A 44,199-nucleotide genomic window follows, 5' to 3' on the forward strand; every position below is an offset into this window, starting at 1 on the left:
CGCTCTACATGCCGGCTCTCGTTGCCATGCGCTTCAATCCCGACCTCAAGGCGAAATACACCGCGCTGCGCGCCGCCGGACAACCTGCAAAGCTCGCCATCGTCGCGATCATGCGCAAGCTCCTCGAGACCGCCAACGCGCTGGTCAAAGCCGACCGCCTATGGGTCGAAAAACCCTCTTGCGAATGACGGATACTCCCGCCCCTCGTCAGGCTGTGCGCGTTGCGCACAACCTTCCTCGCGTGGGGCCGGGCGCCGCGCGCTTCGCGCGCGGCGAAAAGAGGCTCCGCCGCCAAGGGCGGGCGCTACTCAACGCCTCGGACTTTTCCTGTCCGAAAATATCCCGGGGGGTGAATTGGCGCAGCCAAAAGGGGGGCAGCGTCCCCCTGCTTCCGTCCCGGCAGCAGCCCGAAACCGACCGGCTCAAACCCTGCCAGATCCCTGCCGCACCGTTCGGAACTGCCATACGTTTGCCATACGCTTGCCAGCCCCTTGCCATACGCTTTCTGGCAGGTGAAAACCCCACGTCAGCAAAGCCTTGCGCCGAAACTTGCCAACTGCGCGCCGGTCCCTTCCACACGTCGTGAACCGCCACCGTCCCTATCGTGACGCTGCGTCAGCCAGGCCGCGCGCCTCAGACCGAAGCGTCCAGCGCGGCGACGATCGCGTCGCCCATCTCGGTGGTCGAGACCGGCGTGCCCCCCTCCGGCCCCATCAGGTCGGCGGTGCGCACCCCATCGGCCAGCACCTTCTCCACCGCCTTCTCGACCCTTTCAGCCTCCTCGCCCAGATCGAAGCTGTAACGCAGCGCCATGGCGAAACTCAGGATGCAGGCGATCGGGTTGGCCTTGCCCTGCCCGGCGATATCGGGCGCGGACCCATGCACCGGCTCGTAAAGCGCCTTCGGCCGCCCGTTCGCCATCGGCGCCCCCAGGCTGGCCGAGGGCAGCATCCCGAGGCTGCCGGTCAGCATCGCCGCCAGGTCCGACAAGAGGTCTCCGAATAGGTTGTCGGTCACGATCACGTCGAACTGCTTGGGCCAGCGGGTCAGCTGCATGGCGCCGGCGTCGGCATACATGTGCGACAGCTCCACATCCGGGTACTCCTCGTCGCGCAGTTTCTGCACCACCTCGCGCCACAAAACGCCCGATTCCATCACGTTGGCCTTCTCCATCGAGCAGACCTTGTTGCCTCGCTTCCGGGCGAGTTCGAACGCCGAGCGCGACACGCGCGCGATCTCGGATTCCGTATAGCGCTGGGTATTGATGCCGACCCGCTCGTTGCCCTCGGTGAAGATCCCCCGCGGCTCGCCGAAATAGACGCCCGAGGTCAGCTCGCGCACAATCATGATGTCGAGGCCCGCGACGACCTCCTTCTTCAGGCTCGAGAAATCCGCCAGCGCGTCGAAGCACTGCGCCGGCCGCAGGTTGGCGAACAGATCCATCTCCTTGCGCAGCCGCAGCAGGCCGCGTTCGGGCTTCACGCTGAAGTCCAGATCGTCGTATTTCGGCCCGCCGACGGCGCCCAGAAGCACCGCGTCCACCTCCTGCGCTTTCGCCATCGTGGCGTCGGTCAGCGGCGTGCCATGCGCGTCATAGGCCGCGCCGCCCACCAGTTCCTCGCTGACCTCGAAGCTGAGCCCGCGCTTCGCACCAAGCCAGTCGATGATCTTGCGGACCTCGGCCATCACTTCGGGGCCGATGCCGTCGCCCGGCAGGATGAGGATCGATGGCGTTGCCACGGCGGTCTCCTTTTTTCATGGTCGCTGCGGGCGTAGCGAAAGGGGCGGGGCCGGTCAAGCAGCGGCGAGCCGCGCGCACCCCGCTGCCAGCGCCTGGCGGACGCGGGCGATCCGGGGCGCATGCCGCAAGGCCTCGGGCACCGCGAGCCAGAGGGGAAGCGGCGGCAGTTCGACGAAGCGCGCGATGCGCTCGACCGCCGGGTCGGATTCGGCAATCCCGACCTGCATGCCGCCGACGCCGCAGCCCGCCCGCACCAGCGCCCAATGCACCAGCTGATCCTCGCAGCGCAGGGGAAAGAAGTCCCGTGTCACCTCGATCCCGTTGCGCGCCATCGCCCGCAGCATCAGCTCGGACCGGTCGTAGCCGACGAAGTCGAGCTTGAGCAGATCGTCCAGTGTTTCGGGCCGGCCGCTGCGGTCCAGGTAGCGACAGGCGGCGTAAAGGCCCAGTGGCAGGTCCGCCAGCTTCTGCACCGTCAGATCGCCGCTGTCGGGCCGGAACATCCTGAGCGCGATGTCCGCCTCGCGGAAAAGCAGGTTCTCCGGCTGGTCCGATGCGACAAGCTCGATCTGGATGCCCGGCTCCTCGCGGCGCAAGCGGGCCAGGATCGGCGGCAGATGGTAATGCGCGATGATCCGCGACGCGGTCACCCGCACCGTCCCCTCCAGCCGAGCGCTGGCGCCGGCGGCGGCAAGCGCGATGCGGGCGGCGGCGGCCTCCATCGCCTCGGCCTCGGCCAGAAGCGCGGCGCCAGCGGGGGTCAGCGCCTGCCCGGTGGGGCTGCGCGACAGAAGCGGCTGGCGTAGGTGATCCTGCAGCGCCCGCACGTGCCGGCCCAGCGTTGGCTGGCTGACGCCGCTGGCCCGCGCCGCCGCCGACAGCGATCCGGCCCGCGCAACGTGCAGGAAACTTTGCAGAAGTGCCCAGTCGATCGCGCGCGCGTCCATTCGTTCATGAATAGCGGTCCTGCAATTTCAGGCAATACCCATTCGCCTTCGTGCGGGGCATCCTGCGGCATTGACCAAGGAGGGAAGAAATGGACAGAACGGTAATGATCCTCGGCGCCTCGGGCGGTTTCGGCAGCGCGGCGGCGGCGGCCTTCACGGCTGCCGGCTGGCAGGTCGCGCGCTATCGCCGGGGCAGCGACATGAAAGCGGCGGCAACCGGCGCGCGGTTGATCGTCAACGCCATGAACCCGCCGAACTACCACGATTGGGCGCGGCAGGTGCCGGCGATCACCGCGGCCGTCATGGCGGCGGCCCGGGCCAGCGGGGCGCGGGTGATGATCCCGGGCAACGTCTATGTCTTCGGAGCGCAGCCCGGCCCGTGGTCCGAGGGCACTCCGCACCGCCCCGTCAGCCGCAAAGGCCAAATCCGCGCCGAGATGGAGGCCCGCTGGCGCGATTCGGGCCTGCCGGTGACCCTTCTGCGCGCGGGGGATTTCGTGAACCCTGCGCGCCGGGGGCTGATCCTCGACCGGGTCGTGCTGAAGAACCTGGCGCAGGGACGGATCACCGCCCTGGGCGATCCCGATGCCGTGCGCGCCCATGCCTATCTGCCCGATCTGGCGCGCGCGGCGGTGACGCTGGCCGGGAACCCCGATCTGCCGACCTTCGCCGACGTGCCGTTTCCGGGCCACGCCTTCAGCGTGAACGAACTGGCCGCCGAGATTGCGCGACAGACCGGGCGTCAGCCGACGGTCCGGCGCTTCCCGTGGTGGACGCTGAAGCTGGCCTCCCCGGTCTGGGAACTGGCGCGGGAGTTGCGCGAGATGCGCTATCTCTTCGATCTGCCGCACCGACTGGACGGCGGCCAGCTTGCCAGATACGCCCCCGGTCTGCGCCAGACCCCTTTCGCCGAGATCGTCGCGGGCCATCTGCCAGCCCCTATGCAGCGCGCCGCCTGAGGCGTCTTGCGCCCGCCTGCCGGGGATCTAGTTTTGGCGCATGGACTGGTTTGCCCCGGTGAACAATTACTGCGAGCGCGGCGGCCCGGAATACTGGGCCGAACCGATCAACGCGATCACCAACGCGGCCTTTCTGATCGCCGCGCTCGTCATGGCAAGCCGGCTGCGCGGCCAGTCGCTGCCGCTCGGCTGGGCGATGACGGTGGTGCTGGCGGCGATCGGGTTCGGCAGCTTCCTGTTCCACACCCATGCCAATCGACTGACCGGGCTGATGGACGTGCTGCCGATCCTCGCCTTCATCCTGCTCTACATCTTCGCAGCGACGCGCGACTTTCTGGGCGCGCGGGCCTGGGTGGCGGGGCTTGCCGTGCTCGGCTTCTTTCCCTTCGCGGCGCTGCTGGTGCCGATCTTTGCGCGCATTCCCGGTCTCTCGGTTTCGGCCGGGTACGCCCCGATCCCGGTGCTTATCCTGCTTTACGCCTGGATGCTCCGGTCCCGCGCGCCGGATACGTCCCGCGGGATGGCTCGCGGCGCCGAAATCCTGATCGTCTCAATCATCTTCCGCTCGATCGATCAGGCGCTGTGCGAGGTCTTTCCGCTGGGCACACACTTCCTCTGGCACATCCTGAATGCCGTCATGCTGGGCTGGATGATCGAGGTCTATCGCCGCCACCAGATGCACGAACGTGGAAACGCGCCCCGAATCGTGTTAAGCAACGCTTCCGAAACCGACCCAAGGGGGAGACCATGAGCAAGCACGTTCTGGATCGTCCGCGCAGCGCCTCCACCTCGCGGCTGAAGAAGTTTGTGGAGATCGAGCGCGGCGACAAGCCAAGCACATCGTCGCAGGCGCTTCAGACCCGCGTCCGCAGCCCGAAGGCGCCCAAGCTGGCGATCTACACGCAAATCGAACGCGGCGCGCGCCACTGAGCGCGCCGCGACCTTTCCATTCAGCTGCGCACAAGCTTCTCGTAGGCGGCCGCGACGTTGCGGGTCATGTCGCCCACCTGGAAATGCCACTCGCCGATCTGCCCGACCGGCGTGACCTCGGCCGCCGTTCCTGTCAGCCAGCACTGCTGGAACCCTGACAGTTCCTCAGGCAGGATGTGGCGCTCGTGGACCGGGATGTCCATGTCCTTCAGCATGCCGATCACCGTCTGCCGCGTGATCCCGTTCAGGATCGCATCGGCCAGCGGCGTATGCACCTCGCCATCCTTGACGAAGAAGACATTGGCGCCGGTGGCTTCGGCCACATAGCCGCGCCAGTCCATGAACAGCGCGTCCGAGCAGCCCTTTTCCTCGGCGGCATGCTTGGACATGGTGCAGATCATGTAGAGGCCGGCGGCCTTGGCCGCGGTCGGGATCGTCTCGGGCGAGGGGCGCTTCCACTTGGCGATGTCCAGCTTCGCGCCCTGCATCTTCGCATCGCCGTAATACGCCCCCCATTCCCACGCGGCGACCGCCAGCCGCACCGGGTTCTTGCGCGAGGCGACGCCCATGTCCTCGCCCGCGCCGCGCCAGGCGACGGCGCGCACATAGGCCTCGGTCAGGTTGTTGGCCTTCAGCACGTCGGTCTTCGCCGTCTCGATCTGGTCGACCGACCACGGGATCGGCATATCCAGCAGCCGACCGGATTCCAGCAGACGCTCGGAATGCGCGCGGCTCTTGAATATCTTGCCGCTGTAGCAGCGCTCGCCCTCGAACACCGACGAGGCGTAGTGCAGCGCATGGGTCAGGATGTGCACGTTCGCATCGCGCCAGGGCACCAGCGCGCCATCCATCCAGATGAACCCGTCGCGATTGTCGTATCCGGCCATGGCCGCCTCCATTTTCGAATGTTGCGCGCGTTAGGTCCGAAGCGGACACAATCTTGCGCCAAGTCGGGGAACGGCTAACAATTGATTCTTGGAAAGTCAACAAGACTGACATAAAATGCCCCGGCGGATCGCAAGAATTCCGCGACCAACATGCGCAGACGAGGCAGAGCGGATGGCCGAGAGCGGCACGAGCGGCGAGAACCTGCTCTTTCTGACGGACGAGCAGCTCCGCAAGGGGATCGAGGCGATGTTCTTCGCCTATCGTGGGTTCACCGCCGACCCCGACCGCATCCTGGCCGAAATGTCCTATGGCCGGGCGCATCACCGGGCGCTGCATTTCATCAATCGCTCGAACGGTACGACCGTCAACAACCTCCTGGCGGTGCTCGGCGTGACCAAGCAATCGCTTAACCGTGTCCTGCGCACCCTGATCGCGGATGGCCTGGTCGAAAGCCGCATCGGCCAGCGCGACCGGCGCGAGCGGCATCTGTTCCTGACCGAAAACGGCGCGGCGCTGGAGCGCCAGTTGTCCGAGGCCCAGCGTGCCCGGATGCGCGCCGCCTATCGGTCCGCCGGGCCGGACGCGGTCGCGGGCTTTCGCCGGGTGCTGGAAGCGATGATGGATGACGCCAGCCGCGCGCAGTATCTGGCGCTGAAGGAGTCGAAGTCATGACCGACGCATCCCCTGCCGCGCCGGAAGCGCATCTGCTGATCGTCGACGACGACGAGCGGATTCGCGCCCTCTTGAAGAAATACCTGGTTCGGCAGGGGTTTCTGGTCACCGCCGCGCAGGACGCGGCGCAGGCCCGCCGGTTGCTGTCCGGCCTTGCCTTCGACCTGGTGGTCCTCGATGTCATGATGCCCGGCGAAGACGGGGTCAGCCTGACGCGCTGGCTTCGCGAAAGGGTCGCGACCCCGGTGATCCTGCTCACCGCGCGCGGCGAGACGGGCGACCGGATCGTCGGGCTCGAGGCCGGTGCCGACGACTATCTGCCCAAGCCATTCGAGCCGCGCGAACTGGTCCTGCGGATCAACGCGATCCTGCGACGTGTGCCCCCGCCGCAGATCACGCAGGCGCCCGCCCTGCTGACCCTGGGGCCGATGCGATACGATCCCGAAACCGGTGAACTGCGCGAAGGGGCGAACCCGATTCGCCTCACCCAGACCGAGGCCGCCCTGATGCGCATCTTCGCCGCCCGCCCCGGCGAGGTGATCAGCCGCGAGGCGCTGGTCGACCAGCTGGGCCGCGACCGGGGGGGAAATGGCGACCTCGCCCAGGAACGCGCCGTCGACGTGCAGATCACCCGCCTGCGCCGCAAGATCGAACCCGACCCCAAGCGCCCGCGCTACCTGCAGACCGTCCGCGGCGAAGGCTACATGCTGACCGCCAGCTGACCCCGGACAGGCGCGGCTTTCATTCGCGGCCCCCCCGCGCTATCTGACGCGCGCATTGCAGGAAAGTATCCATGACCGACCAGACAAATCTCGCCGACCTGTCCGCGGCCCTCCTCGACGCGGCGCGGCAGGCCGGGGCCGAGGCCGCCGATGTCATCGTCGTGACCGGCACCTCGATCTCGGTCGATGTCCGCGACGGCGCGCTGGAGCAGGCCGATCGCGCCGAGGAACTGGACCTCGGTCTGCGCGTCCTCATCGGCCGCCGGCAGGCCTGCGTCTCCGCCTCGGACGCCCGGCCCGGAACCTTCGCGCGGATGGCGGAACGCGCCGTCGCCATGGCCCGCGAAGCGCCCGAGGATCCCTGGGCGGGACTCGCCGCGCCGGACCAGTTGTCGGCGCGGCGCGATGCCGACGGTCTGGACCTTTTCGATCCCGCCGCCGAACCCGCGCCAGATCAGCTTCTGGACGAAGCGCGGCGCGCGGAGGCGGCGGCGCTGGCGGTGAAGGGGATCAGCCGCATCGATCAGGCCTCAGCCGGCTACGGCCAGCGCGCGGTCTGGCTGGCGGCGACGAACGGTTTTGCCGGCGGCTATCGGCGCAGCGGGCGCTCGATCTCCTGCGTGGCGATCACCGGCGACGGCACCGGCATGGAACGCGACTGGTCAAGCGAGTCGCGCATCTTCGCCGCCGACCTTCCGACGCCCGAGGCCATCGGCCGCGAGGCGGGCGAGCGTACCATCGCCCGCGCCGCCCCGCGCAAGCCGCCCTCGGGCGCCTTTCCGGTCGTCTTCGACGAACGCGTCGCCGGGTCGCTGATCGCGCATCTCGGCGCGGCGATCAACGGAACCGCGATCGCCCGCGGTGCAAGCTGGTTGCGCGACGCGATGGGCGAGGCCGTGCTGCCCTTCGGCTTCGACCTGGTCGAGGACCCGCTGCGCCCGCGCATCGCCGGCACCCGCCCCTTCGATGCCGAAGGCCTGACCACCGCGCGGCGCACCCTTGTCCGCGACGGCGTGCTTCAGGGGTGGGTTCTCGACCTTGGCACCGCCCGCAAGCTGGGGCTCACCAGCACCGGGAACGCGACGCGCGGTCCCTCTTCGCCGCCTTCGCCCAGCCTGTCGAACGTGGAACTGACGCAGGGCAGCCGCAGCCGCGACGATCTTCTGCGCGACATGGGCCGCGGGCTCCTGGTCACGTCGCTCATCGGGGCGACGATCAATCCGACCACCGGCGACTATTCGCGCGGCGCCTCCGGCTTCTGGGTCGAGGGGGGCGAGATCCGCTTCCCGGTCAACGAATGCACGATCGCCGGCAACCTGCGCGAAATGCTCACGCGCCTGACACCGGCCAACGACGCGCGGCGGCATCTGTCGGTGGTGGTGCCCTCGCTTCTGGTCGAGGGTCTGACGATTGCCGGCGCCTGACCCCGCGGCGATCGACCTGGCCGCCGACCTCGCGCTCCTGACCGATGCCGCCACCGCCGCCGGAGAGATCGCGGCCCGGCATTTCGGTACCGGCGTCGCGACCTGGGACAAGGGCGGCGGGCAGGGCCCCGTCACCGCGGCGGATCTGGAGGTCAACGCCTGGCTGCACGCGTATCTGCGCGCCGCGCGACCCGGCTACGGCTGGCTGTCCGAGGAAGGCGACGCGCTGGCCGATCCGGCGCGGCTGTCGGCGCCGGCCACTTTCGTCATCGATCCCATCGACGGCACCCGCGCCTTCATCGAGGGTCAGAAAAGCTTCGCGCATGCGCTGGCGGTGGTCGTGGCCGGGCGCCCGGTGGTGGCGGTGGTGCACCTGCCGCTGCTGGGCCTGACCTACCGCGCCAGCCTCGGGCAGGGCGCCTGGCTCGATGATCGGCGCCTCCAGGCCTCGCCGCGCAGCGCGCTGCGCGGCGCCCGCGTCCTCGCCGCGCGGCCGATGCTGGAGCCGCATCGCTGGCCCGGCGGCCTGCCACCGGTCGAACGACACTTCCGCCCCTCGCTCGCCTGGCGGCTGGCCCTGGTGGGCGAGGGGCGGTTCGACGCGATGATCACCCTGCGCGACACCTGGGACTGGGATATCGCGGCCTCGGCGCTGATCGCCGCCGAAGCCGGCGCGCAGGTCACCGACCGCGCCGGCGCGCCGCTTGTCTTCAACACCCTCTCGGCGCGCAGTCCCGGCGTCCTGGCGGGCTCGGCGCCGCTGCATGCGGCCTTGTTGACCGCGCTCGGCCACGGAAAAGGCCTGCCCCCTGTTCCCCCCGCGCGCGACGCACGCTAGGTTGCGCGCGACCCGACCTTTCAGGAGTGCCGCATGACCCAGCGCCTGCATCTCGTCTTCGGCGGCGAACTGACCGCCGCCTCGTCGACCGAATTCGTCGATCCCAACGCCATCCATGTCGTCGGCCTCTTTCCCGACTACGCCAGCGCCCACCGCGCCTGGAAGGCCGAGGCGCAGCGCACCGTCGATCACGCCACGACGCGCTACTTCATCGCGCATCTGCATCGCCTGATCGAGGAAAGCGACGAAAACAGCGCCACCCGCCCGGTCGAAACCTGAGGATGGCGCAGGCCCGCGGAGCGACCCGGCCGGCCCGGGCGCCTGTCCGGCCGCTTCCGGCGACGGAGGGCTGAGATGCCGTCCGCCGCGCCGACCCCTCGCGCGCTTGTCTGGATGCACGCCACGGATACCGGGTCGGCCACGGCGCTTCGGCAACTTGCCCGGCAGATCGCGGAAACGCGCAACGGCCCGCAGACCCTGATCACCGGCCCCGGCGCAAGCGTCGATCCCGGCACAAGCCCCGCCGAGGTGATCGCCTTCCTCGACCGGTACGCGCCCGCCCTGCTGGTTCTCTCCGGCGCGGTCCTGCCTCCGGCACTGATCGACGCCGCGCGCCGCCGCGGCATGCCCATGCTGCTGGTGCAGGCCCGTCGACCGCTGCTCACCGGCTTCCGGCGGCTCTGGCCGGGGCACCTGCGCGGGCTTCTGGGCGCGATGGCGGAAATCCACGCCATCGACCAAGCCAGCGCCACCGCGCTGCGCGCCCTCGCGCCCGCGCGTGTGAAGGTCGAGGCGACCGGCCCGCTGGCCCACATCCCCCCCGCCCCGCGCTGCAATCCGTTCGAGCTGGAGGCGATGCGCAAGGCGCTGGCCAACCGACCCGTCTGGTTCGCCGGCGCCCTGCCGGCCGAGGAAGTGGAACCCGCGCTGCTGGCGCATGTCCAGGCGCTGCGTCGCGCCCACCGGCTGCTGCTGATCGCCTCCCCGGCGCATGCCGAGCAGGGCGAGGCGATGGCCGAACGCGCGCGCGACGTCGGCTTTTCCTGCGCGCGCCGGGCGCTCGATCAGGACATCACCGAGACGACGCAGGTCTACATTGCCGATGCCGAGGACGAGCCCGGCCTCTTCCTGCGCCTGGCCTCGATCACCTATCTCGGCGGGTCGCTGACGCGCCACGCCGACACGCCCTCGCCTCTGCTGCCGACCTCGCTCGGCTCGGCGCTGGTTTTCGGTCCGCATGCCGCCGCCGGCGACCGCCCGTTTCTCGAGCGGCTGAACGACGCCCGCGCCGCCCGTCGCATCGCCACGCCCTCCGATCTGGGAGATGCGATCTCGGCGTTGCTGGCCCCGGAAATTGGCGCCGAAGCCGCGGTCAGGGCCTGGGGCATCGCGACCGAGGGAAGCGAGGCGACGCACATGCTGGCCGCGCGCATTTGCGAGCGCGTGCGCGCCGCGATGGAACCCCCGGCATGAGGGCGCCTGCCTTCTGGTTCAACCCGCCCGACCGGCCCGGCTGGCAGGCACGGGTGCTGGCGCCGCTGGGCTGGATCTATGCCCGCGCGACCGCGGCGCGCGTCGCCCGGCCGGGGTGGCGCGCCAACGTGCCGGTGATCTGCCTCGGCAACCTCAGCGTCGGCGGCACCGGCAAGACGCCGGCGACCATCCTGCTGGCGCAGCTTCTGACCGAACGCGGCCGGGCCGTGCATGTCGTCTCGCGCGGGCATGGGGGGCGGCTGGCCGGTCCGGTCCGCGTCGATCCCCGCCGCCATGACGCGCGCGATGTCGGGGACGAGCCGCTGCTGATCGCGGCATTCGTGCCCTGCTGGGTCGCCCGCGACCGGGCCGAGGGCGTGCGCCAGGCGCAGGCGGCGGGCGCCGAGGTGGTGCTGATGGACGACGGGTTCCAGAACCCGGATGTGGGAAAGACCCGCTCGGTCATCGTCGTCGACGCCGAGGTCGGCTTCGGCAACGGCCGCTGCCTGCCGGCCGGCCCGCTGCGCGAGCCCGTGGCCGCCGGTCTGGCGCGCGCCGATCTGGTGCTGGCGATCGGGCCCGATCCGGCCCAGGCGCGGTTTCGCCGCCAATGGGCCGATGCCCTGGGCCGGCTTCCGGTCTTCACCGGCCGGCTTGCGCTGCTGGAGACGGGCATGAAATGGCAGTGTCTGCGCGCGCTGGCCTTCGCCGGGATCGGCCGGCCGCAGAAATTCTTCGACACGCTTGCGGCGCAGGGGGTCGAGATCGTGCGCGCGCAACCCCTCGACGATCACCAGCCCCTCGGCGCGGCCCTGCTGACCCGGCTGGAACACGAGGCGAAAACGCTCGGCGCGCAACTGGTGACCACCGAGAAGGACGCCGTGCGCCTGCCGAAATCCATGCGCCACAAGGTCCTGACCTTGCCCGTGCGGCTGCAACTCGATGACCCGGCCGCCTTTCTCGACGCGGTCGGTTCCTGATACGCGGCACGCGTGACCGGACCCGCAGTCCACGAACGGCAGACCGCGCAAGGCGCTCCCTTCAGCGGCTCTCCGTGGGAAAATGGCGCAGATCCGGGCGCTTGATCCACCATATGCGGTAGGCATTTCCGTCCCAACCACAAAACGGCCCAAAAAAAGCGCGAAAAGTCCCGGGCGCAAAATCGTCGATTTTTTCCACTTTTCCACGATTTTGCGTTCGAGTTTTTCATCCCCAACCAGAAACATGCAAAAACGCGACGAAATCTTCGGCCGAGGAGCCCGTTGCGCGCATGCGCGCACTTTTCCACCTTTTCCTAGACCGGCCAGTGTTCCGGCTGGCGGTCGTAGCCGATGTAAAGCGGGTGCTTGGGGTGCCCCGCCTTGCTGAGGCCGAGGTGAAAAAGCTCCCGTCCCGTGGCCCGCAAAAGCCGCTCCACCACCGGCCCGCGATCCAGATGCGCGCCATGCGTGCCCCAGGCGCAGACGATCCGGTCGGCCCAGCCCGCACTCGCCACGATCGCCGCGTCGTTGTCGGGCCCCACCGGGTCGGCCGCCGCCCGCATCACCCGCGGGTCCGTCGCCCGGAAGCCGAAGATGTTGCACACCCGGAACGCCCCGAACCCCAGCGCCCGCGCCCGCCGCTCGCACCGCTCGACCGTCGGGTCGTTCTGCACCTCGGTCGCGGTCGAGGGGTTGAGCATCACGAACAGCGCGCGCCCCTCCGCCGCGTTCCAGACCCGGGTCAGCGTGTAGCGATAGGCCATGCAGGGCGAATATTCCGCCGTGCTGGCCGCATCCCCCTTCATGTACGCGCGCGTGATCATCCGCCCCGATTAGACCGAACCGGACGCGGACAAAAGACCCGCAACGCGGCGAAATCCCGGTGCGCCCGGTGTTTCGGCTTGCCTGTGCGATCGGCTTCGGGCTTCATCGCGGCATCGGGCAGGAGGCAGGCATGGCCGAGGGGCAGAACACCCGGCGGATCTGGGGGTGGTGGTGGTTCGACTGGGCCAATCAGCCCTACAACACGTTGCTGCTGACCTTCATCTTCGCGCCCTACTTCGCCGCCTCGGTCGCGCCCGACCCGGTCACCGGGCAGGCGATGTGGGGCTGGATGAACTTCGCCGCCGGAGTCATCATCGCCATCTTCGCCCCGATCCTGGGCGCCATCGCCGACAACACCGGCCCGAAACGGCCCTGGATCCTCTTCTGGTCGTTTCTCTACATCGTCGGGGCGTCGGCGTTGTGGTGGGCGGTGCCGGGGGCAGATCCGGCGCTGGCGTTCTGGATCCTCGTCTGCTTCGCCATCGGCATGATCGGGCTGGAATACGGGATCATCTTCACCAACGCGATCCTGCCCACGCTCGCCCCGCGCGAGGAGATCGGCCGCATCTCGGGTTCGGGCTGGGCCTTCGGCTATCTCGGCGGGCTGGCCGCGCTGGTCATAATGCTGCTGTTCCTGGCCGAGAACGATCGCGGCGTCACGCTGATCGGGATCGAACCGATCCTTGGCCTCGACCCCGACGCGCGCGAGGGCACACGCGCCGTCGGGCCCTTCACGGCCCTCTGGTATCTGGTCTTCGTCATCCCCTTCTTCCTTTGGGTGAAGGAGCCGCCGCAGCTGGCACCAGTCGACCCCGGCGCCGTGCGTCAGGGCTTGCGCGACCTGGGCACGACCCTGAAGCGCCTGCCGAAACATCCCAGCCTTCTGGCCTATCTCGGCTCGTCCACCTTCTACCGTGACGGGCTGAACGGCATCTACGCGTTTGGCGGGATCTACGCCGCAGGGGTGCTGGGCTGGTCGATCGTCCAGATCGGTGTCTTCGGCATCCTGGCCGCGACGATCGGGGCGATCGGCTGCTGGTTCGGCGGCCGTGCGGATCGACGATGGGGACCGAAACCGGTGATCGTGACCTGCATCCTCGTCCTGATCCTCGTCTGTTGCGTGATCGTCTCGACCGACCGCACGATGGTGGTGTTCGCGCCGGTCGCGGCAGGGTCAGCCGCGCCCGATGTCGTCTTCTACCTGTGCGGCGGTCTGATCGGCGCGTCGGGCGGCGCGTTACAGGCGGCGTCGCGCACGATGATGGTCCGGCAAGCCAACCCCGAACGCATGACCGAGGCCTTCGGGCTGTTCGCGCTGTCGGGCAAGGCGCTCAGTTTCATGGCGCCGGGGCTGATCGCGCTGGCGACCACGCTGAGCGAGAGCCAGCGGCTGGGGGTTTCCCCGCTGATCGGGCTTTTCGCAATCGGGTTGATCCTGCTAGTGTGGGTAAAACCGGAAGGAGAGCATACATCGGCATGGGACGTGGAAAACTCACCCTCGCGGTCTTGATCGCGCTGTTGTCGGCGGGACCCGGCCAGGCGCAGAATCTGGCCAACCAGCTGTTCGGGGCGCATCCCTTGCCGTCCGTCGCGCCCTCGCAGGCTTTCGGGTCCTACGCGCGGGGCTGTGCCGACGGACTGGTGGCGCTGCCGGAAACCGGCCCCACCTGGCAGGCGATGCGGCTGTCGCGCAACCGCAACTGGGGCCACCCCGAGATGATCGCCTATCTGCAGGACCTCAGCCGCGAGGCGGTGCGGATCGGCTGGCGGGGGCTTTATATCGGCGATATCAGCCAACCGCGAGGGGGGCCGATGACCTCGGGACACGCCAGCCACCAGATGGGACTCGATGCGGATGTCTGGATGCTGCCACCGCCGCGGCTGAACCTGACCCGGGCGGAGCGGGAGTCGCTCAGCTCGATTTCGGTCCGCACCGACGATCAGCGCCGCATCAATTCGAACTGGACACCACAGCATCACGCGCTTCTGCGTGCCGCGGCCAGCGATCCGCGCGTCGACCGCATCTTCGTCGCCGCCGCCGTCAAGATCGAGATGTGCCGCACGGCGACCCGCGCCGACACGCCCTGGCTGCAGAAGATCCGTCCCGCGGTCGGGCATAACTTCCATTTCCATGTGCGGATGCGCTGCCCGCAAGGCTCGCGTTATTGCGAGACGCAGACCCCGACGGTGCGCGAGTTGTCCAACGGCGGCAACGGCTGCGACGAGACGCTGACCTGGTGGGTGACCGATTTCCTCAACCCGCCCCCGCGGACCGAACGAACCGAACCCGCGCCCCGCCGCCGGCATCCGCGCGAGTTCACGCTGGCCGATCTGCCGCAGCAATGCACGGACGTGGTGCGCCGGCCGTAGGGTTGGAGCAACCGGGGCGGGGTGGCGCCAGGACCGGCGCGACGGGGTGCACAAAATTGTGCGCCACTGCAAGCCAATGGTATAATTGAATTATCCGGACCCGTTAACCGAAACGAAACTTTTGGCGAACCGGCCTGCGCGCCCCCGTCGACCCCTTGCGGGTTTCACGCGCTCATCCTAGATCGTTGGGCGAGGCCACGTCCTCGGCCTGTTCGGGGAGCGAAGTCCGGGACGGCCCGGCGATCTGCAAACGGGGGTTGCCGTGGCGTGGTTCCTTCTTCTCATCGCGGGTCTGCTGGAAGTCGTCTGGGCCTTCCTGATGAAGCTTTCCTTCGGCTTCACGCGATTCTGGCCGAGTCTGGGGACCATCGGTTTCATGGTCGGCAGCTTCGCGCTCCTGTCGATCTCGATGCGCAGCCTGCCGCTGGGCACGGCCTACATGGTCTGGACGGGAATCGGCGCGATCGGGGCTTTCGTCGTCGGCGTCGTGCTTCTGGGCGAGGAGTTGTCCGCGATCCGCGCGCTGGCCGCGCTGCTGATCGTCAGCGGGATCGTGCTGATGAAGGTCTCGTCCAGCGCCTGACCTGATTTCTGTCGCCGGCCGCCGGTCAGCGCGGATCGATCCCGGTGATCGCAATGTCGCGCGCGATGCCCGCCGTCGCCTGCCACCAGGCCGAGGCGCGGGTCCGGGCCTTGTGGAATTCGAACGCCGCCTGGTCGATGAAGGTTTCCTCGACTCGCCAGACCAGCGAGTCCTGCGTCGGCGACACGTCGAAGGCAAGGCAGCCCGGTTCGGCGCGCGACAGGCGAACATGTTCCGGCAGGTGCTGCCTGAGCAGATCGGCATCCTGGGGGGAGGCGCAGCGCAAATGGCCCGACACTCGCACGGTGCCGGACCGGTCCGTGCCGCTGGATTGCTGGCTCATGGGGATCCTCGCTCGATGGTCCTGCCGCGAGTGTGGCACAGTCGCCCGGGCGCCGCACGAGATACTTGCATCGCCTTCTGCGCAGGCTTAGAGGGGCGTGTCCCCCGCGGTAGCACGCCGGGTGGCCAAGTCTCCGACCACCTTGTCAAAACGGAAACGACATGTCCCGATTCCACCTGCCCGGCATCCTTGCCATGGCCGCGATCGTCGTGGCCTCCAACATCCTTGTCCAGTTCCTGCTCGGCGATTTCCTGACCTGGGGCGCGCTGACCTATCCGCTGGCCTTTCTGGTCAACGACGTGATGAATCGCGTCTACGGTCCCGCTGCCGCGCGCCGGGTCGTCTGGGCGGGTTTCGCCACCGGCGTCGCCTGTTCGTTGATCGGCACGCAGATCGTGGGCGAGTTCGGCCCGCTGGTCACGCTGCGCATCGCCATCGCCTCGGGGCTTGCGTTCCTGACGGCGCAGATGCTGGATGTCGCCATCTTCGACCGGCTGCGCGACCAGCGCTGGTGGAAGGCGCCGCTGGCCTCGACATTGGTCGGATCGACAGTCGATACCGTGCTGTTCTTCTCCATCGCCTTCGCCGCCGCCTTCACCTTTCTGGAGCCGGGCAACGATGTCGGCTGGGCCAATGAGGCCGTCCCACTGCTGGGTTGGGGCGCGCCCGCGCCCGTCTGGATCAGCATGGCGATCGCCGACTGGATGGTCAAACTGGGCCTCGCGCTGCTCGCGTTGATGCCATTTCGCATAATCGTGCGAAAAATGACGCAACAGGTCGCATAAAACCTTTTGACAAACACAAAATCTGTGCCACCTTGTCCTTAGTTTCAACCAAGCGAAAGGAGGTGGTCCAGTGTCTAGAGTGATATTGGAGAGAGGTGTCGGGACAGTCGGAGGGGGCGGTTGCTGACGGCAGTCCGCGGCAACGGAACTTCTGGTTGGATCAGGTTCTAACCGATCCCATCTCCTGAAGCTCGTGAGGGCCGCCCCAGACCGGGGCGGCCCTTTCGATTCCGGCGGAGAATCAAGGATGCTGCGCATTTCCGATACGATCGTCCTGCAGGATTGGGAGCTTGTCGAAAGCTTCACGCGGTCCTCGGGGCCGGGCGGGCAGAACGTCAACAAGGTGGCGACGGCGGTCGAGTTGCGGTTCGAGGCCGAGCGAAGCCCGCATCTGCCCCCGGCGGTCAAGTCGCGCCTGCGCCGCCTTGCCGGGCGTCGCTGGACGCAGGAAGGCGCCATCGTGCTGCGGGTGGAGGAAACGCGCAGCCAGGTGCGCAACCGCGAGATCGCGCGCGAGCGGCTGAAGGAGCTTGTCACCGCGGCGCTGAACCCGCCGAAGCGCCGCATCCCGACGCGCCCGACGCTGGGCAGCAAGCGCCGTCGCCTGGCGGCGAAAACCCAGCGCGGCGAGATCAAGGCCCTGCGCGGCAGTGTCACGCCCGAGGACAGCTGAGGACGGGTAAAAAATAAACCCTTGGCGAGGCAGAACGGCAGAGATGAAACCCACCGCACTCGAATCGCTGCGCGCCCTGGTCGCGCCGGTTTTCCGACGGCCGGACTATATTCAGGCCGCCGCACTCTGCCTGCGCGACAGCAAGGCGGGGCGCGACGTGCTGATGATCACCAGCCGCGGGAGCGGTCGCTGGGTCTTGCCGAAGGGCTGGCCCATGAAGGGGCGCACACTGGCCGGCGCCGCCCTTCAGGAGGCCTGGGAGGAAGCCGGTGTCGTCGGCCGAGTCCACGAAATTCCCGTCGGCTACTACACCTACCAGAAACGCCACCGCACCGGGCTTCCGCTGTCCTGCCGGGTCGAGGTGTTCCGGATCGACGTCGCCGACCTGGCCCGTGACTGGCCCGAGAAGAAAAGCCGGAAGCGCCAGTGGTTTCGCCCCGACGCCGCCGCGGATCTGGTCGCCGAGGCGGATCTGGCGGCGTTGTTGCGCCGGCTTTGAGGGGGCTGGGGCTGCGGATGGATTGATCACCCGCCCGATATCCGCTAGGCGGCGGCGAACATGACACTTTCATGACGGCCAAGGAGCCGTAGTGCGATGACCCTGCGCGCCGACCCCGAAGCCCGGGGGATCAAGACCCTCGACAAGGACCTGCGGCGCATCAGCCTGATGGAGCAGGCGTTGGTCTTCACCTCCCGCCCGCTGGTCGGTTCGGGGGTGGCGCTGGCGTTCCTGGTTCTGGTCGGGCTGGTGGCGGCGATCTTCATGGGTGCCGCGCCGGGGACGCTGGTGGTGGTCGCGGCGGCGGTGATCGGCGGCTACATGGCGCTGAACATCGGCGCGAACGATGTCGCCAACAACATGGGCCCGGCGGTGGGGTCGAAGGCGGTGACGCTGGTCGGCGCGCTGGCCATCGCCGCGATCTGCGAGACCGCGGGCGCGCTGCTGGCGGGCGGGGACGTGGTGCGCACGGTCAGCCGCGGCATCATCGCGCCCGAGGCGGTGGCGGCGCCGCAGCACTTTATCTGGGCGATGATGGCGGCGCTGCTGGCCGGGGCGATGTGGATCAACCTGGCGACCTGGGTCGGCGCGCCGGTTTCGACCACGCATTCGATCGTCGGCGGGGTCATGGGCGCGGGAATCGCGGCGGTGGGATTCAGCGCCGTGAACTGGCCGACGATGGGCACGATCGCGGCGAGCTGGGTGATCTCGCCCGTGCTGGGGGGGGCCACGGCCGCGCTGTTTCTGGCGGTGATCAACCATCGGATCATCTATCGCGACGACAAGATCGCCGCGGCCCGGGTCTGGGTTCCGATCCTGATCGGGGTGATGGGCGGGGTCTTTGCCACCTACATGGCGCTGAAAGGCATTTCCCGGATCGTTTCCTTCAGCCTGGGCCAGTCGCTTCTGATCGGTCTGCTCGTCAGCGTGCCGCTGGCACTGCTGATGCGGCCGGTGATCCGGCGCCAGTCCGAGGGGCTGGAGAATCGCAACAAGTCCCTGAAGACGCTGTTCGCGATCCCGCTGGTCTTCTCGGCGGCGCTGTTGTCCTTCGCGCATGGGGCCAATGACGTGGCGAACGCCGTGGGGCCGCTGGCGGCGATCGTGCACGCGGTTCAGGAGGGGGGCGCGGCCGAGGCGGTGGCGATCCCGCTGTGGGTGATGATCATCGGGGCGCTGGGGTTGTCGTTCGGGCTGGTGCTGTTCGGCCCGAAGCTGATCAACATCGTCGGCTCCGAGATCACGCGGCTGAACGCGATGCGGGCGTATTGCGTGGCGCTGGCGGCGGCGGTGGTGGTGATTGTTGCGTCGTGGTTGGGGTTGCCGGTGAGTTCGACGCATATTGCGATCGGGGGGATCTTTGGGGTGGGGTTCTATCGCGAGTGGTATCATGAGCGGGTGCTGAAGGAGAGCCGCGATCTGTCGGCGCTGCCGGTCGAGGAGCGGACCCGGCGCAAGGTGGTCCGGCGGGCGCATTTGCTAACGATTCTAGCGGCTTGGGTGGTGACGGTGCCGGCGGCGGCGACGTTGTCGGCGGGGCTGTTCCTACTGCTGGTGGCGGTGACGGGCAGCGCCTGACCCCCTGACCGGCGCCGGTTTCCGGGGGTGCGTCGGGGGCGGGAACCCCGCCGGCGGGGTGCTGGCGGGCGTATGGCAAGCGGCTGGCAAGCGTATGGCAAGCGTATGGCAGTTCCGAACGGTGCGGAAAGGATGCGCTAAGCAGTTCGCGCGCCGAAAATGGCCGAGCCCACGCGGATATGGGTCGCGCCCAGGGCCACCGCGGTTTCGAAATCGTCGCTCATCCCCATCGAGAGGCCGGCGAGGCCGTTGCGTTCGGCGATCTGCGCCAGCATGCGGAAATCCGGCGCGGGGTCTTCGTCCACGGGCGGGATGGTCATCAGGCCGATGAGCGGCAGGTCCAGCCCGCGTACCTCGGCGATGAAGGCATCGGCAATCTCGGGCAGGATGCCGGCCTTCTGCGGCTCGGCGCCGGTGTTGATCTGGATGAAGAGGTCGGGCGAGGCGCCGCGTTCCTGCGCCAGACGGGCCAGTGTCCCTGCCAGTTTCGGACGGTCGAGCGAGTGGATCGCCTGGAACATCTCGACCGCGGCGCGGGCCTTGTTGGTCTGCAGGGGGCCGATCAGGTGCAACGCGATTCCGTCATAGCGCGCCTGGAAGTCGGGCCAGCGGGACTGCGCCTCCTGCACGCGGTTTTCGCCGAAGATGCGATGGCCTTCGTCCAGAACCGCCTGGACGCGCTCCGCCGGCTGGACCTTGGAGACGGCGATCAGCGTGACCGAGTCGGCGGCGCGGCCGGCGGCGGCTTCGGCCGCGCGCAGGCGGCGGGTGATGTCGGCAAGGGACATGGGCGCGCGCCGGCGGGCGGGTCAGGAACCGGGCGCCGAGAACCGCAGACCCGGGTGCGGATCAGGGTGATAGCGCGGTCCGCGGCGTTCGAAGTTGCCGGCGTCGACAGAGATCCCCAGACCCAGCGCCCAGCCGTTGTCGAAGGGATGGTGCACCGACATCGTGTATTCCGCCCCCGCGACCGCACGGGTCCGGGCGTCGCCGGCGTCCGAATAGGCGACGCCGAAGCGGCCTTCCAGTTGGTGCTTGACGGTGGGCTGTGCGGCGGCCGGCGCGGCAAGCGCCAGAAGAACGGCAAGGGCAGGGATCGCGCGCATGGAGGGGCCTTTTCGGTTGGTCATGCCGACGGAAAGCTAGCACCGAAGGACGGGGTCGCCAATGGGCCGGCCCAAAAGAAAAGAGCGGGCGCAAGGCCCGCTCTTTCCGGAAGTGCTGGTTCGTTCGGTATCAGAACGCGAAGTAGAGACCGACGTCGAAGCGGTTGGTGCCGTTGCCGGCAAAGTCGCGGGTCCGGGCGAAGCCACCCTCGACCGACGCGCCGCCGCCGAGCGCGTAGCTGGCGCCCAGGCCGTAGCTTGTGCCGACGCCGTTGTTTTCACGCGCGACAAAGCCGTAGACGTTCGTGTCGGGCATGACGTCGTAGCCACCCTTCAGGGCCCACTTGTTCGCCTTGACGGCAGCGATCTCGGTCCGCCCATAGGTCAGGGCGACATCCCAGGGGCCGGCATCGTAGCCGACGCCAGCGAAGATGTAGTCGTCACCGTTGCGGACGCCGGAGTCGAACTTCTCGTAGGCGATAACCGCGGTGAAGCCCTGGAAGGTGCCGCTGGCGCCGATCGCGTAGGTGTCGTCGGTCAGGTGCGCACGGACGGTGACGTCCTGGAAGGTGTAGCTCGCCTCGATGCCGTTGGTCGCCCAGGGCTGGACGTTGCCGGCGCTCTGGTAAGCGGTCCAGCCGAAACGGCCGCCGTTGCTGGCCGTGTTGACCGCCAGGCTGTCGAAGCCGTTGCCTTCCAGGCCGGTGCCGGCGCTGCGGGTGTTCATGTAGAGCAGCGGCGAGCCTTCGACGACGCCGATGATGTTGCCCATGGCGACCCGCAGGCCTTCGTAGGCGACAAAGAAGTGCGCGGCGTTGCCACCGGCGTTCGCGGCGTTTTCTTCGGTCTGGAAGCGCTGGCGCGCACCGAGGGTCACACCACCGTCGGTCGTGGTGGTGATCTGGAACTGCAGGCGAAGACGGGTGGCGGTCTGCCAGTCGTCGACACCCACGCCCCGGTCTTCGACATAGCCGATACCGAAGCGGGCGTAGCCACCCAGGCTCCAGTCGGCGTTCGCCGAGGTCACCCGGGGGGTGAAGGCCGGGGCGGCGGTTTGAGCGGCGGCGACGCCAGCGGACAGCGCCAGGGCGGATGCCGCAAGGAGAATCTTTTTCATGGTTTCCCTCGTTGACTTAAGGATGCAGCCCACCTTGTCTGCAAGCTGGGTCTGTGCCTATTTCCCGCCAACCCCGCCCTTTTGCAAGTTGAAGGCACCGCCGGTTTCGACTCGGTCCGACATTGGTGCAGATTTGCCACGCCGACTGTGGCGCACGGGAACGTCCGCCGGGCGAAGGGCGGCAGCCTGGCGGCAATGTCTTGTTCCGGGCGCGAGGCTCGGCTAGACACGGGGGCAATACGAGGGACAGTGCGGCGAAAGGCCGAATAACATGACGATAGCGCGCACGGGGCGACTGATACTCTTGCTGACGCTGGTGGCGGCGTTGTCGGGCTGCGGGGGCTTTCGCTTCGGCAACCTGTTCGGCGGTGGCGGCGGCGGCCAGCAAACCGAAGAGGCGCCCGAGGAGCTGGGCCGCGCCCGGATGAACGTCGCCGGCGGCGGCACGATCTGGGACCTGTTCCGCGGGAACGAGAATCCGGGCACGGCGGTCGCGGTCAACCGCTACCTGTGGAATGCCTCGCTTCAGGTTCTGGATTTCCTGCCGGTCGAATCGGTCGATCCTTTCACCGGGGTGATCGTGACCGGGTTCGGCACGCCGCCGGGCGGCGGGCGGCCCTACCGGGCGACGGTGCATGTCAGCGACGGCGCGCTGGACGCGCGCGCGCTGAACGTGGCGCTGGTCACCGGCGCCGGCCCGGCCAGCCCCGAGACGGTGCGCGCGGTGGAGAACGCGATCCTGACGCGGGCGCGGCAGTTGCGCATCCAGGACCGCCGGTTCTGACCGGACGCGCGGGCTGGACCCGCGCCGCTGACAAAGCTATCACCACGCCGGGCCACCAGAATGTCGCGTTCTGGCCCGGCGTTTTCATGTCAGGGGAAGATCGATGACCGGCGAAACCGCGCGCTACCAGCCGCAGATCACCGAGCCGAAATGGCAGGAGGCCTGGGAGGCCGCCGGCTGCTTCACCGCGCGGCGCGATCCGGCCCGGCCCAAGTACTACGTGCTGGAGATGTTCCCCTATCCGTCGGGGCGGATCCACATGGGGCATGTGCGCAACTACACGATGGGCGACGTGGTGGCGCGCACGCGCAAGGCGCAGGGCTATTCGGTGCTGCACCCGATGGGCTGGGACGCCTTCGGCATGCCGGCCGAGAACGCGGCGATGCAGGAAGGCGGGCATCCGGCGGAGTGGACCTACAACAACATCAAGGTGATGAAGGGGCAGATGAAGCCCCTGGGCCTGTCCATCGACTGGAGCCGCGAATTCGCCACCTGCGATCCGGAATACTACGGCCAGCAGCAGGCGATGTTCCTGGATTTCCTGGAGGCGGGGCTGGTCTATCGCAAGGCGGCGGTGGTCAACTGGGACCCGGTGGACATGACCGTGCTGGCCAACGAGCAGGTGATCGACGGCAAGGGCTGGCGGTCGGGCGCCGAGGTGGAAAGGCGGGAGCTGACGCAGTGGTTCTTCCGCATCTCGGAGTTTTCGGAGGAGTTGCTGGCGGCCATCGACGGGCTGGAGAACTGGCCCGAGAAGGTGCGGCTGATGCAGAAGAACTGGATCGGCCGGTCGCGCGGGCTGCAGTTTTCCTTCTCGACCGTGGACGCGCCCGAGGGGTTCGAGCGCATCGAGGTCTACACGACGCGGCCCGACACGCTGATGGGGGCGTCGTTCGTGGCCGTGTCGCCCGACCACCCGCTGGCGAAGCATCTGGAGCGCCATGACACCGGCATCGCCGCCTTCAACGCCGAGTGCCGGCGGATCGGCACGACCGAGGAGGCGCTGGAGAAGGCCGAGAAGCGCGGCTTCGACACCGGCATCACCGTCCGCCACCCGTTCGACACCGCCTGGGAACTGCCGGTCTACATCGCGAATTTCATCCTGATGGACTACGGCACCGGCGCCATCTTCGGCTGCCCGGCGCATGACCAGCGCGACTTCGACTTCGCCACGAAATACGACCTGCCGATCCCCGCCGTCTTCGTCCCCGAGGGCGAGGAGGACGCAGCCCTGGCCGAGGCCTATGTGCCGCCGAAGAGCGAGCGGGTGCAATACGTGCGCGGCTTCGCCGGCGAGGAGGTTCAGACCGGCGAGGAGGCGGTCGAGGCCGCCATCGACTTCTGCCAGTCGCGCGGCGTGGGGCAGGGGGTGACGAAGTTCCGCCTGCGCGACTGGGGGCTGTCGCGCCAGCGCTACTGGGGCTGCCCGATCCCGGTGGTGCATTGCGACGCCTGCGGCGTGGTGCCCGAGAAGAAGGAAAACCTGCCGGTCGAACTGCCCAAGGACGTCAGTTTCGACCAGCCCGGCAACCCGCTGGACCGGCACCCGACCTGGCGCGACTGCGCCTGCCCGCGCTGTGGCGGCAAGGCGCGGCGCGAGACCGACACGATGGACACCTTCGTCGATTCAAGCTGGTACTTCGCCCGCTTCACCGCACCGCGCGCCGAAACGCCAACCGTGGCCGAGGATGTCGCCTACTGGATGAACGTCGACCAGTATATCGGCGGGGTCGAGCATGCGATCCTGCACCTCTTGTATTCCCGCTTCTTCGCGCGCGCGATGCACCGCACCGGCCACCTGCCGGCGAAGGCGATCGAGCCGTTCGACGCGCTGTTCACGCAAGGCATGGTCACGCACGAGATCTACATGTCTTGGGATGACCGTGAGCGACCAGTCTATCATCTGCCTGAAGATGTTATCCTGCACACAATGGTTGATGGGAAGCGGGTCGCAGTTCTGAAGGCGCAGCTGGTTTCTAACGGTGAAACGCTCGAAGATCGCATAGACAACACGCTGGCCTTAGGAATTGGGACCGCCGAAATTGTCCCCTCAGCCAAGATGTCGAAATCGAAGAAGAACGTCGTCGATCCGGTCGACATCATCGCGCGATTCGGTGCGGACACCGCGCGCTGGTTCGTCCTGTCCGACAGCCCGCCCGAGCGCGACGTGGAATGGACCAGCGCCGGGGCCGAGGCGACGCACAAGCACCTCGCCCGCGTCTGGGCGCTGAGCGAGCGCATCGCCGCGATGCCCGAAGCCGGCGCCGCGCCCGGCGACGCGGATCTGCTGCGCGCCATGCACCGTGCGATCGACGAGGTCAGCCGCACGATCGAAAGCTTCGCCTTCAACAAGTCGATCGCCGCGCTCTATACCTTCACCAACGTGCTTTCGAAGGCCGACGCCTCGGGCCCGGTGATGCGACGGGCCGTCCGCACGCTTGCGCAGTTGATGGCGCCGATGGTCCCGCACCTGGCCGAGGAGGTCTGGGCGATGCAGGGCGGCGAAGGCCTGGTGACCGAGGCGTCTTGGCCGGTCGCCGACCCGGCGATGCTGGTGTCCGACACCGTGACGCTGCCCATCCAGATCAACGGCAAGCGCCGAGCCGAGATCACGGTCGCCGCGGATGCCACCAAGGAAGATGTTGAAAAGATCGCGCTGGCCGACGATGCTGTGTTGCGGTTCCTCGCCGGGGCCGCGCCGAAGAAGGTGATCGTCGTGCCGGGACGGATCGTGAATGTGGTGCTCTGACAGGCGGGCGTTCCTGGCCGGACTGGCGGCCTTCGCGCTGACCGGCTGCCGGTTCACGCCGGTCTACGGCCCGGGCGGGGCGGGCCGCGCGCTGATGGGTGCGGTGCGCGCCGACGATCCGGTCAGCCGCGCCGATTACCAGTTCGTCGCCGCGCTGGAGGAACGCCTGGGCCGGCCGGTCCGGGCAGGCTACGCGCTTTCCTATCGGATCGGTCAGAGCGAGCTGGAGACCGGGGTGGTCCGCAGCCTGGGCCCAACCCGCATCCAGTTGAGCGGCACCCTGGATTTCGTGCTGACCGACGCCGCGACCGGCGCGCAGGTGGCGAGCGGACGGATCGTGGCCGACAGCGCCTATTCCACGACCAGCAACCAGTTGACCACGTTGACCGCGGCCGAGGATGCCGAACTGCGGCTGATGCGGATGCTGGTCGACGGGTTGGTCACCCGCCTGATGACCGAGCCGGGCCTCAGGCGCGCATGAAACTCGCCCCGCGTGACGCGCCGGGCTTTCTGGCCCGCCCGGACCCGCGCGTGCCGGGGCTGCTGATCTGGGGCGCCGATCCGATGCGCGTGGCCGAGCGTCGGCAGACCCTGATCCGCGCGCTGATCGGACCCGCGGGCGAGGCCGAGATGCGGCTGGCGCGCTTTCCCGCCGCCGATCTGCGCAAGGACCCGGCGGCGGCGCTGGACGCGGTCAAGGCGCAGGGGTTCTTCGCAGGCCCGCGCGCCGTGCTGATCGAGGAGGCCGCCGACGCCGCCGCCCCGGCCCTGGCCCCGGCGCTGGCCGACTGGGCGCCGGGCGACGCGATGCTGGTGGTCACCGGGGGCGTTCTTCCCGCATCCTCGAAATTGCGCAAGCTGTTCGAGGGGGACAAGCGCGCTTTCGCGCTGGCGGTCTATGACGACCCGCCGGGTCAGGCCGAGATTTCCGCCATGCTGCAGGCCGAAGGGCTGGGCGACATCCCAAGCGACGCGATGCGCGATCTGAGCGCGCTGGCGCAGACCATCGAGCCGGGGGATTTCCGCCAGACGCTGCAGCGGATCGCGCTCTACAAGCTGGGCGATCCGGCGCCCCTGACGCCGGTGGAGATCGCCGCGCTGGCCCCGATGGGCGGCGAGGCCGATGTCGATGACGTGCTCAATGCCGTGTCCGAGGGGCGCGCAGCCGAGGTGGCGCCGCTGATGGCGCGGCTGGCGGCGCAGGGTGTCGCGCCGGTCGCGCTGTGCATCGGGGCGATCCGGCATTTCCGCCTGCTGCACGGGCTGCTGGCCGATCCGCGCGGCCCGGCGCAGGCGGTGGAACGGATGCGCCCGCCGGTCTACGGGCCGCGCCGGAACCGGCTTCTGCGCCAGGCGCAGCGCTGGTCCCTGGCCCAGGTCGAGGAGGCGCTGTCCCAGCTGGTCGAGACTGACCTCACGCTGCGTTCCTCCAGCCGGGCGCCGCTGGCGGCGGTCCTGCAGCGCACGCTGATACGGCTCAGCATGATCGGCGCGCGGCGGATCGATGCGTGATGCAGCGTTCGGTGCGCGGGGCCGCGCGCCCCCGAGAAAACGCTTGGCGCGCATGTCGAATCGTGCATGACTTTGACCGTCGGATCAAAATTCGGGACCGCGTTTCGCCGCGCCACCCCGTAGAGCAAAGGGAACCTCGAATGACCAGATCTCTTTACCGCCTGCCCGGCACGCTGATCACCCGCCGCAGATTGCTCGTCGCCTCGGCCGGGGCCGCGGCGCTGACCGGGCTGGGCACCGCGCCGGGTCGCTTGCTGGCGCAGACGCCCCTGCGGGTCGCCGGCATCTACACCGTGCCGGTCGAGCAGCAGTGGGTCAGCCGCATCCACCTCGCCGCCGAGGCCGCCGTAGCACGGGGCGAGATCGCCTACACCTTCACCGAGAATGTGTCGAACACCGATTACGCGCGCGTCATGCGCGAATACGCCGAATCGGGCGTGGACCTGGTCGTCGGCGAGGTTTTCGGCGTCGAGCAGGAATCGCGCGAGGTTGCCGCCGACTATCCCGGCGTCGCCTTCCTGATGGGGTCGAGCTTCAAGGAAGACCCGTCGCTGGGCAATTTCGCGGTCTTCGACAACTACATCCAGGACGCGGCCTACCTGACCGGGCTGGTCGCGGGCGCGATGACCGAAAGCGCCAATATCGGCATGGTCGGCGGCTTCCCGATCCCCGAGGTCAACCGGCTGATGCACGCCTTCATGGACGGCGCGCGCGAGATCAACCCCGACATCCGCTTCCAGGTCGCCTTCATCGGGTCATGGTTCGACCCACCGCGCGCCAAGGAGACCGCGTTTGGCATGATCGAGGCGGGTGCCGACCTGATGTATGCCGAACGATTCGGCGTGTCGGACGCGGCGCAGGAGCGCGATGTGCTGGCGATCGGCAACGTGATCGACACCCAGCCCGAATATCCCGACACGGTCATCACCTCGGCTTTGTGGCATTTCGAACCGACGCTGGAGGCGGCACTGGCCCGCGTCCGCGAGGGGGACTTCGCCGCCGCCGACTACGGGATCTACTCGCACATGGAGTATGGCGGCTGTTCGATGGCCCCGCTGGGCACGTTCGAAGGGCGCGTTCCCGAGGAGGTCATGGCCCTCGTCGCCGAGCGCGAGGCGGCGATCCTGGCCGGCGAGTTCACGGTGAACATCAACGACGAGGAGCCCCGCTCGTCGTGACGGAGGCGCAGGAAGGGGCGCAGGCCACGGTCCTGCGCCTCGACGGGATCACCAAGCGGTTCGGCCAGGTGCTGGCCAACGACTCGGTTTCGCTGGCCCTGAAGCGCGGCGAAGTCGTGGCGCTGCTGGGCGAGAATGGCGCGGGCAAGACCACGCTGATGCATATCCTCTTCGGCCACTATGCTGCCGATGCGGGGCGGATCGAGGTCTTTGGCGAGGCCTTGCCGCCGGGCAATCCGCGCGCCGCGCTCGATGCCGGCGTGGGGATGGTGCACCAGCATTTCACGCTGGCCGAAAACCTGTCGGTTCTGGACAACATCCTGCTGGGAACCCGGCCCCTCTGGGCGCCGGGGCTGGGGCGGGCGGCGGCGCGGGCGCGGGTGGTGCAACTGGCGCGCGATTTCGGCCTGGCGGTGGTGCCCGAACACCGTGTCGGCAACCTGAGCGTCGGCGAGAAGCAGCGCGTCGAGATCCTCAAGGCGCTCTACCGCGACGCGCGCATCCTGATCCTGGACGAACCCACCGCCGTGCTGACCCCGCAGGAGACGGAAGACCTGTTCGCAACCCTGCGCAAGATGGTCGCCAAGGGGCTGTCGGTCGTCTTCATCAGCCACAAGCTGCACGAGGTTCTGGCGATCTCGAATCGCGTCGTCGTGCTGCGCCACGGCCGACTGGTGGGCGAGGTCGAAACCGCAAGGACCGACCGCGCGCAACTCGCCGGCATGATGGTCGGCGCGGAGGTGCGCGCGCCGGAACGGCGCGACAGCGCCCCCGGTGTGGCGCTGCTGACGCTCGCGGCGGTGTCGACAGCCGACCGCGGCAGCGCGCCGGGGCTGAAGGGCGCCGATCTGGAACTGCGCGCGGGCCAGATCGTGGGACTGGCCGGCGTTTCTGGCAACGGGCAGGGGGCGCTGGCAAGCCTGCTTGCCGGACTGGAAGCGCCGATCGCGGGGGAAATGCGGCTTGCCGGGGCCGCGCCACGCCGCTGGTCGCCGCGCGCGGCCATGCGCGCCGGCATCGCCCGCATCCCCGAGGATCGTCACGCCACCGGCACCATCGCCGATTTCACACTGACCGAGAACGCGATCCTGGAAAGCTATGCGCGCGCGCCCTTCAGCCGCCGCGGCTGGATGGACTGGCGCGCCGCGCGCGATTTCGCCGCCCGCCTGATCGCCCGCTACGACGTCCGCTGCCCGGGGCCTGAGACGCGCATCCGGCTGCTGTCCGGCGGCAACATGCAGAAACTGATCCTCGGCCGCGCGCTGGAAGGCGCGCCGCGGGTGATCCTGGCCAACCAGCCGGTGCGCGGGCTCGACATCGGGGCCATCGCCTTCGTGCATGGCCAGCTTCTGGAGGCGCGCGCGCGGGGTGCCGCGATCCTGCTGATTTCCGAGGATCTGGACGAGGTCATGGCGCTGTCGGACGTGATCCACGTGATCTACGAGGGGCGGCTGTCGCCCGTCTTCGCGCGTGCCGAGAAGTCGGCGGCGGAACTGGGCGAATGGATGGCGGGCGGCGGCTTCGCGGACGGCGCCCATGCGGCTTGAGCCGGTCGCCAATCCGTCGCTGGCGCGGCTTCTGGGCTTTCCCGCCGTGGCCTTGGCGGTAACGGTGCTGATCGGATCGGGCCTCGCGATGGTCGCGGGCGCCGACCCGTTCGCCACGCTGGGGCTGATCCTGCGCGGCGCCGCAGGCTCGCAATTCGCGGCGCTTGAGACGCTCAATCGCGCGACGCCCCTGATCTTCACCGGCCTTGCCGTCGCCGTCGCGTTTCGCGCCCGGCTGTGGAACATCGGGGCCGAGGCGCAGCTGTACGCGGGCGCGGTGATGGTGGCGCTGCTGGGCACCGGCGCGCTTGCCTGGCCCGCGGGGCTGCTGTTGCCGGCGATGGCCGGGGCGGCGATGCTGGCGGGCGCCCTGGTGCTGCTGGGCCCCGCGGTGCTGAAGGTGCGATTCGGGGTCGATGAGGTGGTGACGACGCTTCTCTTCAACTTCGTCGTGCTGCTTTTCGTGTCGATGCTGCTCGAAGGTCCCTTGAAGGACCCGATGGGCATGGGCTGGCCGCAATCGCCGCGCCTGGTGCCCGAAGCGCGCCTGCCGCGCCTGGTCGAGGGGTTGCGGCTGCACTGGGGTTTCGCGCTGGGGCTGATCGCGGCGGTGATCGTGTGGGTGATCCAGACCCGCACGACGCTGGGCTACGAGATGCGCGCGGTCGGGCTGAACCGCCAGGCGGCCGAGTTCGCCGGCATCCCCGTCGGCCGCGTGATCCTGAAGACGGCGCTGCTGTCGGGCGGGCTGGCGGCGCTCGCGGGCTTTTCCGAGGTGGCGGGGCTGAAGGGCAACCTCACGCTCGATATCAGCCCCGGCTTCGGCTACACCGGCATCATCGTCGCCATGCTGGCGCTGCTCAACCCGCTGGGCGTCGTCGTCACCGCGATCTTCGTCGCCGGGGTCTTCGTCGGCGCCGACAGCATGAGCCGGGCGGCCGGCGTGCCCACCTACATCGCCAACATCATGCTGGCCACCGCGCTGCTGACCATGGTGCTGGCGATCCAACTGTCGCGTTTCCGCGTGAAGTGGGGCTGAGATGGCGGAAATCCTCGATATCCTTCTCTCCGCCAGCTTCTGGGCCGCGGTCATCCGCATCGCCTCGCCGCTCATTTTCGCCACGATGGGCGAGCTGATCTGCGAGCGCGCCGGCGTCCTGAACCTCGGGATCGAGGGGATCATGGTCGCCGGGGCGTTCGCGGGCTGGATGGCGGTCTATTCGGGCCTCGGCCTCTGGACCGGGGTGGCGGTGGCGATGGGGGCGGGGATGCTGTTCGGGCTGCTGCATGGCACGCTGACCGTGCCCTTCGGCCTGTCGCAGCATGTCGTGGGCCTGGGCATCACGCTTCTGGCGACGGCGGTGGCCTATTTCGCCTATCGCCTGGCGCTGCCCCGCGTCACCACCCCCCCGCGGATCGAGGCGTTCCAGCCGCTGCCCGTCCCCTACCTTTCCGACCTGCCGATCGTCGGGCCCGCGCTCTTCACCCAGACGCCGCTGACCTATCTGGCTTTCGCGCTGGTGGGCGTGGTCTCGCTGGTGCTCTACCGCACGCCGCTGGGGCTGGCCGTGCGCGCGGCGGGCGAGAATCCGGCGGCGGTTGAATCGCAGGGGCTGTCGGTCACCGCGATCCGCATGGGGGCGGTGATGGTCGGCTCGGGGCTGATGGCGGTGGGCGGCGCCTTCCTGACCATGTCGGCGTTCAACTCCTTCTTCTTCGAGATGGTCAATGGCCGCGGCTGGATCTGCATCGCGCTCGTCGTCTTCGGCGCCTGGATGCCGGGCAAGGCGCTGCTTGGCGCGGTCCTTTTCGGCATCTTCGACGCGTTCCAGATCCGGCTCCAGCAGACCGCGCTGGGGGCCGACATTCCCTATCAGGTGTTCCTCATGCTGCCGTTCCTGCTGTCGATCCTGGCCCTTGTGGTCATGTCGCGCCGCGCCGCCGTGCCCGCGGCCCTGATGACGCCCTACAGCAAGGGGGAACGCTGATGTTCGACCTGATCGTGAAGGGCGGCACGCTGCCCGATGGGCGGGTGGCCGACATCGGCATCCGCGGCGACCGGATCGCGGCGGTCGAGGCGCTGCCCGACGGGGTCGAGGCCGGCGCGGTCATCGAGGCCGCGGGCGATCTGGTCAGCCCGCCCTTCGTCGATCCGCATTTCCACATGGACGCGACGCTTTCCTACGGGCAACCGCGCATCAACGCCTCGGGCACGCTGCTGGAAGGCATCGCGCTCTGGGGCGAGCTTCGCGAACAGGCGTCGGTCGAAGCGATGGTGGAGCGCGCGCTTGCCTATTGCGACTGGGCGGTCTCGGAGGGGCTCTTGGCGATTCGCAGCCATGTCGACACCACGCCCGATCACCTCAACACCGTCACCGCGCTGCTGGAGGTGCGCGAGAAGGTCCGCGACTACATCGACCTGCAACTGGTGGCCTTTCCGCAGGACGGGCTTTACCGGGCGCCGAACGGGCGGGAAAACCTGATCCGGGCGCTTGATCGCGGCGTCGATGTCGTGGGCGGCATCCCGCATTTCGAACGCACGATGGAGGAGGGGTCGCGATCCGTCCGCGACCTCGCCACCCTCGCCGCCGAGCGCGGCCTGCCCATCGACCTGCATTGCGACGAAACCGACGACCCGCTGAGCCGCCATGTCGAGACGCTGACGCATGAGGTGCGCCGCCTCGGCCTGCAGGGGCGCGCCGCCGGTTCGCACCTGACCTCGATGCATTCGATGGACAATTACTACGTCTCGAAACTGCTGCCGCTGGTGGCCGAGGCCGGGCTGGCGGCGATCCCCAACCCGCTGATCAACATCGTCCTGCAAGGTCGGCACGACACCTTTCCCAAGCGTCGGGGCCTGACGCGGGTGAAGGAGATGCAGGCGCATGGCATCACCGTGGGCTGGGGTCAGGATTGCGTGCGCGACCCGTGGTACAGCCTGGGCACCGCCGACATGCTGGACGTGGCCTTCATGGGGCTGCATGTCGCGCAGATGACCCACCCCGACGAGATGCGCCGCTGCTTCGACATGGTCACGGTCCAGAATGCGCGCATCCTGGGGCTGCGGGACTACGGGCTGGCCCCCGGCTGCACGGCCTCGCTGGTGGTGCTGGATGCCGGCGACCCGGTCGAGGCGATCCGCCTGCGCCCGGCCCGGCTGGCGGTGGTGTCGAAGGGGCGGATCGTGGCGCGCAGCCCGCGCGGCGATGCCGGGCTGACGCTGCCGGGGCGACCGAAGGCCATCCGGCGACGGCACCCGACGGGCTGATTTCAGCGTCCCTCTCGCGTCCCCTTGATCGCTCAGATGCGGGGGTCCCCGATGCCCGGAGGGCGGATTAAAATCAGGTAAATTTTTCAGACGAAATCTTTTTCTTTCAATGACTTGCTTGCGCGTCCAAATTTGGACGCTCGCCGGCCTTGCGCCGAAATGACGGACTTCCGGCGCGCGCTCGGGGTGCGATGGCGCGCAATTCGCTGCCGAAACGCAGGCGCAAGACACGAAAGGCCCCGCCGGGGCGGGGCCTTGCATCGGGTCGATTCGGACCGGCTCAGGCGGCGGGTTGCGCGGCCTTGGCGATGTCCTTCTTGATCTTCAGCGCGCGGGCGGACAGCTCGTCGTCCTTGGCCTTGGCCAAGAACGCATCCAGCCCGCCGCGGTGGTCCACCGAGCGCAGCGCCGCCGCCGAGACGCGCAGCGAATAGCTTTGCCCCAGCGATTCGGACGAAAGCGTCACATCCACCAGGTTCGGCAGGAAGCGACGCCGGGTGCGGTTGTTGGCGTGGCTCACGTTGTTGCCCGACATCGGGCCCTTGCCCGTCAGTTCGCAGCGGCGCGACATGGTGCTATCCTCGTCTTTCGGCGGGGCGCTTGCACGGCGCCCGGTCAATGGCAATGGGCGCTGCTGCGGCAGCGCCCGGAATCTAGACGCAGCCTCTAAGCGGTCCCGTCCGGCGCGTCAAGGGGGCCAAGCCCGTCGAGAAGCGCTTGCGCGGCTGCCCCCGCGCTGGTCTCGCCGCGGGCGACGGCTTCGGCAAGCGCCGCCATGCGCCGGCGGGCGGCCGGGGTTTCCAGCCGGGCCAGGAGCGCGCGGCGGACCTCCTCGCTGAACCAGTGGCGCGCCTGCGCCGCCCGCCGGTTTTCCCAGTGACCCTGCGCGCGCCGCCAGTCGACCAGCGCGCCGATGTCCTCCCAGACCGATTCGAGCCCCACCTCCTCCTGCGCCGAAACGGTGATCGCCTTGGGAAAGCCGGGCGGGTCCTGCTCGCGCGCGCGCAGAAGGCGCAGCGCGCCGGCATAGTCCGCGCGCGTGCGCTGCGCCTGCGCCTTCAGCTCGCCATCGGCCTTGTTGACGACGATCAGGTCCGCCACCTCCATGATGCCGCGCTTGACGCCCTGCAGTTCATCCCCGCCTGCGGGCGCCAGCAGCAGCAGGAAGACATCCGACAGCTCCGCCACGACGGTTTCGGACTGGCCCACGCCAACGGTTTCGATGAGCACGATATCGAAGCCCGCCGACTCGCACAGCGCCACCGCCTCGCGCGTGCGGCGGGCAACGCCGCCCAGGTGGGTCTGGCTGGGCGAGGGGCGGATGAAGGCGTTGGGATGCCGCGCCAGCCGCTCCATCCGCGTCTTGTCGCCCAGGATCGACCCGCCGGTTCGGGCCGAGGACGGGTCGACCGCCAGCACCGCGACCTTCAGGCCCCTGTCGCACAGCATCATCCCGAAGGCTTCGATGAGGGTCGACTTGCCCACGCCGGGCGTGCCGGACAGCCCGATGCGCACCGCCTCGCGCCCATGCCCGGCAAGTTCGTCGAGCAGCGCCGCCGCCCGCTCGCGGTGATCGGCGCGGGTGCTTTCGACCAGCGTGATCGCGCGCGCGAGGGCACGCCGGTCGGCCTTCAGGATCGCGTCGGCAAGCTCGGTGGTCATCGGCGGCCTCCTTCGCGGAGTGTCTTGCCCGCGTCGCACCGGGCTGTCCAGTACCGCACCGCGTTGCCCGGGCTGGAAATCGGACCCGCGCCGCCGCATAAGCCGGTGATGGACCTTCCCGGCGATCCGCAACCCATCGACCCGTTGCTGTCACGTCTTTGCGCGGCCTTGGAGGCGCAGGGGCAGGCGGTGCTGCAGGCGCCGCCCGGGGCGGGCAAGACGACGCGGGTGCCGCTGGCGCTGCTGGGCACGATCCAGGGGCGGATCGTGATGCTGGAGCCCCGGCGGCTGGCGGCACGCGCCGCCGCCGAGCGCCTGGCCGAGACACTGGGCGAACCGGTCGGCAAGACCGTCGGCTACCGTATCCGGGGCGAGGCGCGCACGGGTCCCGCGACGCGGATCGAGGTGGTGACCGAGGGCATCCTGACCCGGATGCTGCAATCGGACCCCTCGCTGGACGGGATAGGCGCGGTGATCTTCGACGAGTTTCACGAACGCTCCCTGAATGCCGATCTGGGGCTGGCGCTGGTGCTGGAGGCGCGTTCAGCGCTGCGCCCCGACCTGCGGCTTCTAGTCATGTCCGCGACGCTGGAGGCGGGACCCGTGGCCGACCTGATGGGGGGCGCGCCGGTGCTGACCGCCGAGGGCCGCGCCTTTCCGGTGGAGACCCGTTGGCTCGACCGGCCGCTGACGCGCGAGACCCGGCTGGAAACGGCGACGGCCGATCTGATCCTGCAGGCGCTGGCTGCGTGCGACGGCGGCGTGCTGGTCTTCCTGCCCGGCGAGGGCGAGATCCGGCGCACGGCAGCGGCGCTTTCGGGCCGGCTGCCGCAGGATGTCACCCTGCATCCACTCTACGGTGCGCTGCCCTTCGCCCAGCAACGTGCCGCCATCGCGCCGGCCCTGGCGGGGCAGAAGCTGGTGCTGGCGACGTCCATTGCCGAGACCTCGCTGACGATTTCCGACATTCGCGTGGTGGTCGACGCGGGCCGCGCGCGGCGGGCGCGCTATGACCCGGCCTCGGGCATGACGCGGCTGGTGACCGAACCCGTCAGCCGGGCCGAGGCTGAACAGCGCCGCGGCCGTGCCGGGCGGGTGGCGCCGGGGGTTTGCTACCGGCTCTGGAGCCGCGCGCAGGAGGGGGCGCTGTCCGCCCATCCGCCGGCCGAGATCGAGGCCGCGGATCTGGCCGGGTTGGCGCTGGAACTGGCGCTATGGGGATCGGACAGGCTGGCGTTCCTGACGCCGCCGCCCGAGGGAGCGCTGGCCGAGGCGCGCGATCTGCTGCGCGATCTCGGCGCGCTGGACGGGGCAGGGCGGATCACCACTCACGGCCGGGCGATGGCGGCGCTCCCGCTCCACCCGCGCCTTGCGCACATGCTGCTGATCGCCGGGCGCGGCGCCGCGCCGCTGGCGGCGCTGCTGGCCGACCGTGACCCGCTGGTCGGCGCCCCGTCCGATCTGTCGCTGCGCCTGAAGGCGGTTGCCGGCGCGACCGTGGCCCATGCGCTGCGCCGCGACGCGCTGGACCGCATCCGCGCCGAGGCGAAGCGGTTGGCACGGATGGTTCCGGAAGCGCCGGGTTTCGTGCCGGCCGAGATGGCCGCGCTGGCCTACCCCGACCGTATCGGCCAGCGCCGGGGAGGCGCGGCGCCACGCTACCTGCTGTCGGGCGGTAAGGGGGCAGTTTTTGACGACGACGACCCGCTGGGGACGGCGCCCTGGATCGTCGCGACCGACCTCGATGGCGACCCGCGCGAGGCGCGCATCCGCCAGGCGCTGCCGCTGAGCGGAGGCGCGATCCGGGCGCTTCTCGGTGAAAGGATCGCAAGTCAGCAGGTCTGCGCATGGGACGCGCGCGCCGGACGGATCGTGGCGGCGCGGCGCGAACGCCTGGGCGCGCTGGTGCTGTCCGAACAGCGCTGGGACGCCCCGCCGGAAGCCCGTGCGCGGGCGGCGCTGGAGGGGGTGCGGGCGATGGGGCTGGAGGTTTGCGGAATGACGGGCGAGGCGCGGCGGTTGCAGGCGCGGGTCGCGTTGCTGCGCGGGCAGGGGGTCGCGTTGCCGGATCTGTCGGACGCGGGGATACTGGCGCGGGCCGAGGACTGGTTGCTGCCCTGGCTGACGGGCGTGCGCACGGCGGCCGATTTGCGCGCGCTGGACCTGACCGAGGCGCTACGCGGCGCGCTGGACTGGGAGCAGGCGCAGGTGCTGGACCGGCTGGCGCCGGCGCGGTTCCAGACGCCACTGGGCCGGCGGGTGGCCATCGACTATGACAGCGGGAAGCCGGCCATCGCCTTGAAACTGCAGGAGATGTTTGGCGTGACCGAGCATCCGACGGTCGGCCCCAACCGGCTGCCGGTGCAGGTCACGCTGCTGTCGCCCGCCGGCCGGCCGCTGCAGGTGACGACCGATCTTCCGGGCTTCTGGGACGGCGCCTATGCGGAGGTCCGCAAGGAGATGCGCGGCCGCTATCCCCGCCATCCCTGGCCCGAAGACCCGCGCGCCGCGGACCCGACGCTCCGGGCCAAGCCGCGCAGTCGGTGAGCGCCTGAGCCCCGATCTGGCCCGCCGGCAGGGTGCTGGAAAGTGTATGGCAAGCGGCTGGCAAGCGTATGGCAAACGTATGGCAGTTCCGAACGCTGCGGCAAGGATCAGGCAAGGACTGCGCCCGCCGGTTTCGTCTGTCGCGGCGGCGGTTGCAGGGGGGCGCTGCCCCCCTCTTGGCTGCGCCAATTCACCCCCCGGGATATTTATGGACAGATGAAATCGGTGGGGGCGGGGACTGCCCGCCCTCGGCGGCGGGGCCTCTTTTCGCCGCGCGCGAAGCGTGCGGCGCCCGGCCCAACGCGAGGAAGGTTGTGCGCGGAACGCGCACAGCCTGACGAGGGGCGGGAGTACCTCCGTCACCACCTCCCTCGGGTTCCGGGCGCTCGAGACTTGCCCGGGGGCTGCCGAGGGCGATTGCCCCGGACTCGCCCTCAGTCCAGTCCGCGCGCGGCGTTCTTCGGGGTCAGGACGCCCTTCTGGATCGCGAAGACGAACCCGGCAATCGCCAGCCCGATGAGGTCCGAGGTCCAGCCGCCCATGATCATCCCCAGCGCGCCGACCAGCGCCACGATGCGCAGCAGCGGATTGAGCTTGCCAAACATCCAGCCCTGCACGGCCGAGGCCATGAAGTAGATGCCGACGGTGGCGGTGACGAAGACATGCAGCACCTCGAGGAAGGAGCCCTGCATCAGCAGCGACGGCGCGAAGAAGAACATGAACGGCACGACGAAGGCGGCGATGCCGATCTTGAAGCTTTCCACGCTTGTCCTCATCGGGTCCGACCCGGCAATCGCCGCGCCCGCATAGGCCGCCAATGCGACGGGTGGCGTGATCGCCGACATCACCGCGTAGTAGAAGATGAAGAAATGCGCGGTCAGCGGCTCGATCCCCATGCGGATCAGGCCGGGGGCGACGACGCTGGCGGCGACCGCATAGGCCGCCGTCGTCGGCATCCCCATGCCCAGGATGATCGCCACGCACATCGCGAAGAAAAGCGCCAGAAGCTGGCTTTGCCCGGCGATCGCCATCAGCACGCCGGAAAGCCGCGTGCCGATGCCGGTGATCGCGATCACGCCGACGATGACCCCGGCGGCGGCGCAGACCGCGACCAGTTGCAGCGACATCTTCGCCGCGATCTCGAACGCGTAGGGGACCATCTTGAAATGCTCGGCGGTGCGCGCGACGGCGGCGCGGGCGTTCGGGTTGCGCCCGGCCATCAGCACCAGCCCGCCGATGGCCAGACCGCTCGCCAGTACCGACCCGCCGAACTGCATCAGCCAGTCCGGCCCGGTGCCGTAGAGCAGCGCCGTGGCCAGCACGTAGAGCGGGACCAGCGCGACGACGAAGAGGAAGAGCGCGAGCAACTGGTTGAACCAGCCCTCGGCCCGGCCATCGAGGAAGATGCGGACGTAGCTGACCACGAAGGCCGCGATCATCGCGACGGTGCCCGCCCGGATCACCGAATAGCCGACATAGAGCGCGCCGATCAGCATCACGATGGGAATGAACAGATAGGCCTGGCGGGCCATGGCGCGGAACTTCGGCAGTTCCTCGCGCGGCAGGCCCTTCATGCCGTTGCGCAGCGCCTCCTTGTCGACCATGAAATAGACCGACAGGAAATAGAGCACCGCGGGAATGATCGCGGCGATGACGATCTCGCGGTACTGGATGCCGGTGATCTCGGCCATGATGAAGGCGCCGGCGCCCATGATCGGCGGCAGGATCTGCCCGCCCGAGGACGCCGCGGCCTCGACACTGGCGGCGGTCTGGGGGCGGTAGCCAACCTTCTTCATCAGCGGGATGGTCAGCGAGCCGGTTGAGACCACGTTGCCTGCCGAGGTGCCGTTGATCATGCCCATCAGGCCCGAGCCGAAGATGGCGACCTTGGCCGGTCCGCCGCGGGCGCCGCCGGCGGCGGCGAAGGCGAAGTTGATGAAGTATTCGCCGACGCGCGACGCCTGCAGGAAGGCCGCGAAGGTGATGAAGAGGATGATGTAGGTCGAGGATACCGCTATGGTCGGTCCCAGCACGCCGATGTCGGTGTAGATGCGCGCGAAGAAGCGCTCTGGTGAATAGCCGGAATGGGTGAGGAAGCCCGGCAGCCAGGGGCCAACGAAACCGTAGGCGACGAAGACGGCGACGATGATGACCAGCGCCATGCCGGCCAGCCGGCGCGTCAGTTCCAGGATCAGCAGGATCCCGGCGATCGCCGCCCACATGTCGTTGGCATGCGGGAAGACCCCGGCGCGGTTGCGCAGGAATTCCGCATGCGCGATGATGTAGATGCCCGCGGTCAGCGCCGCGATGGCCAGAAGCGCGTCGGCGATGGCGAGGCGGCCGCGGTCGCGGTCGGGGAAGAGCCAGCTTGCCGCCAGTGTGATGACGGTGCCGGCGATGAGCGGCCAGCCGAAGGTGGTCACGAGGTAGTCGGGCGCCACGCCCATGCGCACCCGCTCTCCGCTGACGATGGCGTAGACGATGCTGACCAGGGCGACGCCCAGCAGCGCCGCCCCGGCGCCGAGGACCAGCCATTCCAGCGGCGCGCGGTCCCGGCGCGCATGGGGTTCGGTATCGGGGAACAGGACCGACGAATAGAGCAGGAAACCCAGCATCAGCCCGCCGGTGACATGGATGAGACGGTAGACCCAGGTCTCCAGGGGGTAGAGGTTCATCACCACGATGTGGAACGCGGTATAGAGGATGCAGGCGGCGGCGATCGCCAGATGCGCCCGGCCGGCGAAGACCCGCTGGTTCGAGGTGACGATCTCGCGGTCGACGCCATCGGCGATGGCGGTTATCTCTACCTGCGGGCCGTTTTGCGTGCCTTGGTCAGTGGCCGACATGGCTTTCCCCCCTGAATGAAGCCCCGTCTCTGCACTGCGCCGGCCGAAGCCAGGCGCGACGCCTGCGGCGCGGGCCGGACATCTGCCCGGCCCGCGCCAGATCCCGAAGCGGGATCAGCCCTTCAGGTCATCCGGGATTTCGTACCCGTTTTCCTCGAACCAGCGCACGGCGCCGGGGTGGTAGGGCAGGAAGCCGTTGTTGACGTGGTTCTCGGGCAGGGTCGCGCGCGCCGCCGAGTGGATCTGCATCATCCGGTCGTTGTTTTCCATCACCAGCTTGGTGATCTCGTAAGCCAGGCTCTCCGGCATGTCCTGGTGGACGACGGCGAAGTTCCACATCGCGACCGAGGGCTGGTCGCCGTCCTGCATGGTGTAGGTGCCGCCCGGGATGGTGAAGGACGACACTTCCGGGAAGGCCTCCAGGATCTGCGCGTGCTCCTCCTCGGAGAAGGTAAAGGTGTTGACGTCGGCTTCGGCGGCGAGCTGGCTGAAGGCCGCGATCGGCAGGCCGGCGGCGAAGACGAAGGCGTCGATCAGGCCGTCCTGCAGCTGGCTGGCGGCATCCGACGCGCCGGCGTAGGAGACGTTGGCGTCCACCTCCAGCGCCTCGAGGAAGCGGGGCCAGTAGGTGCCGGGGGTGCCGCCGGCGGGGCCGACGCTGACCCGCTTGCCGTTCAGATCGGCGAGCGAGGTGATGTTCTGGCTGCGCAGCGCGACGCCCTGGAAGGGGGTCTCGTACATCGGGAAGAGCGCGCGCACGTCCCGGTGCTCCAGCCCGGGGGCGAGCTCGCTCTCGCCGATCCAGGCCTCGTACATCGGGCCCATGGTCACGAGGCCGAGGCCGTGCTCGCCCATCTGCACCAGCGTCACGTTCTGCACCGGGCCGCCGGTCACTTCGCCCGACGAGTTGATGCCCAGTTCCTCGGCGATGTAGGCGGCGAGGCCGTTGCCGTAGACGAAATAGACGCCGCCCTGGCTGGCGGTGCCGACGGTCATCGAACTGGGCCAGTCCGAACGGTCCTGGGCAACGGCGCTGCCGGCCACGACGATTGAAGCCGCGACGAGCGCGGTGAACTTGGTCAGGCGCATGAGGTCCTCCCTTGGACGGTTACGCGTTATGGCAGACCGGCCGCGTCCTCGCGCAGCCGAATGCGCCCCGATTCAGACGCCGGAAGGCGCGGGACGCAAGCCCCCATGTGCGAAACGGACCGGATTTCCCCTCCATTTGAGCCCGGAGATGTGTGGAAATCCACCCATCATGCCGGTGCGTGGGTGGATTCCCGCCCAGAGCGCGTCAGTCGTCGGCTCCGGCGGGGTCCTGCGTGAACTGGGACTTGTCGAGGCCGTGGCGCTGCATCTTCTCGTAGAGGGTCTTTCGCGACAGGCCGAGGGATTCGTAGACCGGCTTGAGCGTGCCGCCATGCGCCTTGAGCGCGCGCGCGATCTCGGCGCGTTCGAAGGCGGCGACGCGATCGGCCAGGCGGCCGCCGGCGGACCCGCCGTTGAGGGCGTCAAGCCCGGCGCCCGCTTCTATGTCCATGCCCAGGGCGAGCCTTTCCGCGGCGTTGCGCAACTCGCGCACGTTGCCCGGCCAGTCGCGCGCCATCAGCCCGGTCAGCAGGGGCGGCGGTGGCGTGACCGGGTCGATCCGGTGGCGGCGCGCGGCCTCGGCCAGAAGGCGCGCGAAGAGCAGCGGGATATCCGCGCGCCGGGCCGAGAGCGGGGGGACAGTCAGCGTCACCACGGCGAGCCGGTAGAAGAGGTCGGCGCGAAAGCGGCCGGCGGCGACCTCCCTCTCCAGGGGCGTGCGGGTGGTGGCGATGAAGCGCAAATCCAGCGGGCGCGCCTCGTTCGCGCCGAGCGGCGTGACCACGCGTTCCTGGATCACGCGCAGAAGCCGGCCCTGCAGCGCCAGCGGCATCGATCCGATATCGTCCAGCAGCACCGTGCCGCCGCGGGCGTGTTCGAACCGCCCGTAGCGCGCCCGCATCGCGCCGGGAAAGGCGCCCGCTTCGTGCCCGAAAAGTTCGGACTCGATCTGCGTTTCGGGCAGGGCGGCGCAGTCGAGTGCGATGAAGGGCTTGCCGGCGCGGGCCGAAAGGTCGTGCAGCGCGCGGGCCACCACCTCCTTGCCGGTGCCGGTTTCGCCGAGGATCAGCACATCGGTCTCGGACGGGCCGATGGTGCGCATCCGGCGGCGCAGGTCGATCATCGCGGTCGAGCGACCGACCAGGCGCTGTTCCAGGTCGTCGGCCTGCCCGGCGGCGGCGCGCAGCAGGCGGTTTTCCAGAACCAGCCGCCGGTAATCCAGCGCCCGCGCGGCGGTTTCGGCCAGTTGCGAGCCGGAGAACGGCTTTTCGATGAAATCGTGCGCGCCGTCGCGCATCGCCCGTACCGCCAGCGGCACGTCGCCGTGGCCGGTGATCAGGATCACCGGGATCTGCGCGTCGATCCGGTGGATGGCGTTCATCAGGCTCAGCCCGTCCATCCCCGGCATGCGGATGTCGGTGATCACCACGCCGGGAAAGCCGAAGCCGACCAGGGCCAGCGCCTCCTCCGGTGCCTCCAGCGCGGTGACGTCGAAGCCGGCCAGGTCCAGCGCCTGGGCCGTCGACAGGCGCAGGTCGGTGTCGTCGTCGATCAGCAGGATGCGGCCATTGCTCATCGGGGGCGGATCATGCGGCGTCGCGGTGATCGGCTTCGGCCAGGGGAACGACCAGCACGAAGACCGCGCCGCCCTCAGGTGCGTTATCGGCCGTCAGCGTGCCGCCGAAGTCGTGCACGATGTTGTACGAGATCGACAGCCCCAGCCCCAGCCCCTTGCCCGGCCCCTTGGTCGAGAAGAACGGATCGAAAATCCGCGGGATCAGCGCCGGCGCGATCCCGGCGCCGGTATCGGCGATGCGGATCACGGCGTTTGCGCCGTCGCGCCGGGCGGTCAGGGTGATGCGCCGTTCGGTCGCGGTGTCCTTCTGCGCGGCCGCGTCCATTGCATCCATGGCGTTGGTCAGGATGTTGACCAGCACCTGCTGCAGGCGGACCGGCCCGGCGCGCAGAACCGGGGGGGCGGCGCCCAGATCGACCTGCAGCGTGACCCTCTCTGCGGCCAGCCGCCAGCCCAGCAGCTCCTGCACCGCGGCGACCGCCTCGGCCAGCGGCACGTCGGACAGGCGTGCGTTGGGCTTGCGGGCGAAGTTGCGCAGATGGCGCGCGATGGCGCCCATGCGCTCGATCAGGTCGAAGATCCGGTCGATATTGCCGCGCGCCTCCGCGATCCGGCCGCGGTCCATGAGGAGCTGCGCATTCTCGGCATAGTTGCGCGCGGCACCGAGCGGCTGGTTGAACTCGTGGCTGAGTGCCGCCGACATCTGACCCAGCGCGGCCAGCTTGCCGGCCTGGATCAACTCGTCCTGGGTGGCGCGCAGGCGGGTCTCGGCGGCGCGGCGTTCGGCCACCTCGGCTTCAAGCTGGCGGTTGACGCTGGCCAGTTCGGTCGTGCGCGCCGTGACCCGGCGTTCCAGTTCGGCCTGCGCCTCGGCCTGCAGGGCCAGGCGCTCGGTCATGCGCGCGCGGCGCTGCAGAAGGATCACCGCCGCCAGCACCGCCAGCCCGGCCAGAAGTGCGGCCACCGCGACGCGGGTTGCCGCCTGCACCGTCGCCCCTGCGGTCGCGGTCAGGACATGCACCGTCCAGTCGGCCTCGGGCATGGGCTGCGACAGGACCATGTAGTCCTGCCCGTCGATGCGCCAGTGGGGCATGCCGCCCGGCCCGTCGTGCCGCGCCAGCGCCAGCGCGCGCAGGTCGGTGTCGGCATAGCGGCGGGTGGCTTCGGTCCGTGCCCGGCGTTCGGCGGTCAGCGGCAGGGTGGCGGCATAGGTCCAGTCCGGATGGCTGGACATGAAGACAATGCCTTCGGGGTCGGTGACGATGACCTCGTAGTCGCTGCCGCGCCAGCTTTCCTCGATCGCGTCCAGATCGACCTTGAAGACCACCACGCCGGCGATCGCGTCCTGGTCGCGGACCGGCGCTCCGAAGTAGTAGCCGCGCACCAGTGATGTGGTGCCGAGCGCGAAGAAGCGCCCTTCGCCGCGGGTCAGGGCGTCCTGGAAATAGGGGCGAAAGGCGAAGTTGCCGCCGACGAAGGAATGCGGCGCATCGAAATTGCTGGCGGCGAGCGTCGTGCCGTCCAGCCCCATCACGTAGATGTCGGAGCTTTGCAGAAGCCGGTTGGTGGCCTGAAGGAACGCGTTGGTGGCCTGGACCGTGTCGGGATCGCGCGGATCGGCCAGGATCCGGCGCAGTTGGGGCTGCTGCGCGATCAGGCCCGGCAGGCGGCGGTAGCGCTCCAGCTGCCCGCGCAGCACGGCCACGGCCAGGTTGAGCGTGCTTTCCCCGCGCTGGCTCAGCTCCATGAGGGCCGCGCGCCGCTGCTGGTCGTAGCCCCAGGCGCCGAGGCCGAGCGCGAGGATCAGCCCGAGGGCGCCCAGCAGCGCCATCGGCCCGTGCAGGCGCGCGGGGGCAGGGCGCAGGGGCGGGGCGGTCGGGGCGCTCATGGGCGGGTGATAGCATGGCTTCGGGGATTTCCAAACGCCCGCGGCGTGGCCCTCACCCGGCCCGTTCGGCCGGGTGGCGGGGGGGCCCCCCCCCCGGGGG

At 69.2% G+C, this 44,199-nt stretch carries 41 protein-coding genes and 1 pseudogene; 28 read left to right on the forward strand and 14 right to left on the reverse strand.

The annotated features are described in order from the left end of the window. Window positions 1–188: pseudogene (locus IM708_RS14130) on the forward strand (IS110 family transposase); the annotation flags it as partial. Between the two features lie 445 nt (window positions 189–633). Here the strand turns inward: IM708_RS14130 and leuB are convergent. Both leuB and IM708_RS14140 read right to left on the reverse strand, forming a co-directional pair. Beyond that, on the reverse strand, window positions 634–1,740 hold the full coding sequence (leuB, locus tag IM708_RS14135) for a 3-isopropylmalate dehydrogenase (RefSeq protein WP_209427222.1): 1,107 nt from the start codon (window positions 1,738–1,740) through the stop codon (window positions 634–636). 54 nt (window positions 1,741–1,794) lie between these two features. Then, window positions 1,795–2,688, reverse strand: a complete 894-nt coding sequence (locus IM708_RS14140) for a LysR family transcriptional regulator (RefSeq protein ID WP_209427223.1) — start codon at window positions 2,686–2,688, stop codon at window positions 1,795–1,797. A gap of 89 nt (window positions 2,689–2,777) precedes the next feature. Between IM708_RS14140 and IM708_RS14145 the strand changes: the two genes are divergently transcribed. The 3 genes from IM708_RS14145 to IM708_RS14155 are packed head-to-tail and all read left to right on the forward strand — an operon-like array spanning window position 2,778 to window position 4,577. Further along, entirely contained in the window at window positions 2,778–3,647 is an 870-nt protein-coding gene (locus IM708_RS14145; protein WP_209427224.1) for an epimerase, read from the forward strand. A 40-nt stretch (window positions 3,648–3,687) separates the two neighbouring features. Then, window positions 3,688–4,398 (forward strand): ceramidase domain-containing protein, encoded by a 711-nt coding sequence (locus tag IM708_RS14150; protein ID WP_209427225.1) that lies wholly within the window; start codon window positions 3,688–3,690, stop codon window positions 4,396–4,398. Continuing rightward, window positions 4,395–4,577 (forward strand): hypothetical protein, encoded by a 183-nt coding sequence (locus tag IM708_RS14155; RefSeq protein ID WP_209427226.1) that lies wholly within the window; start codon window positions 4,395–4,397, stop codon window positions 4,575–4,577. The genes IM708_RS14150 and IM708_RS14155 overlap by 4 nt, the downstream gene beginning before the upstream one ends. A gap of 20 nt (window positions 4,578–4,597) precedes the next feature. Here IM708_RS14155 and IM708_RS14160 read toward each other — a convergent pair whose 3' ends face one another. After that, window positions 4,598–5,464 (reverse strand): branched-chain amino acid aminotransferase, encoded by an 867-nt coding sequence (locus tag IM708_RS14160; protein ID WP_209427227.1) that lies wholly within the window; start codon window positions 5,462–5,464, stop codon window positions 4,598–4,600. Window positions 5,465–5,636: 172 nt separating this feature from the next. Between IM708_RS14160 and IM708_RS14165 the strand changes: the two genes are divergently transcribed. The 7 genes from IM708_RS14165 to lpxK all read left to right on the forward strand — a co-directional run bounded on the left by IM708_RS14165 (window position 5,637) and on the right by lpxK (window position 11,574). Next, window positions 5,637–6,137, forward strand: coding sequence for a MarR family transcriptional regulator (locus IM708_RS14165; protein ID WP_209427228.1), 501 nt, complete (start codon window positions 5,637–5,639; stop codon window positions 6,135–6,137). After that, a complete protein-coding gene (locus IM708_RS14170) occupies window positions 6,134–6,859 on the forward strand; it encodes a response regulator transcription factor (RefSeq protein WP_209427229.1) in 726 nt (241 codons plus the stop codon). Before IM708_RS14165 ends, IM708_RS14170 begins: the two co-directional genes overlap by 4 nt. Before the next feature lie 71 nt (window positions 6,860–6,930). Beyond that, entirely contained in the window at window positions 6,931–8,283 is a 1,353-nt protein-coding gene (locus IM708_RS14175) for a TldD/PmbA family protein (RefSeq protein WP_209427230.1), read from the forward strand. Next, the gene (locus IM708_RS14180) at window positions 8,270–9,121 is read left to right on the forward strand and encodes an inositol monophosphatase family protein (protein ID WP_245243201.1); all 852 of its coding nucleotides are present in this window, start codon (window positions 8,270–8,272) and stop codon (window positions 9,119–9,121) included. The genes IM708_RS14175 and IM708_RS14180 overlap by 14 nt, the downstream gene beginning before the upstream one ends. A 33-nt stretch (window positions 9,122–9,154) precedes the next feature. Beyond that, window positions 9,155–9,400, forward strand: coding sequence for a DUF4170 domain-containing protein (locus tag IM708_RS14185; RefSeq protein ID WP_209427231.1), 246 nt, complete (start codon window positions 9,155–9,157; stop codon window positions 9,398–9,400). A 75-nt stretch (window positions 9,401–9,475) separates the two neighbouring features. Further along, a complete protein-coding gene (locus tag IM708_RS14190; RefSeq protein ID WP_209427232.1) occupies window positions 9,476–10,594 on the forward strand; it encodes a glycosyltransferase N-terminal domain-containing protein in 1,119 nt (372 codons plus the stop codon). Beyond that, a complete protein-coding gene (lpxK, locus tag IM708_RS14195) occupies window positions 10,591–11,574 on the forward strand; it encodes a tetraacyldisaccharide 4'-kinase (RefSeq protein WP_209427233.1) in 984 nt (327 codons plus the stop codon). The genes IM708_RS14190 and lpxK overlap by 4 nt, the downstream gene beginning before the upstream one ends. A 314-nt stretch (window positions 11,575–11,888) precedes the next feature. On the opposite strand, the gene IM708_RS14200 is transcribed toward lpxK, so the two are convergent. Next, the gene (locus tag IM708_RS14200) at window positions 11,889–12,398 is read right to left on the reverse strand and encodes a DUF1643 domain-containing protein (protein WP_209427234.1); all 510 of its coding nucleotides are present in this window, start codon (window positions 12,396–12,398) and stop codon (window positions 11,889–11,891) included. Window positions 12,399–12,529: 131 nt separating this feature from the next. Between IM708_RS14200 and IM708_RS14205 the strand changes: the two genes are divergently transcribed. From IM708_RS14205 to IM708_RS14215, 3 genes are all read left to right on the forward strand, one after another. Continuing rightward, window positions 12,530–13,909, forward strand: a complete 1,380-nt coding sequence (locus IM708_RS14205) for an MFS transporter (protein ID WP_209427235.1) — start codon at window positions 12,530–12,532, stop codon at window positions 13,907–13,909. Beyond that, window positions 13,876–14,769: a penicillin-insensitive murein endopeptidase gene (gene mepA, locus IM708_RS14210; RefSeq protein ID WP_209427236.1), complete on the forward strand. Its 894-nt coding sequence runs from the start codon at window positions 13,876–13,878 to the stop codon at window positions 14,767–14,769. The genes IM708_RS14205 and mepA overlap by 34 nt, the downstream gene beginning before the upstream one ends. A gap of 262 nt (window positions 14,770–15,031) precedes the next feature. After that, a complete protein-coding gene (locus IM708_RS14215; RefSeq protein ID WP_209427237.1) occupies window positions 15,032–15,352 on the forward strand; it encodes a multidrug efflux SMR transporter in 321 nt (106 codons plus the stop codon). A gap of 25 nt (window positions 15,353–15,377) precedes the next feature. On the opposite strand, the gene IM708_RS14220 is transcribed toward IM708_RS14215, so the two are convergent. Continuing rightward, window positions 15,378–15,695 (reverse strand): putative quinol monooxygenase, encoded by a 318-nt coding sequence (locus IM708_RS14220; RefSeq protein WP_209427238.1) that lies wholly within the window; start codon window positions 15,693–15,695, stop codon window positions 15,378–15,380. A gap of 161 nt (window positions 15,696–15,856) precedes the next feature. On the opposite strand from IM708_RS14220, the gene IM708_RS14225 reads away from it, so the two are divergent. From IM708_RS14225 to IM708_RS14240, 4 genes are all read left to right on the forward strand, one after another. Beyond that, window positions 15,857–16,480, forward strand: coding sequence for a queuosine precursor transporter (locus IM708_RS14225; protein ID WP_209427239.1), 624 nt, complete (start codon window positions 15,857–15,859; stop codon window positions 16,478–16,480). Window positions 16,481–16,727: 247 nt separating this feature from the next. Beyond that, window positions 16,728–17,153 (forward strand): alternative ribosome rescue aminoacyl-tRNA hydrolase ArfB, encoded by a 426-nt coding sequence (arfB, locus tag IM708_RS14230; RefSeq protein WP_209427240.1) that lies wholly within the window; start codon window positions 16,728–16,730, stop codon window positions 17,151–17,153. A gap of 43 nt (window positions 17,154–17,196) precedes the next feature. Further along, entirely contained in the window at window positions 17,197–17,652 is a 456-nt protein-coding gene (locus tag IM708_RS14235) for an NUDIX hydrolase (RefSeq protein WP_209427241.1), read from the forward strand. Between the two features lie 96 nt (window positions 17,653–17,748). Beyond that, complete coding sequence (locus IM708_RS14240) at window positions 17,749–19,230, forward strand: inorganic phosphate transporter (protein WP_209427242.1); 1,482 nt, start codon at window positions 17,749–17,751, stop codon at window positions 19,228–19,230. Between the two features lie 137 nt (window positions 19,231–19,367). On the opposite strand, the gene IM708_RS14245 is transcribed toward IM708_RS14240, so the two are convergent. The 3 genes from IM708_RS14245 to IM708_RS14255 form a co-directional block, all read right to left on the reverse strand. Next, window positions 19,368–20,018, reverse strand: coding sequence for a YggS family pyridoxal phosphate-dependent enzyme (locus tag IM708_RS14245; RefSeq protein WP_209427243.1), 651 nt, complete (start codon window positions 20,016–20,018; stop codon window positions 19,368–19,370). Window positions 20,019–20,039: 21 nt separating this feature from the next. Continuing rightward, entirely contained in the window at window positions 20,040–20,336 is a 297-nt protein-coding gene (locus tag IM708_RS14250; protein ID WP_209427244.1) for a hypothetical protein, read from the reverse strand. 130 nt (window positions 20,337–20,466) lie between these two features. After that, window positions 20,467–21,453: a porin gene (locus tag IM708_RS14255; protein WP_209427245.1), complete on the reverse strand. Its 987-nt coding sequence runs from the start codon at window positions 21,451–21,453 to the stop codon at window positions 20,467–20,469. A gap of 271 nt (window positions 21,454–21,724) precedes the next feature. Between IM708_RS14255 and IM708_RS14260 the strand changes: the two genes are divergently transcribed. The 9 genes from IM708_RS14260 to IM708_RS14300 all read left to right on the forward strand — a co-directional run bounded on the left by IM708_RS14260 (window position 21,725) and on the right by IM708_RS14300 (window position 32,491). Then, on the forward strand, window positions 21,725–22,237 hold the full coding sequence (locus IM708_RS14260; RefSeq protein ID WP_209427246.1) for a DUF3576 domain-containing protein: 513 nt from the start codon (window positions 21,725–21,727) through the stop codon (window positions 22,235–22,237). 103 nt (window positions 22,238–22,340) lie between these two features. Further along, window positions 22,341–24,986: a leucine--tRNA ligase gene (leuS, locus tag IM708_RS14265; RefSeq protein WP_209427247.1), complete on the forward strand. Its 2,646-nt coding sequence runs from the start codon at window positions 22,341–22,343 to the stop codon at window positions 24,984–24,986. Beyond that, window positions 24,973–25,467 (forward strand): LPS assembly lipoprotein LptE, encoded by a 495-nt coding sequence (gene lptE / locus IM708_RS14270; protein WP_209427248.1) that lies wholly within the window; start codon window positions 24,973–24,975, stop codon window positions 25,465–25,467. Before leuS ends, lptE begins: the two co-directional genes overlap by 14 nt. Continuing rightward, window positions 25,464–26,498, forward strand: a complete 1,035-nt coding sequence (holA, locus tag IM708_RS14275) for a DNA polymerase III subunit delta (RefSeq protein ID WP_209427249.1) — start codon at window positions 25,464–25,466, stop codon at window positions 26,496–26,498. Before lptE ends, holA begins: the two co-directional genes overlap by 4 nt. Window positions 26,499–26,638: 140 nt before the next feature. Further along, window positions 26,639–27,676 (forward strand): BMP family protein, encoded by a 1,038-nt coding sequence (locus tag IM708_RS14280; protein ID WP_209427250.1) that lies wholly within the window; start codon window positions 26,639–26,641, stop codon window positions 27,674–27,676. Further along, entirely contained in the window at window positions 27,673–29,223 is a 1,551-nt protein-coding gene (locus tag IM708_RS14285; protein ID WP_209427251.1) for an ABC transporter ATP-binding protein, read from the forward strand. Before IM708_RS14280 ends, IM708_RS14285 begins: the two co-directional genes overlap by 4 nt. Beyond that, window positions 29,213–30,262: an ABC transporter permease gene (locus IM708_RS14290; protein ID WP_209427252.1), complete on the forward strand. Its 1,050-nt coding sequence runs from the start codon at window positions 29,213–29,215 to the stop codon at window positions 30,260–30,262. Before IM708_RS14285 ends, IM708_RS14290 begins: the two co-directional genes overlap by 11 nt. 1 nt (window position 30,263) lies before the next feature. Continuing rightward, entirely contained in the window at window positions 30,264–31,211 is a 948-nt protein-coding gene (locus IM708_RS14295) for an ABC transporter permease (protein WP_209427253.1), read from the forward strand. After that, window positions 31,211–32,491, forward strand: a complete 1,281-nt coding sequence (locus tag IM708_RS14300) for an amidohydrolase family protein (RefSeq protein ID WP_209427254.1) — start codon at window positions 31,211–31,213, stop codon at window positions 32,489–32,491. Before IM708_RS14295 ends, IM708_RS14300 begins: the two co-directional genes overlap by 1 nt. Window positions 32,492–32,771: 280 nt before the next feature. Here IM708_RS14300 and rpmB read toward each other — a convergent pair whose 3' ends face one another. Both rpmB and meaB read right to left on the reverse strand, forming a co-directional pair. Then, window positions 32,772–33,062 (reverse strand): 50S ribosomal protein L28, encoded by a 291-nt coding sequence (gene rpmB / locus IM708_RS14305; RefSeq protein ID WP_209427255.1) that lies wholly within the window; start codon window positions 33,060–33,062, stop codon window positions 32,772–32,774. Between the two features lie 95 nt (window positions 33,063–33,157). Then, window positions 33,158–34,153, reverse strand: coding sequence for a methylmalonyl Co-A mutase-associated GTPase MeaB (gene meaB / locus IM708_RS14310; protein WP_209427256.1), 996 nt, complete (start codon window positions 34,151–34,153; stop codon window positions 33,158–33,160). A gap of 108 nt (window positions 34,154–34,261) precedes the next feature. On the opposite strand from meaB, the gene hrpB reads away from it, so the two are divergent. Then, window positions 34,262–36,700, forward strand: coding sequence for an ATP-dependent helicase HrpB (gene hrpB, locus IM708_RS14315; RefSeq protein WP_209427257.1), 2,439 nt, complete (start codon window positions 34,262–34,264; stop codon window positions 36,698–36,700). Window positions 36,701–37,134: 434 nt separating this feature from the next. Here hrpB and IM708_RS14320 read toward each other — a convergent pair whose 3' ends face one another. From IM708_RS14320 to IM708_RS14335, 4 genes are all read right to left on the reverse strand, one after another. Continuing rightward, a complete protein-coding gene (locus tag IM708_RS14320; RefSeq protein ID WP_209427258.1) occupies window positions 37,135–39,546 on the reverse strand; it encodes a TRAP transporter fused permease subunit in 2,412 nt (803 codons plus the stop codon). 114 nt (window positions 39,547–39,660) lie between these two features. Next, the gene (locus tag IM708_RS14325; RefSeq protein ID WP_209427259.1) at window positions 39,661–40,635 is read right to left on the reverse strand and encodes a TAXI family TRAP transporter solute-binding subunit; all 975 of its coding nucleotides are present in this window, start codon (window positions 40,633–40,635) and stop codon (window positions 39,661–39,663) included. Window positions 40,636–40,840: 205 nt separating this feature from the next. Further along, entirely contained in the window at window positions 40,841–42,211 is a 1,371-nt protein-coding gene (locus IM708_RS14330) for a sigma-54 dependent transcriptional regulator (protein ID WP_209427260.1), read from the reverse strand. Between the two features lie 10 nt (window positions 42,212–42,221). Further along, window positions 42,222–44,099 (reverse strand): ATP-binding protein, encoded by a 1,878-nt coding sequence (locus IM708_RS14335; protein ID WP_209427261.1) that lies wholly within the window; start codon window positions 44,097–44,099, stop codon window positions 42,222–42,224. Window positions 44,100–44,199: the final 100 nt, after the last annotated feature.

Origin of the sequence: Pararhodobacter sp. SW119, assembly GCF_017811755.1 — a bacterium.
Lineage (GTDB): Bacteria > Pseudomonadota > Alphaproteobacteria > Rhodobacterales > Rhodobacteraceae > Pararhodobacter.

Coding starts and splice junctions, on each gene's coding strand:
- IM708_RS14140 (WP_209427223.1), bottom strand. CDS start 2,688: ATGGACGCGCGCGCGATCGACTGGGCACTTCTGCAAAGTTTCCTGCAC.
- IM708_RS14145 (WP_209427224.1), top strand. CDS start 2,778: ATGGACAGAACGGTAATGATCCTCGGCGCCTCGGGCGGTTTCGGCAGC.
- IM708_RS14150 (WP_209427225.1), top strand. CDS start 3,688: ATGGACTGGTTTGCCCCGGTGAACAATTACTGCGAGCGCGGCGGCCCG.
- IM708_RS14155 (WP_209427226.1), top strand. CDS start 4,395: ATGAGCAAGCACGTTCTGGATCGTCCGCGCAGCGCCTCCACCTCGCGG.
- IM708_RS14160 (WP_209427227.1), bottom strand. CDS start 5,464: ATGGCCGGATACGACAATCGCGACGGGTTCATCTGGATGGATGGCGCG.
- IM708_RS14165 (WP_209427228.1), top strand. CDS start 5,637: ATGGCCGAGAGCGGCACGAGCGGCGAGAACCTGCTCTTTCTGACGGAC.
- IM708_RS14170 (WP_209427229.1), top strand. CDS start 6,134: ATGACCGACGCATCCCCTGCCGCGCCGGAAGCGCATCTGCTGATCGTC.
- IM708_RS14175 (WP_209427230.1), top strand. CDS start 6,931: ATGACCGACCAGACAAATCTCGCCGACCTGTCCGCGGCCCTCCTCGAC.
- IM708_RS14185 (WP_209427231.1), top strand. CDS start 9,155: ATGACCCAGCGCCTGCATCTCGTCTTCGGCGGCGAACTGACCGCCGCC.
- IM708_RS14190 (WP_209427232.1), top strand. CDS start 9,476: ATGCCGTCCGCCGCGCCGACCCCTCGCGCGCTTGTCTGGATGCACGCC.
- lpxK (WP_209427233.1), top strand. CDS start 10,591: ATGAGGGCGCCTGCCTTCTGGTTCAACCCGCCCGACCGGCCCGGCTGG.
- IM708_RS14200 (WP_209427234.1), bottom strand. CDS start 12,398: ATGATCACGCGCGCGTACATGAAGGGGGATGCGGCCAGCACGGCGGAA.
- IM708_RS14205 (WP_209427235.1), top strand. CDS start 12,530: ATGGCCGAGGGGCAGAACACCCGGCGGATCTGGGGGTGGTGGTGGTTC.
- mepA (WP_209427236.1), top strand. CDS start 13,876: ATGGGACGTGGAAAACTCACCCTCGCGGTCTTGATCGCGCTGTTGTCG.
- IM708_RS14220 (WP_209427238.1), bottom strand. CDS start 15,695: ATGAGCCAGCAATCCAGCGGCACGGACCGGTCCGGCACCGTGCGAGTG.
- IM708_RS14225 (WP_209427239.1), top strand. CDS start 15,857: ATGTCCCGATTCCACCTGCCCGGCATCCTTGCCATGGCCGCGATCGTC.
- arfB (WP_209427240.1), top strand. CDS start 16,728: ATGCTGCGCATTTCCGATACGATCGTCCTGCAGGATTGGGAGCTTGTC.
- IM708_RS14235 (WP_209427241.1), top strand. CDS start 17,197: ATGAAACCCACCGCACTCGAATCGCTGCGCGCCCTGGTCGCGCCGGTT.
- IM708_RS14240 (WP_209427242.1), top strand. CDS start 17,749: ATGACCCTGCGCGCCGACCCCGAAGCCCGGGGGATCAAGACCCTCGAC.
- IM708_RS14245 (WP_209427243.1), bottom strand. CDS start 20,018: ATGTCCCTTGCCGACATCACCCGCCGCCTGCGCGCGGCCGAAGCCGCC.
- IM708_RS14250 (WP_209427244.1), bottom strand. CDS start 20,336: ATGCGCGCGATCCCTGCCCTTGCCGTTCTTCTGGCGCTTGCCGCGCCG.
- IM708_RS14255 (WP_209427245.1), bottom strand. CDS start 21,453: ATGAAAAAGATTCTCCTTGCGGCATCCGCCCTGGCGCTGTCCGCTGGC.
- IM708_RS14260 (WP_209427246.1), top strand. CDS start 21,725: ATGACGATAGCGCGCACGGGGCGACTGATACTCTTGCTGACGCTGGTG.
- leuS (WP_209427247.1), top strand. CDS start 22,341: ATGACCGGCGAAACCGCGCGCTACCAGCCGCAGATCACCGAGCCGAAA.
- lptE (WP_209427248.1), top strand. CDS start 24,973: ATGTGGTGCTCTGACAGGCGGGCGTTCCTGGCCGGACTGGCGGCCTTC.
- holA (WP_209427249.1), top strand. CDS start 25,464: ATGAAACTCGCCCCGCGTGACGCGCCGGGCTTTCTGGCCCGCCCGGAC.
- IM708_RS14280 (WP_209427250.1), top strand. CDS start 26,639: ATGACCAGATCTCTTTACCGCCTGCCCGGCACGCTGATCACCCGCCGC.
- IM708_RS14290 (WP_209427252.1), top strand. CDS start 29,213: ATGCGGCTTGAGCCGGTCGCCAATCCGTCGCTGGCGCGGCTTCTGGGC.
- IM708_RS14295 (WP_209427253.1), top strand. CDS start 30,264: ATGGCGGAAATCCTCGATATCCTTCTCTCCGCCAGCTTCTGGGCCGCG.
- IM708_RS14300 (WP_209427254.1), top strand. CDS start 31,211: ATGTTCGACCTGATCGTGAAGGGCGGCACGCTGCCCGATGGGCGGGTG.
- rpmB (WP_209427255.1), bottom strand. CDS start 33,062: ATGTCGCGCCGCTGCGAACTGACGGGCAAGGGCCCGATGTCGGGCAAC.
- meaB (WP_209427256.1), bottom strand. CDS start 34,153: ATGACCACCGAGCTTGCCGACGCGATCCTGAAGGCCGACCGGCGTGCC.
- hrpB (WP_209427257.1), top strand. CDS start 34,262: ATGGACCTTCCCGGCGATCCGCAACCCATCGACCCGTTGCTGTCACGT.
- IM708_RS14320 (WP_209427258.1), bottom strand. CDS start 39,546: ATGTCGGCCACTGACCAAGGCACGCAAAACGGCCCGCAGGTAGAGATA.
- IM708_RS14325 (WP_209427259.1), bottom strand. CDS start 40,635: ATGCGCCTGACCAAGTTCACCGCGCTCGTCGCGGCTTCAATCGTCGTG.
- IM708_RS14330 (WP_209427260.1), bottom strand. CDS start 42,211: ATGAGCAATGGCCGCATCCTGCTGATCGACGACGACACCGACCTGCGC.
- IM708_RS14335 (WP_209427261.1), bottom strand. CDS start 44,099: ATGAGCGCCCCGACCGCCCCGCCCCTGCGCCCTGCCCCCGCGCGCCTG.